Source organism: Patulibacter americanus DSM 16676 (genome assembly GCF_000420025.1).
Classification (GTDB): Bacteria; Actinomycetota; Thermoleophilia; order Solirubrobacterales; family Solirubrobacteraceae; genus Patulibacter; species Patulibacter americanus.
In genome coordinates, this window is the sequence record NZ_ATUD01000020.1 from 1 (window position 1) to 41,805 (window position 41,805).

41 protein-coding genes and 1 riboswitch are annotated in these 41,805 nt (G+C 72.4%); of the genes, 4 read left to right on the forward strand and 37 right to left on the reverse strand.

The features are described 5' to 3' along the window. Window positions 1-53: 53 nt before the first annotated feature. The 4 genes from F593_RS0120160 to ftsE all read right to left on the reverse strand — a co-directional run bounded on the left by F593_RS0120160 (window position 54) and on the right by ftsE (window position 5,426). The gene (locus F593_RS0120160; RefSeq protein ID WP_022930549.1) at window positions 54-2,129 is read right to left on the reverse strand and encodes a ribonuclease R family protein; all 2,076 of its coding nucleotides are present in this window, start codon (window positions 2,127-2,129) and stop codon (window positions 54-56) included. Continuing rightward, window positions 2,126-3,379 (reverse strand): S41 family peptidase, encoded by a 1,254-nt coding sequence (locus tag F593_RS27040; RefSeq protein WP_022930550.1) that lies wholly within the window; start codon window positions 3,377-3,379, stop codon window positions 2,126-2,128. Before F593_RS27040 ends, F593_RS0120160 begins: the two co-directional genes overlap by 4 nt. 187 nt (window positions 3,380-3,566) lie before the next feature. Then, the gene (locus F593_RS0120170; RefSeq protein ID WP_022930551.1) at window positions 3,567-4,466 is read right to left on the reverse strand and encodes a cell division protein FtsX; all 900 of its coding nucleotides are present in this window, start codon (window positions 4,464-4,466) and stop codon (window positions 3,567-3,569) included. Between the two features lie 48 nt (window positions 4,467-4,514). After that, a complete protein-coding gene (gene ftsE, locus F593_RS27045; protein ID WP_022930552.1) occupies window positions 4,515-5,426 on the reverse strand; it encodes a cell division ATP-binding protein FtsE in 912 nt (303 codons plus the stop codon). Between the two features lie 182 nt (window positions 5,427-5,608). On the opposite strand from ftsE, the gene F593_RS0120180 reads away from it, so the two are divergent. Then, the gene (locus tag F593_RS0120180; RefSeq protein WP_022930553.1) at window positions 5,609-6,871 is read left to right on the forward strand and encodes a M16 family metallopeptidase; all 1,263 of its coding nucleotides are present in this window, start codon (window positions 5,609-5,611) and stop codon (window positions 6,869-6,871) included. 123 nt (window positions 6,872-6,994) lie between these two features. Here F593_RS0120180 and nadA read toward each other — a convergent pair whose 3' ends face one another. The 9 genes from nadA to F593_RS27050 all read right to left on the reverse strand — a co-directional run bounded on the left by nadA (window position 6,995) and on the right by F593_RS27050 (window position 17,096). Next, on the reverse strand, window positions 6,995-8,059 hold the full coding sequence (nadA, locus tag F593_RS0120185) for a quinolinate synthase NadA (RefSeq protein ID WP_028721844.1): 1,065 nt from the start codon (window positions 8,057-8,059) through the stop codon (window positions 6,995-6,997). 14 nt (window positions 8,060-8,073) lie between these two features. Then, window positions 8,074-8,937: a carboxylating nicotinate-nucleotide diphosphorylase gene (gene nadC / locus F593_RS0120190; protein ID WP_022930555.1), complete on the reverse strand. Its 864-nt coding sequence runs from the start codon at window positions 8,935-8,937 to the stop codon at window positions 8,074-8,076. 142 nt (window positions 8,938-9,079) lie between these two features. After that, window positions 9,080-10,246, reverse strand: coding sequence for an acyl-CoA dehydrogenase family protein (locus tag F593_RS0120195; protein WP_022930556.1), 1,167 nt, complete (start codon window positions 10,244-10,246; stop codon window positions 9,080-9,082). Window positions 10,247-10,438: 192 nt separating this feature from the next. After that, the gene (prfB, locus tag F593_RS0120200; protein WP_022930557.1) at window positions 10,439-11,560 is read right to left on the reverse strand and encodes a peptide chain release factor 2; all 1,122 of its coding nucleotides are present in this window, start codon (window positions 11,558-11,560) and stop codon (window positions 10,439-10,441) included. A 27-nt stretch (window positions 11,561-11,587) separates the two neighbouring features. Then, a complete protein-coding gene (locus F593_RS0120205; protein WP_022930558.1) occupies window positions 11,588-12,226 on the reverse strand; it encodes a GNAT family N-acetyltransferase in 639 nt (212 codons plus the stop codon). 91 nt (window positions 12,227-12,317) lie between these two features. Continuing rightward, complete coding sequence (gene secA / locus F593_RS0120210) at window positions 12,318-15,173, reverse strand: preprotein translocase subunit SecA (protein ID WP_022930559.1); 2,856 nt, start codon at window positions 15,171-15,173, stop codon at window positions 12,318-12,320. A 168-nt stretch (window positions 15,174-15,341) separates the two neighbouring features. Next, complete coding sequence (gene hpf / locus F593_RS0120215; RefSeq protein WP_022930560.1) at window positions 15,342-15,710, reverse strand: ribosome hibernation-promoting factor, HPF/YfiA family; 369 nt, start codon at window positions 15,708-15,710, stop codon at window positions 15,342-15,344. A gap of 320 nt (window positions 15,711-16,030) precedes the next feature. Beyond that, window positions 16,031-16,378, reverse strand: a complete 348-nt coding sequence (locus F593_RS0120220) for a co-chaperone GroES (protein WP_022930561.1) — start codon at window positions 16,376-16,378, stop codon at window positions 16,031-16,033. Between the two features lie 37 nt (window positions 16,379-16,415). Further along, window positions 16,416-17,096: a ComF family protein gene (locus tag F593_RS27050; RefSeq protein WP_022930562.1), complete on the reverse strand. Its 681-nt coding sequence runs from the start codon at window positions 17,094-17,096 to the stop codon at window positions 16,416-16,418. Between the two features lie 62 nt (window positions 17,097-17,158). On the opposite strand from F593_RS27050, the gene F593_RS27055 reads away from it, so the two are divergent. Continuing rightward, complete coding sequence (locus tag F593_RS27055) at window positions 17,159-18,034, forward strand: cytochrome c oxidase assembly protein (RefSeq protein ID WP_022930563.1); 876 nt, start codon at window positions 17,159-17,161, stop codon at window positions 18,032-18,034. 31 nt (window positions 18,035-18,065) lie between these two features. On the opposite strand, the gene F593_RS0120235 is transcribed toward F593_RS27055, so the two are convergent. The 5 genes from F593_RS0120235 to F593_RS27060 form a co-directional block, all read right to left on the reverse strand. Next, window positions 18,066-19,076, reverse strand: a complete 1,011-nt coding sequence (locus F593_RS0120235; protein ID WP_022930564.1) for a nucleotidyltransferase family protein — start codon at window positions 19,074-19,076, stop codon at window positions 18,066-18,068. A 123-nt stretch (window positions 19,077-19,199) separates the two neighbouring features. Beyond that, window positions 19,200-20,261 (reverse strand): bifunctional phosphoglucose/phosphomannose isomerase, encoded by a 1,062-nt coding sequence (locus F593_RS0120240; RefSeq protein WP_022930565.1) that lies wholly within the window; start codon window positions 20,259-20,261, stop codon window positions 19,200-19,202. A gap of 35 nt (window positions 20,262-20,296) precedes the next feature. Continuing rightward, window positions 20,297-21,400, reverse strand: a complete 1,104-nt coding sequence (locus F593_RS0120245) for a nucleotidyltransferase family protein (protein ID WP_022930566.1) — start codon at window positions 21,398-21,400, stop codon at window positions 20,297-20,299. A gap of 10 nt (window positions 21,401-21,410) precedes the next feature. Further along, complete coding sequence (locus tag F593_RS0120250; protein ID WP_022930567.1) at window positions 21,411-22,772, reverse strand: UDP-glucose dehydrogenase family protein; 1,362 nt, start codon at window positions 22,770-22,772, stop codon at window positions 21,411-21,413. Between the two features lie 92 nt (window positions 22,773-22,864). Further along, window positions 22,865-24,010 carry a M20 family metallopeptidase gene (locus F593_RS27060; RefSeq protein ID WP_022930568.1) on the reverse strand — a complete coding sequence of 382 codons (1,146 nt, stop codon included), beginning with the start codon at window positions 24,008-24,010 and terminating at the stop codon, window positions 22,865-22,867. A gap of 95 nt (window positions 24,011-24,105) precedes the next feature. Here F593_RS27060 and F593_RS30125 point away from each other — a divergent pair, with 95 nt between their 5' ends. Then, entirely contained in the window at window positions 24,106-24,246 is a 141-nt protein-coding gene (locus F593_RS30125; protein ID WP_022930569.1) for a hypothetical protein, read from the forward strand. Window positions 24,247-24,393: 147 nt separating this feature from the next. On the opposite strand, the gene atpC is transcribed toward F593_RS30125, so the two are convergent. The 12 genes from atpC to rd form a co-directional block, all read right to left on the reverse strand. Next, window positions 24,394-24,825, reverse strand: coding sequence for an ATP synthase F1 subunit epsilon (atpC, locus tag F593_RS27065; RefSeq protein ID WP_022930570.1), 432 nt, complete (start codon window positions 24,823-24,825; stop codon window positions 24,394-24,396). Window positions 24,826-24,830: 5 nt separating this feature from the next. Then, a complete protein-coding gene (gene atpD / locus F593_RS0120270) occupies window positions 24,831-26,237 on the reverse strand; it encodes a F0F1 ATP synthase subunit beta (protein ID WP_022930571.1) in 1,407 nt (468 codons plus the stop codon). A gap of 58 nt (window positions 26,238-26,295) precedes the next feature. Then, window positions 26,296-27,207 (reverse strand): ATP synthase F1 subunit gamma, encoded by a 912-nt coding sequence (atpG, locus tag F593_RS0120275; RefSeq protein WP_022930572.1) that lies wholly within the window; start codon window positions 27,205-27,207, stop codon window positions 26,296-26,298. A 35-nt stretch (window positions 27,208-27,242) separates the two neighbouring features. Further along, a complete protein-coding gene (atpA, locus tag F593_RS27070) occupies window positions 27,243-28,799 on the reverse strand; it encodes a F0F1 ATP synthase subunit alpha (protein ID WP_022930573.1) in 1,557 nt (518 codons plus the stop codon). Window positions 28,800-28,821: 22 nt separating this feature from the next. Continuing rightward, window positions 28,822-29,352, reverse strand: coding sequence for an ATP synthase F1 subunit delta (gene atpH / locus F593_RS0120285; protein WP_022930574.1), 531 nt, complete (start codon window positions 29,350-29,352; stop codon window positions 28,822-28,824). A 3-nt stretch (window positions 29,353-29,355) separates the two neighbouring features. Beyond that, entirely contained in the window at window positions 29,356-29,955 is a 600-nt protein-coding gene (gene atpF / locus F593_RS0120290) for a F0F1 ATP synthase subunit B (RefSeq protein ID WP_022930575.1), read from the reverse strand. 4 nt (window positions 29,956-29,959) lie between these two features. Next, window positions 29,960-30,241: an ATP synthase F0 subunit C gene (gene atpE / locus F593_RS0120295; protein ID WP_022930576.1), complete on the reverse strand. Its 282-nt coding sequence runs from the start codon at window positions 30,239-30,241 to the stop codon at window positions 29,960-29,962. Between the two features lie 10 nt (window positions 30,242-30,251). After that, window positions 30,252-31,169, reverse strand: coding sequence for a F0F1 ATP synthase subunit A (gene atpB, locus F593_RS0120300; protein ID WP_022930577.1), 918 nt, complete (start codon window positions 31,167-31,169; stop codon window positions 30,252-30,254). Beyond that, window positions 31,166-31,561, reverse strand: coding sequence for a hypothetical protein (locus F593_RS0120305; protein WP_022930578.1), 396 nt, complete (start codon window positions 31,559-31,561; stop codon window positions 31,166-31,168). Before F593_RS0120305 ends, atpB begins: the two co-directional genes overlap by 4 nt. A 4-nt stretch (window positions 31,562-31,565) precedes the next feature. Beyond that, window positions 31,566-31,760, reverse strand: a complete 195-nt coding sequence (locus F593_RS0120310) for a hypothetical protein (protein WP_022930579.1) — start codon at window positions 31,758-31,760, stop codon at window positions 31,566-31,568. A gap of 281 nt (window positions 31,761-32,041) precedes the next feature. Beyond that, a complete protein-coding gene (locus tag F593_RS0120315) occupies window positions 32,042-33,817 on the reverse strand; it encodes a potassium/proton antiporter (protein ID WP_022930580.1) in 1,776 nt (591 codons plus the stop codon). A gap of 138 nt (window positions 33,818-33,955) precedes the next feature. Then, a complete protein-coding gene (gene rd / locus F593_RS0120320) occupies window positions 33,956-34,120 on the reverse strand; it encodes a rubredoxin (RefSeq protein ID WP_022930581.1) in 165 nt (54 codons plus the stop codon). Between the two features lie 111 nt (window positions 34,121-34,231). Here rd and F593_RS0120325 point away from each other — a divergent pair, with 111 nt between their 5' ends. Then, on the forward strand, window positions 34,232-34,867 hold the full coding sequence (locus tag F593_RS0120325) for a TetR/AcrR family transcriptional regulator (RefSeq protein ID WP_022930582.1): 636 nt from the start codon (window positions 34,232-34,234) through the stop codon (window positions 34,865-34,867). A gap of 34 nt (window positions 34,868-34,901) precedes the next feature. Here the strand turns inward: F593_RS0120325 and F593_RS27075 are convergent, their stop codons facing one another. The 7 genes from F593_RS27075 to prfA all read right to left on the reverse strand — a co-directional run bounded on the left by F593_RS27075 (window position 34,902) and on the right by prfA (window position 41,654). Next, complete coding sequence (locus tag F593_RS27075; RefSeq protein ID WP_084630243.1) at window positions 34,902-36,164, reverse strand: glycosyltransferase family 4 protein; 1,263 nt, start codon at window positions 36,162-36,164, stop codon at window positions 34,902-34,904. 82 nt (window positions 36,165-36,246) lie between these two features. After that, the gene (glyA, locus tag F593_RS0120335; RefSeq protein WP_022930584.1) at window positions 36,247-37,545 is read right to left on the reverse strand and encodes a serine hydroxymethyltransferase; all 1,299 of its coding nucleotides are present in this window, start codon (window positions 37,543-37,545) and stop codon (window positions 36,247-36,249) included. Window positions 37,546-37,579: 34 nt separating this feature from the next. Continuing rightward, window positions 37,580-37,662: riboswitch (ZMP/ZTP riboswitch) on the reverse strand. 82 nt (window positions 37,663-37,744) lie between these two features. Further along, window positions 37,745-38,239, reverse strand: a complete 495-nt coding sequence (rpiB, locus tag F593_RS0120340; protein WP_022930585.1) for a ribose 5-phosphate isomerase B — start codon at window positions 38,237-38,239, stop codon at window positions 37,745-37,747. A gap of 83 nt (window positions 38,240-38,322) precedes the next feature. Further along, window positions 38,323-38,985 (reverse strand): L-threonylcarbamoyladenylate synthase, encoded by a 663-nt coding sequence (locus F593_RS27080; protein ID WP_157252026.1) that lies wholly within the window; start codon window positions 38,983-38,985, stop codon window positions 38,323-38,325. A 56-nt stretch (window positions 38,986-39,041) separates the two neighbouring features. Continuing rightward, on the reverse strand, window positions 39,042-39,719 hold the full coding sequence (locus F593_RS0120350) for a class I SAM-dependent methyltransferase (RefSeq protein ID WP_022930587.1): 678 nt from the start codon (window positions 39,717-39,719) through the stop codon (window positions 39,042-39,044). 22 nt (window positions 39,720-39,741) lie between these two features. After that, on the reverse strand, window positions 39,742-40,605 hold the full coding sequence (prmC, locus tag F593_RS0120355; protein WP_022930588.1) for a peptide chain release factor N(5)-glutamine methyltransferase: 864 nt from the start codon (window positions 40,603-40,605) through the stop codon (window positions 39,742-39,744). Further along, on the reverse strand, window positions 40,602-41,654 hold the full coding sequence (prfA, locus tag F593_RS0120360; protein WP_022930589.1) for a peptide chain release factor 1: 1,053 nt from the start codon (window positions 41,652-41,654) through the stop codon (window positions 40,602-40,604). Before prfA ends, prmC begins: the two co-directional genes overlap by 4 nt. Window positions 41,655-41,805: the final 151 nt, after the last annotated feature.

The window sequence follows — 41,805 nt, forward strand, 5'->3', positions numbered from 1 at the left end:
GACGTCCCGGCCTGCCCCCCTCGTGCCCGTTCCGCGCCGGGCCAACCGCGACGTCAGCGAACGACGCTCACGAGCGACACGCGGCCTCTCTGGGGCTCCACCTTCTCGACGGCCACCGTGAGCGGGTCGCCGATCTTGAGCGTCGCGCCGGAGCGGGTGCCGACGAGCATCGTGCCGAGGTCGCTGAGCTCCCAGAAGTCCTCGCCGATGCGGCGCACCGGCAGGAACCCCTCGAACGCCTCGTCGTCGAGGCGCCCGCCGCCGAAGCGCACGAACGCGCCACCGCCGGCCAACCCCGAGACCTCGCCCTCGAAGCGCTGGTCCCCGCCGTGCTCGAACACCACGCGCTCGAGCAGGAACGCCCGCGTGATCGCGTCGGCGGTGCGCTCCACGTTCATCGCCTCGCGCTCCGTCGCGGAGCACCAGATGCCCAGCTCCTCCAGGCGGCTCGCGGAGCCGGCCGGGGCGTCCTCGCCGCCCCCGACCAGGGAGAGGATCGCCCGGTGGGCGATCAGGTCGGGGTAGCGCCGGATGGGCGAGGTGAAGTGCGCGTAGTGCTGCAGCCCCAGGCCGGCGTGCCCGAGCGGCTTGGGCTCGTACCGGGCCTGCTGGAGCGCCCGCAGCACGAGGTACGACAGGCCCGCGCGGCCGTGGCCGGTCTTCCGCGCGTGGACGTCCACCCGGCGGGAGAGCTCGGCGATCGCCGCGGACGCCTGCTCGCGTGTCGCCCCCTCGGGCAGCGTGGCGGCCCCCTCGGTGGGGATGCCCAGGCTGGCGAGCTGGTCGGCCAGGCGCTCGACGGAGGACGGCTCCGGCAGGCCGTGCACGCGGTGCAACGCGGGCACCCCGCCCTCCTGCAGGAGCCGCGCGACCTGCTCGTTCGCGCTGATCATGAGGTGCTCGATCAGGCGGTGCGACTCCGTCGCCCGCTCGATCACGATGCCGCTCGGGTGCCCCCGCTCGTCGAACCGGAACTGCGGCTCGCCCGTGTCGAGCTCGAGCGCGTTCGTCGTCGTCTCGCGGCGTTCCTGGAGCGCGAGCGCCAGGCGGCGGGCGACGTCGAGGGGGGTCGCCCACGGGTCTTCCGCGCGCTCCTGCCCGGCGAAGATCCGGTCGACGCGCTCGTAGTCCAGGCGCTCGTCGGAGTGGATGAGCGAGCGGAACACCTCGGCGCGCACCACGCGGCCGCCGCGGAACTCCATGCGGACCGTCACCGCGAGCCGGTCGACCCCCGGGACCAGGGAGCAGGCGTCGTTCGAGAGCGCGGAGGGCAGCATCGGCTCGACGGTTCCGGGCACGTACACGCTGGTGCCGCGCCAGCGGGCGTCCTCATCGATGGCGCCACCGGGGCGCACGTACGCGGCCACGTCGGCGATGTGGACCCAGATCCGCGCGTCGCCCGGGCCCGACGCGTCGTCGAGCAGCTCGGCGCTGATCGCGTCGTCGAAGTCCTTCGCCTGGGCCGGGTCGATGGTGAACGTCGGCAGGTCGCGCAGGTCGCGGCGCGGGCGATCCTCCTCGCCCTGCGGGCGGCTGGCGACGCCCTCCGCCTCGACGCCGACGGCGCGGGCGATCCGGCGCGGCAGGCCGCGGTCGAGCAGCAGCGCCTCGAGCACGTCGCGGGCGACGTCGGGCGAGCCCAGCGCGCGCACCACGCGGTGCCCACGCGCCCGCCGCCCCGTGCGCGACGGCGGCGCGAAGAGGCCGATGCGCCCCTCGCCCAGCTCGCGCGCGCCCTGGTCGACGGTGACGGACCGGCCGCGGTCGAACAGCGGCTCGGCGACGTAGAACCGGCCGCGCCGGCGCAGCACGCCGACCACCGGTGCCGACGGCGACTCGTCCCGCCACACGTCGCGCGGCAGCACGGGCTGCCCGTTGCGGGTGAGCTCGATCCCCCCGCGCTCGTCGGCGGTGGCGACGCGGGCGCGCCCCTCCGGCCGGCGGTCGCGCTGCAGGCCGGCGCGACGGGCCGCGCGGTTGGGGCCCTTCGGTGCGGGCCCCGTCGGCCGGCGCGGGCCCTTCGGCTTGACCGGCTCGGCGCCCTCGGCCGCCCGCTTGGCGCTCGGCTTCGCGCCGCGGCCCTTCGCGCGCCCGCTCGGTCCCTTGCGTCCCTTGCCCTTGCCGCTCATCGGGGTCCCCGTTCCTTCGCCGCCTGCCGCAGGGCGCCCTGCAGCGCCTCGTCGGTGCGCGGCGTCTTCGGGTCGTCCTGCGCCCGCACGTCGGGCGCCAGCCCCTTACCCGGTGCGGTGCCGTCGCCGCTCTGCGTCTTCTTGTCGCCCAGGTTGCGGCCCTTCGGCGTGAAGAACTGGCCCGCGGTGATGTCGAGCGCCCCGCCGCTGGCGAGCGGCTCGACGCGCTGGAACACGCCCTTTCCGTACGTGCGCGTGCCGACGACGGTGGCCCGCCCACGGTCCTGCAGGGCCCCGGAGACGATCTCGGACGCCGAGGCGGAGCCGCGGTCGACGAGCACGACGAGGGGGACGCGCGGGAACGCGGGGTCGTCGCCCGCGCGGTACACGGAGGTGCCGATCGTGCGGCCCTTCAGCATCACGACCGTGCCGCCCTTGAGGAACAGCCCCGCGAGGTCCTGGGCCTCGTTGACCAGGCCCCCGGGGTTCGACCGCAGGTCGAGCACGAAGCGCTCGGCGCCGCGACGCTGCAGCTTCTGGAACGCGCCCTTGACCTGGCCCGCCGCGCCGTTGGTGAACTGCGCCAGGCGGACCACCCCGACCTTCTTCCCGTCCTCGGTCCGGAGCGTCGACTCGACGATCGGGATCTCGACGGGGCGCCGCTCGGCGGTGATTGTCAGCCGGCGCTCCTTCTTGCCCTCCTTCCGGAGGACGACGAGCTCGACCTTCGTGCCCGCCGGCCCCCGGACGCGGCTCGATGCCTGGTCGGCGGAGAGCCCCTTCAGGTCCTTGCCGCCGGCCCGCACGATGACGTCGTCCGGCCGCAGGCCGGCCTCCTTGGCGGGCGCCCCGGCGTAGACCTTCGAGATCAGCAGGCCGCGCGGATCCTGGGAGACGACGACGCCGATGCCGTCCAGCCGGTTGTCCTGCGCCTCCTGGAAGCGCCGGTACTCCTTCGGGTCGAAGTAGGCCGAGAAGCGGTCGTCGAGCCCGTCGACCATGCCGGCGATCGCGTCGTCGACGAGCTTCGTCGTGCCCGGATCCTTGTAGTAGTCGTCGCGGATGATGCCCAGCGCCTCGTTGACGGCGCCGGCGCCCTTCCGGTCGACGACCCGGTCGCGGATCACCCCGGGCAGCGACTGCGGCTCGCGGACGCCGACCCAGGCGCCGGCGGTGAAGATCGCGCCGACGACGGCGAGGACGACCACGGCACCGAGGGCACCGCGGACGATGCGGGAGAGGGATGACACCCCCACAGCATGAACCCCAGCGCTGAAAGACGACTCAAGCGGCCGTCGGACACCCGAGAACGACGGCGGGGCGAGGCCATCCCGGCCCCCGCCCCGTCACTCACGGCCCCCTGCGGGTGCCCCGAGCCCGGCCACAGTCCTGCGAGGCCCCGGCCCGAGAAGCTCGGGGCGGGGCCCGCATCAGGTCCTACACCCGCAGGAAGCGGCGGAGCGAGAGGCCCGAGCCGGCGGCGGCGACGCCGATCGACGCGAGGACGAGCACCGCGATGAGCGGGCCGAACTGGATCATGTCCGGGCGCGAGATGAGCGTGGCGACGCCCTCGAGCTGGTTCAGGATCGTGAGCTTCGCCAGGCCCAGGAGGACGATGGCCATGACGCCGCCGATGGTGCCGAGGATCAGGCCCTCGAGGACGAACGGCCAGCGGATGAACGAGTCCGTCGCGCCCACGAGCTTCATGACCTCGACCTCACGACGACGCGAGAAGAGGGACAGCCGGATCGTGTTCGAGATCAGGAGGATCGACGCCACCACGAGCAGGCCGCCGAGCAGGCCGAGCGAGAGCTTGACGGCGCCGGTGATCTGCACGACCTTCGCGGCCTGGTTCTTCGACTCCTTCGTGGAGCCGATCTTCGGGTCGACCGGCGTCGTCTTGCCGTTCACGCCCTTCGTCTGCAGCGCGGCGATGATCGCCGAGCCGTTGTTCGCGTCGTCCGGCGTGATGCGGAACGTGTCCGGCAGCGGGTTGACGTTCCCGAGCAGGTCGTAGGCCTCGGGGTTCTGCTTCTTCTGCTCGGCGTACGCCTGCGCCTTCGAGACGTAGACGACGTCCTTGACGTGCTCCGTGCGCTCCAGGCGTGCGCGGACCCGGGCGACGTCGGCCTGCGTGGCGTTCGTCTTCATGAAGACGTTGACCTGGATGCGGTCGCGGACGTCGGCGGCCGCACCGTTGGCCAGCTGCACGGCGGGGATGAAGATGCCGAGGACGAGCGTGGTGATCAGCACCGCCATCAGGGCGGCGAAGCTCGGGATCGGGTTGCGCCCGATGGAGCGGAGGGCTTCCTTGAGGAAGAACGAGACGCGGTTCATGAAGGGTCCTTCTGGGGCGGGGCGGGCGTGCGGAGGAGCGGCGGGCCGCTACTCCGAGAACGCCTCGTCGAAGAGGTCGGCCGCGTCGGGGTCGCGGCGCACGCGGCGCTGCGGAGCCGGCGCCGGCTCGCCGCGCAGGAGGGCGCCGAACTCGGCGGTCGACTCGCTCGTGGGCTGCGCGCCGTAGCCGCCGGCGACCTCGTCGCGGATGATCTGGCCGCCCTGCAGCTCGATCACGCGGCGGCGCATGCGGTTGACCATGCCCTCGTCGTGCGTGGCGACGACGACGGTCGAGCCCGTCTTGTTGATGCGGTACAGCAGCTGCATGATCCCGATCGTCGTGTCGGGGTCGAGGTTGCCCGTCGGCTCGTCGGCCAGCAGCAGCGGCGGGTGGTTGACGAACGCGCGCGCCACGGAGACGCGCTGCTGCTCGCCACCGGAGAGCTGGTGCGGGTAGTGGTGCAGCTTCGTCGACAGGCCCGTCAGGCGCAGGATGTCCGGCACCTGCTGGCGGATCTGCTTGCGCGACGCGCCCGTCACCTGCAGGGCGTAGGCGACGTTGTCGTAGACGGTCCGGTTCGGCAGGAGCTTGAAGTCCTGGAACACCACGCCGAGGTTGCGGCGGTAGTACGGGACCTTCTTGCGCGTGATCTCGGAGAGGTCGCGGCCGGCCACGCGGATGAGGCCGGAGTCCGGCTCCATCTCCTTCAGCAGGAGCTTCATGAGCGTGGACTTGCCCGCGCCCGTCTGCCCCACGAGGAAGAGGAAGTCGCCACGGTGCACCGAGAAGGTCGCGTCCCGGACACCCGCGTTCGAGTGGTCGTAGGACTTCGTGACACCGCGGAACTCGATGACGGCGTCGGGGTGCGACGGGCGCTCGGCCGCCGGGCGGCGGCTTGGAGCGTCGGCACGACCCTCGGCCTGGCGGAGACGAGCGGCGTTGGAGCGCTGGGTGGCCATACGGATTCCAGAGTTGCACCGGGACGGCTCGAATCCTGCACGTGGGCATGCACTGCAAGGTGGCTTGCGTGCGGCCGGCCGCGGATCCCCCGGGGTCCGTCGCGGTCCCGCGGGCGCCCGCTCGCGCTGCGCGGAGCGGGGTCCGCACTGACTCGCGAGCCTTACGCGGTACGGTCGTGGAGATGCCGCAGATCACGTCCACCGTCGCCCCCAACGGCCTGCCCGTCCACCGGATCCAAATGCCGGGGACCCGCACCCTCACGGCGCTCGTCGCCTTCGACGCCGGCGCCCGCGCCGAGCACGAGGAGGAGAACGGCATCGCCCACTTCCTCGAGCACCTCGTGTTCAAGGGCGGTGAGACCTACGACCACTACCGCAAGGTCAACGAGACCGCCGAGCGCATGGGCGGCGTGCTGAACGCCTTCACGTCCCACTCCATGGTCGCGTTCCACATCACGGTCCGCGCCGAGGCGGCCGCCGAGGCGCTCGACCTGCTCACCGACTTCGCGGGCCGCCCGCTGCTCGACGCGCAGGAGCTCGACAAGGAGCGCGGCGTCGTGATCCAGGAGATCGCGCGCTACAACGACCAGCCCTCCGCGCTGGCCGAGATGCTGCTGGACAAGGCCGCGTTCGGCGACCACCCGCTCGGTCGCCCCGTCCTCGGCCCGGCGGAGCACCTCAAGACGTTCACCCGCGACCAGGTCGTGGCGTTCCGCGAGCGCCGCTGGTCCGGCCGCACGGGTGGGGCGTACCTCGCCGGCGCCGTCGACCACCTGCCCGACGACGCGCGCCTCCACGAGCTGTTCTCGCGCTTCCCCGACATCCACGCCCCGGGCGAGGTCGAGGCGGCCCCGCCCCCGTCGACCGACATCGTGGTCGAGGAGCGCGACACGAACCAGTCGCACCTGCGGATGGCCTACCGCCCGGACCTCGACGCGTCGGACCCGAAGGTCCGAGCCGCGCTGACCATCTACGGCACGCTGCTCGGCGGCTCGATGGGCTCCCGCCTGTTCGACGAGATCCGCGAGCAGCGCGGCCTGGCCTACTCCGTCTCCGCGTCCACGTGGTCGCTCGGCGACATCACGCAGCTGCAGCTCTCCGCCGGTCTCGACGCCACGAAGACGGTGGAGGCGTACTCCCGGATGCGCGAGATCGTCCGCGAGCTGCACGACGACGGCCCGACGGCGGAGGAAGTCGACCGCGCCCGCGCCTACACCGCCGGCCGCCTCGTCCTCGCGTTCGAGAACAGCGGCGCCGTCGCCCGCCACGCCGCGAGCCAGTCCATCCTCTACGGCGAGGGCTTCGATCCGGACACGGCGATCGCCCAGCTCGACCAGGTCACCCTGGACGACGTCCGCGAGGTCGCCAAGCGGATCGATCCGGACGTCGCCTCCGTCGCCTGCGTCGGCCCGCAGACGGAGTCCGACTTCTCGAACTGGCAGTAGAGGGGGTGCGGGCCCCGCCCCGAGCGTCTCGGGGCGGGCCGCGGAGGACCTCGTCCGGGCTCGGGGCACCCGCAGGGGGTGCGGGCCCCGCCCCGAGCGTCTCGGGGCGGGCCGCCTTCCGGGTTACTCGCCGCCGAGCGGGGCGTTGGCGTCCCGGCCGACCTGGATCATGCGCTCGATCGGCAGCTGGGCGCGCTTGGCGATCTCGTCCGGGACCTTGACCACGCCGGTGCCGTCCCGCAGGCAGTCCCGGAGCTTGTGCAGCGTGATCATCTTCATGTAGCCGCAGGCGGCGTCCACGTTGGCCGGCACGAAGTCGACGTCGGGGGCGGCCATCCGCAGCGGGTGCAGCATCCCGGTCTCCGTCGCCACGATCGCCGTGCGGCGGCCGGACGCGGGGACCGGCTTCGCGGCCTCCGCGACGGCGAAGTCGAGCATGCCGCCCGTCGAGAGCATGTGGACGCCGGAGGAGTCGATGTCGCCCGAGGCGACGTACTCCATGGCCTGCGTCGAGCAGCCGCACTCGGGGTGGATCAGGAAGTCCGCGTCGGGGTGCTCGCCGCGGACGCGGTCGATGTCGGCCGGGCGGATGCCGGCGTGCACGTGGCACTCGCCGTCCCAGACGTGGAACTTGCCGGGCTGGTGGTCGACCTGCTTGGCCACGAAGGACCCGAGGAACATGTCAGGCCCGAAGAGGATCTCGGTGTCGGGGCCGTGGTCGCGGTAGATCCGCTCCACGACGGGCACGGCGTTGCTCGACGTGACGCAGTAGTCCGTGAGCGCCTTGACCTCGGCCGTCGTGTTCACGTACATGACGGTGATGGCGCCGGGGTGCTGCTCCTGCCACGCCTTGAGCTGCTGGGGCGTGATGGAGTCGGCCAGGGAGCAGCCGGCGTCGACGTCCGGGATCAGGACGGTCTTCTCCGGCGACAGCACGGAGGCGGACTCGGCCATGAAGTGCACGCCGCAGAACACGATGGTCTGCGCGTCGGTCTTCGCGGCCTCGATGGACAGGCCGAGGCTGTCGCCCACGACGTCGGCGACGTCCTGGACCTCGGGCAGCTGGTAGTTGTGCGCCAGGATGACCGCGTTCTTCTCCGCGGCGAGCGCGCGGATCTCCTCGCGGAGGGCCTGCAGCTCGTCGGCGGGGATCGCCGGGACGCCGGCACGAACGGGGTCGTCGGCCATGGGCAGCTGGATGGTCACGAGCGGGGCTCCAGGATCAACGACAGGTCCAGCACGGGCGCCGAATGGGTCAGCGCACCGGCCGATATGAAGTCTACGCCGGTCGCGGCGATGCCCCCGACGGTCCCCAGCGAGACGTTGCCCGAGGCCTCGAGGGCGACGCGTCCGGCGGAGAGCGCGACGGCCTCGCGCATGTCCTCGGGGGGCATGTTGTCGAGCAGGATCCGGTAGTCCGGGATCCCGAGCTCGAGGCCCGTATCGAGCGCGGTCCGCAGCTCGGCGAGGTCCTGGACCTCGATCACGAGCGGCAGGTCCGGGCGGTGCGCGTGGGCGGCCCGGACCGCGGGGCCGACGCCGCCGGCCATCGCGGCGTGGTTCTCCTTGATCAGGATCTCGTCGAAGAGCCCGATCCGGTGGTTCGCCCCGCCCCCGGCCAGCACCGCGGCCTTCTCGAGCAGCCGCATGCCCGGCGTGGTCTTGCGGGTGTCGAGGATCGTGGCGTTCGTCCCGGCGACCGCGTCGACGTAGCGGCGGGTCATCGTCGCGACGCCCGAGAGCCGGCCCGCGATGTTCAGCGCCGTGCGTTCCGCGGCGAGGATGGAGCGCGCCGACCCGTCGAGCGCGGCGACCGGGCCGCCCTCGCGCCACACGCCCTCCTCGGCCGCCAGCTCGACCCGCAGCGCCGGGTCGACCGCGGCGGCGACGACCGCGAACGCCTCGAGGCCGGCGAGCACGCCGGGCGCCTTCTGCGTGACGGTCGCGCGTCCCTGCAGGTCCTCCGGGACGGTGGCCTGCGCGGTCACGTCGCCGTCACCGAGATCCTCGGCGAGGGCCCGGGCGACGAGGTCGTGCAGCGCGGCGGAGCGGTCGGTCGGCGACATCCCGAGGGAGGATAGGCCCCGCCCCCGTGCGGCCCCGCCCTCACCCGTGATGCGGACCGCGCGTGCGGCGGACGGGGTCGGAGATGCAGCCGCCGGTGGGGGCTGCCGACGGCCGGGGCGTTCCCGCGCGCGGCGGCGGCCCCTACAGCCCCATGACCTTGGCGATGATGTTGCGCTGGATATCGTTCGTGCCGCCGAACGTCGTGGCGACCAGCGAGTGCGCGAGCTGGCCCGAGATCGCGTACTCCTTGGCGTAGCCGTAGCCGCCGTGGATCTTGAACGCGCGGTTGACGACCCGCTCGGCCGTCTCCGTGGCGTAGACCTTGGCCATCGAGGCCTCGCGCGGGAAGAGCGCGGTCGGGTCGCGGTCGACGTCCGCGGCGACCTTGTAGACGAGCAGGCGGGCCAGCTCCACCTCGGTCGCCATGTCGACGAGCCGGTGCTGCTGCACCTGGAAGGACCCGATCGACCGGCCGAACTGCTTGCGGTCCTTCGCGTACTGGAGGGCCTCCCCCAGCGCCTGCTCCGCCTGACCGAGCGCGAGCGCCGCGATGATCAGCCGCTCGGTGTTCAGGCCCGCCATGAGCTGCATCCAGCCGGCGCCCGCCTGGCCGAGGAGCGCGTCGTCGGGGGCGAACACGTCGTCGAGGTAGACGTAGTTGACCTCGCGGTAGCCGCCGATGGTCTCGATGCCGTCGACGCGGACGCCCTGGGCCTTCGGGTCCACCCAGATCATGCAGAGGCCCTCGTGCTTCTTCGTGGCGGGATCCGCGTCGACCTCCGCGTCGCGGCAGACGATGAGGATGCGGTCGGCGATGTGCGCGTTCGAGATCCAGACCTTCACGCCGTTGAGGACCCAGCCGCCGTCGACGCGCTTGGCCGTCGTCGACAGCGCGGCCACGTCGGAGCCGGCCTCGGGCTCGGACATCGCGATCGCCTCGACGCCGCCCGCCGCGATGTTCCCCAGCACGAGCTCCTTCTGCTCCGGGGTGCCGAACTTCTGCACCGCCCCGGCGACGATGAGCGAGACGGGGTAGGCGCCGATCGGCGCAAGCGCCCGCATCTGCTCCTCGAGCAGGATCATCTCCTCCACGACCCCGGCGCCCCCGCCCCCGTGCTCCTCGGCGATGCTCGGCCCGAGCAGCCCGGACGCGCCCAGCTTCGCCGCGAGCTCGGGGCTGTGGTGCACCGTGTGCCCCTCCGTCAGACGCTCGCGCTGCTCCGCCGAGCCGACCTCGCGGGCGAACGTGTCGCGCAGCGCGTCGCGATAGGCCTGCTGCTCGTCGGTGAGGGTGAAGTCGATGGGCATCGGGAGGCTCCGGGGTCGGGATCGGCCACGCCACGCGTCCGCGCGGCGTAGGAGGCGCCACATCCTACTCGGCTCCTGGCTGGCTGGCCAGCCGATAACCGGCGGGCGTTCGCGACCCGCTCGGCCGGCCGGCGCTCGGCGCCGCCGCGCACGGGCGCGCCGACGCCGCCCACCGGGCCCGGGCGGCCCGCGCTACTCCGCCGGTGCGGCTTCGCTCTGGCCCGCCTGCTGCAGCAGCCAGGCGCGGACGAAGTCGTCCAGGGCGCCATCGAGAACGAGCTGGACGTTGCCCGTTTCCACGCCCGTCCGGAGGTCCTTGACCATCGTGTACGGGTTGAGGACGTAGGAGCGGATCTGGGAGCCCCAGCCGACGTCCTGCGACTCGCCCTTCTCCTTGGCGATCTCCTCGGCCCGCTCGCGCTCGGCCTGCTCCACGATCTTGCCGTAGAGCATCTTCATCGCCATGACCTTGTTCGCGGTCTGCGAGCGCTCCTGCTGGCAGGCCACGACGATCCCGGTCGGCAGGTGGGTCAGACGCACCGCCGAGTCCGTCTTGTTGACGTGCTGGCCGCCGGCACCGGACGCGCGGTAGGTGTCGACGCGCAGCTCGTCGTCGCGGATCTCGATGTCGCCGACCTCGTCGACGACCGGGGCGACCTCCAGGCCCGCGAAGGCGGTCTGGCGGCGGCCCTGCGAGTCGAAGGGCGAGATGCGCACGAGGCGGTGCACGCCGCGCTCCGCGCCGAAGAGCCCGTAGGCGTGGTCGCCGACCGCCCGGAACGTCGCCGACTTGATGCCGGCCTGCTCGCCCGCGGACGCCTCGAGCAGATCGACCTTGAAGCCGCGGCTCTCGGCCCACTTCATCTCCATGCGGAGCACCATCTCGGCCCAGTCCTGGGCGTCCGTGCCGCCCGCGCCGGCGTTGATGGTCACGAGCGCGTCGCCCGCGTCGTAGTCGCCGGTGAAGAGCCGCTCCTCCTCCAGGCCGTCGAGGCGCTTCTCGACGGACGCGAGCTGCTCGACGAGCTCGGCGCCGAGGTCGTCGTCGTCCTCGGCCATCTCGAGCATCTCGCCGAGGTCGTCGAGGTCCTGCGCGAGGCCGTCGTGGACCGCGAGCTTGGCGGTCGCCCGGGAGTACTCCGAGTTGACCTTCGTGGCGTGATCCTGGTCGTCCCAGAACCCGGATTCCGCCATCTCCTCCTCGAGCTCGGCCACACGGGCGCGCAGGTCCGTGGGGCGCAGGTGCGGCTCGAGGTCGACGAAGCGCCGGCGGGCGGTCGCGGTGCGTTCGGGGGCGGATTCGGGGACGGCCATTCGTCCTCCGACGCTAGCAGGGGACGGTCAGCGGCGATCCCGAACCAGGCCGGTGGGCACGCGCCCGCCGCCCAGCTCGGCACGACGCTCAGGCGCGCGCTCCGCCGCCACGTCGACCCGCAGGAGCCCGTAGACATCGACGTCGCGCCGGTGCTCCCCGCCCATGCGGTCGATGACCGCCCCACGCAGCGTGCCTTCGTGCACGAAGCCCGTCTTCTCCGCCGCCATCCGGGCCGCGGCGTTGCCCTCCCAGATCCGCAGCTCGGCACGCTCGAGACCCAAGGGCCCCAGGACCCAACGGGAGAGCATCCGCAGGGCGGTGGTCGCGACGCCGGCACCGCGGACCTCGGGCGTGACCCAGAACCCGATCTCGCCCCAGCGGTGGCGCCAGTTGAGCTGCACGACGCCGATCGCGCCGATCAGGAGGCCCGAGTCTGCGTCGGCGATCGCCATCTCGAGCGCCTCCCCCGCGTTCTCGCGGGAGCGCATCGCGGCGATCCACCCGCGGGCGTCCGACTCCCGGTACGGCATGGGCACCCGGGTCCAGCGCTGGATGTCCGGGTCCTGGCAGGCCTCGGTGATGGCGGGGACGTCGGGTCCCCGCAGGGCGCGGAGCATGACCCCGCCGGAGCTCAGCGGGGGACTCGGGGTCCGGAGCGACGGCATCTGAGAGTGAGGATACGACCGTCGCGGACGTTTGCCCCGTCCCGCCCCGCCACCCCCAGCCGGGAGCGGCGCGGCCGTGGGGCGGGTCAGCTCAGACGTTCGCGCCGTGGCACTTCTTGTACTTGCGGCCCGAGCCGCACCAGCAGAGGTCGTTGCGACCGAGCTGGTCGTGGCCCGCCAGAACGCGCTGCTGGACGGCCGGCGGCAGCGGCGACTCGTCGCCGTCCGGGTTGTCGTAGGCCGCCAGCGCCGCGGCGTCGACGTCGCCCGCGGCGACCTGCTCGAGCGAGGTCGGCAGACCGCCGGTGCCGCCGGAGTAGTTCAGGTTCTGCGGGTTCGCCGACGCGGCCGCGGGATCCGGCATCGGGTCCTCGACCTCGACCTCGACGTTGAAGACCATCTGGGCGAAGTCCGTCCAGATCGACGCCATCAGGTCCTGGAAGAGGTCGTAGGCCTCGTTCTTGTACGCGACGATCGGCTCGATCTGGGCGTAGCCGCGCAGGTGGATGCCCTCGCGCAGGTAGTCCATGTCGTAGAGGTGCTCGCGCCAGCGCTGGTCGATGATCGACAGCAGCAGGTAGCGCTCGACCTGGCGCATGAGCTCCTCGCCGAGCTCCTCCTCGCGGCGGCCGTAGGACGCCACCGCGTCCTCGTGCAGCTGGCGGAGCAGCTCGTCGCGGTCCGTGCGGTCCGGGTCGAACTCGTCGCGGTCGAGCGAGACCGGCCAGATCGCCTGGAGCGCGTTGAACAGCGCGTCGGTGTCCCAGAGCTCGAAGTCCGCGGCGGGCAGGTACTCGTCCATCGCCCGCTGGATGACGTTGCCGAGCTCCTCCTGGGCGTCCGTGCTCATGTCACGGCCCTCGAGGATCTGGTCCCGGTAGGCGTAGACGACGCGGCGCTGCTCGTTGATGACGTCGTCGTACTCCAGGACGCGCTTGCGGACGAGGAAGTTGCGCTCCTCGACCGTGCGCTGCGCCTTCTCGATCTGCTTCGTGAGCATGCCCGCCGAGATCGGCAGCTCGTTGCCATCGTCGTCGACCGCCTGGAAGCGGTCGAGGATCTTGTAGATCCGGTCGCCGGCGAAGATGCGGACGAGGTCGTCCTGGGCGGAGAGGAAGAACCGCGACTCGCCCGGGTCGCCCTGACGGCCGGCGCGGCCGCGGAGCTGGTTGTCGATGCGGCGCGACTCGTGGCGCTCCGTGCCGCAGATGAAGAGGCCGCCGGCCTCGACCACGATCTCGCGGTCGCGGGCGCACTGCTCCTTGATGGCGTCGAGGCCCTCGGCGAAGCGCTCGTCGTACCCCTCGTCGCCGGGGGTGAGCCCCTCCTGACGCAGGCGCTTGCGCAGCAGGTGCTCCGGGTCGCCGCCGAGCTTGATGTCGACGCCACGGCCGGCCATGTTCGTCGCGATCGTGACCGCGCCCGGGCGCCCGGCCTCGGCCACCGTCTCGCCCTCGATCGCCGCGAACTCCGGCTTGGCGTTCAGCACCGTGTGCTTGATGCCGGCCTTCGTGAACAGGCTCGAGAGCAGCTCGGAGACCTCGACGGACACGGTGCCGACGAGCACGGGCTGCTGCTTCGCGTTGCGCTCGACGACCTCGCGGGTCACGGCGGCCCACTTGCCGTCCTTCGTCTTGTAGACGTCGTCGTTGCGGTCGAGGCGCAGGACGGGCTGGTTCGTCGGGACGGGGACGACGCCGAGCTTGTAGATCTTCTGGAACTCGGTGGCCTCGGTCATGGCCGTGCCGGTCATGCCGCCGAGCTTCTTGTACATCCGGAAGTAGTTCTGGAGGGTGACGGTGGCGAGCGTCTGGTTCTCCTCCTGGACCGCCACGCCCTCCTTCGCCTCGACGGCCTGGTGCAGGCCCTCGGACCAGCGACGACCCTCGAGGATGCGCCCCGTGTGCTCGTCGATGATCGCGACCTCGCCGTCGATGACGGCGTAGTCCTTGTCGCGCTTGTAGAGGGCCTCGGCCTTCAGCGACTGGTGCAGGTGGTTGACGAGGTGCCCGTTCTCGGCGCGGTAGAGGTGGTCGATGCCGAGGAACCGCTCGGCCTTCTCGACACCCTGCTCCGTCACCGCGACGGTCTTGTGCTTCTCGTCGAACTCGAAGTCGTAGTCCGCGACGAACTCCTTCTTCGTCTTCGGATCCATGCCCTCGGGCTTCTTGCCCGTGGTCATCGTCTTCGCCATCTTCGCGAACGTGATGTAGAGGTCGGCCGCCTTCTCCGGGGCGCCCGAGATGATCAGCGGCGTGCGCGCCTCGTCGATGAGGATGTTGTCGACCTCGTCGACGATCGCGAAGTTGTGCATCGCGACCGGACGGCCGTCCTCGCCGATGCGTCCCCCGTGCTGCACCTTCTCCTCGAGGGACTGCGCCATGTTGTCGCGCAGGTAGTCGAAGCCGAACTCGGAGTTCGTGCCGTAGGTGATGTCGGAGGCGTAGGCGGCGCGCTTGTCCTCGTACGCCTGCTGGTTCTGCAGGACGCCGATGGACAGACCGAGGGCGCGGTAGAGCCGGCCCATCCACTCGGCGTCGCGCGCCGCGAGGTAGTCGTTGACGGTGACGAGGTGGACGCCGTGGCCGGGCAGGGCGTTCAGCGCGACCGCGAGCGTGGCGGTCAGCGTCTTGCCCTCGCCCGTACGCATCTCGGCGATCGAGCCTCCGTGGAGGACCTGTCCGCCGATGAGCTGGACGTCGAAGTGGCGCATGCCGAGCGTGCGCTTGGACTGCTCGCGCACGACCGCGAACGTCTCCGGCAGCAGGTCGTCGAGGCTGCGGCCGTTGCGCGACTCCTCGCGGAGTCCGGTGAAGCGGTCGAGCAGCTCGGCGTCCGAGGCGAGCTCGAGCTCCGGCTCGAAGGCGCTGATGCGCTCCACGCGACGCTCGTACTCGCGCAGCAGCTTGCCCTCGCCGATGCTCAGCGCGCGAGAAAGAAGTCCCATACACCCGAGCGTACCAGCGGGGTTCCGTCAGCTGGTCACGTCCCGCGACGGTTCACCGATCGGTGACGGGGCCGGAGGCTCGTGACGCCGCACGCAGGCGCGGCTCGCAGGGCGCTGCCCGGCGCGCGTCGAGGGGACGCGCGCCGGTGCGGCCTGCGGGAAGAGGGGTCAGGCGGAGGCGCTCGGACCTTCGGCGGCGCGCATGCGCTGCGCCTGGACCGTGTGACGCGCGTCGCGCCGGTGGCGCCGCTGCACGCGGTGGCGCTTGACCTGCCGCGAGAGTTCCTGCTCCATGAGGTGGATCGCGTGCATCATGTCGCGACTGGCGTCATCCGACCTGAGGGTCACGCCCTTCAGGCGCAACGTGGCGGTGGCCCGGAACGGCTCGGCGATCGCCGGGTTCCGTGCCTCCGACAGCTCGATCTCCAGCTCGGCGAGTTCCGAGACCTGGGCATCGACCTTTCGGAAGCGGCGCTCGATGCACTCGCGCACCTCCTCAGTGACCGGGTAGTTGCGACCCTTCACTTCGATCCGCATGGCGCTCCTTTTTGGGGTTGGAATCCAGCGGTAACGCGACGGTAACAGCACGCACAGGCAGAACGCAAGGGGCAGTCGACATTGCGTTTCCAATCCTGGTATGGACCATCGGACCTGGACTCCGGAGGCCCCGCGTGGTAGGCGCCCCGACGCTCTCCGGGATCCGCGTGAGACACCCGGGAACGGGACTCAGAGCCCGGAGCGACGAATCCGAAGAGCACGCTCCGGAACGCCGAACGGCCCCTTTTCGGGCCACCACGATCATGTGGACCTTCGGATGAGGCGGCGGACGCCGGCGCCCCGCCGGCACCGCTTCGCCGTCAATCCTGCTCGGCGCCGGGCAGCTCGCGGATGCCCGGGGTCTCGTCGAGCGGCTCGAGCGCGCCGAGCAGCTCGCCGACGCGGCAGACGAGCAGTCGCTCCTCCTCCACGTCGATCCACGTGCCCGCCGACGCGGGGAAGACGACGTGGTCGCCCGGCTGCACCGGCATCCGCACGCCCGCCTGCTGCCACCAGTCCAGCCCCGGCCCCACCTGGAGCACGATGCCGTGCTGCGGCGGGGGCTCGTGGGTGCCCGGCGGGACGAGCAGCCCGGACTGACGGACGCGGTCGGGCTCGAGCTCCTTGATGACGACGCGGTCGAAGAGGGGGCGCAGCTGTTGCTTCATCGCTGCGCCCGAGGGTAGCCCCTCCGCGCGGGAACGCTCATCGGAGGGTCCGCAGGGCGGTCAGCGCCACGACCCGACGCGCCCCCGCGGCCCGCAACGCACCGGCGGCGGCGCCGAGCGTCGCCCCGGTCGTGTGCACGTCGTCGACCAGGAGCACGGTGGCCGGTGGCGGGGCCAGCACGTCGGGGGCCGCGAGCCGTCGGCGTCCGGCACGATCCTGGGCGTGTTGGGCGGGCGCGCTGCGCGCCCGGGCCAGGAGCGGCAGGCACGGCAGCCCGACGGCCCGGGCCACGTGGGCGCCGAGCAGACCGGCGTGGTCCTCGCCGCGCCGCCGCAGCCGTGCGGGATCCGGGGGCACCGGCACCACCGCCTCCGTGCCGGCGAGCAGCGCCGCGGGCGCCCGGGCCGTCATCGCCGCGGCCAGCCACGGGGCGACGCGCCGGGCCGCATGCTCCTTCGCGGCGAGTGCGAGCGCCCGGGCCGGCCCCTCGTAGGCCAGGGGCGCCCACGCGCCCGAGAACGCGGCCCCACGGGCCGGGCACCGCCTCCGGAGGCAGGCGCGGGGCAGCCCGCAACGGAGGCAGCCGTCCGTGCCCAGCCACGGCAGCGCCCGCCGGCACGCGTCGCACAGCGGCGCGCCGAGGCGCGCCGCGGCACGGCAGTGCAGGCAGCGGTCGGGGGCGACCGCCGCGGCGAGCAGGTCGAGCATCCGCGGCACCGCTCGATGGTCCCGCCGAGGGGTGGGGCGCAACCAGGGGCGGAGTGGAACAATCCGGTGTCGTGACGCCGCCGATCTCGTGGGGCCCCGAGCTCCCGCCGCTGATCCTCGCGGTGATCCTCTGGACGGTCTACATCCGTCGTTGGATCACCGTCCGCCGCTCGCCCGACAAGGCGCACGCGCCAGTCTGGCGGCTGCTCTCCTACGTGTCGGGCGGCCTCGTCCTGGTGATCGCGCAGGGCAACCCGATCGACGGGCTCGGCGACCACCTCTTCGTCTTCCACATGGTCCAGCACCTGCTGCTGCTGGACGTGTTCCCGCTGCTGCTCCTGTTCGGGCTCAACCGCGTGCTGATGCGCCCGATCACGCGACGGGTGCAGTGGATCGAGCAGCGGATCGGCTTTCTCGCCAAGCCGTGGTTCGGCCTGGTCGCCTACACGGTGGGCATGTACGTCTGGCACGTCCCGGCGCTCTACAACGCCGCCAGCCGCTACGACACCGTCCACCTGTTCGAGCACATGACCTTCACCGGCATCGGGTTCCTCTACTGGTGGCACCTGCTGCGTCCGATCCCGTCGCGCGACCGCATGACGGCGATGGGGCCCATGGCCTACATGGGCGTCACGAAGGTCACCGTCGGCCTGCTGGGCATGGCGCTGACGTTCGCGCCGAAGGCGCTCTACAGCTTCTACGAGGACCAGCCGGCCTGGTTCGGGCTCGCCCCGACCACGGACCAGATGATGGCCGGCGCGCTCATGGCGACGGAGCAGGTCCTGATCATGGGCGTGGCGTTCTTCGTCCTCTTCATCCGCGGCCTGCGCGAGGCGGAGCTGCAGGCGCAGCGCGAGGAGCGACTCATGGACCGCCGTGAGGCCGAGGAACGTCGCGCGGAGGAGGAGGCCCGCATCGCGGCCGACACCGCCGCGATGCGGATCTGAGCGGGGCCGGGACGGGCCCCGCTCCGGCGCCTCAGGCGCCCGTGCGGCTCTCGGCGCGCGGGCGCAGGGCGGCGACGATGCCGGTCTGGCCGGTGATGGCCTCGATGAGGATCGTCTTGTCCTGGATCACGGTGCCGGGCAGGACGATGGAGCGCTTGATCGCGGCGCCCTCCCCCACGACGACGTTGTCGCCCAGGACGAGCGGGCCCTGCAGGCGGACGCCCGAGCCCACCTGCACGTTGCGGCCGACCCACACGGGGCCCTCCACGAGCTCGGCCGCGTCGAGCGAGGAGCCCTCGCCGACGACGATCGCCTCGGGGCCGGCCCCGGGCAGCGCCTCGAGGTGCAGCTTGCCGCTCAGGGCGTCGAAGGTGCCGTTGCGCAGCTCGTCCAGCGCGCCGACGTCGTTCCAGTACTCGTCCATCTCGTGGATGTGGAACGGCACGTCGTTCTCGAGAAGCTTCGGGAAGACGTCGTTCGCCCAGTCGACGAAGTCCGTGTCCGGGAAGTAGTCGAAGATCTCGGGCGAGAAGACGTAGATGCCGCAGTTGGCCAGGTCGGACAGCGCCTCGTCCGGGTCCGGCTTCTCCTGGAAGCCCGTGATGCGGCCCTCGGCGTCGTGCAGGACGACCCCGTACTCGCTGGTCTCGGTGACCTTCTTGACGCAGAGCGTCGCGACCCCGCCGGCGGTCTTGTGGCGCTCGACGAGCTTCGTGACGTCGAGGTCGGTGAGTGCGTCGCCGGAGATCACGAGGAACGGCTCGTCGCCGAAGAAGTCCTTCGCGTTGCGGACGCCGCCGGCCGTGCCGAGCAGCTCCTCCTCCTGCAGGTACGTCAGCTCGTCGCCGAAGTAGTCGCGGATCGTGTCCGGGAAGTAGTGGAGGTTGGCGACGATGCGGTCGATCCCGTGCCGGTGCAGCAGGTCGAGCGTATGGGCCATGGCGGGCCGATCCAGCAGCGGGACCATCGGCTTGGGGAGCTCGAAGGTGAGGGGCCGGAGTCGGGTTCCGAGGCCGGCGGCGAGGACCATGGCGGGCAGCACGCGGGCAACGCTACCGCACGCCCCGAAGCCGCCGTGGTCCGCACCACGGCCCGGGGCGGCGGGGCTGGACGCCCGGGGGGCCCGGCGGTTGCCGGGCCCCCCGAACGGGTACCCCGCGCCGGCTCAGTCGTCGGCGCTGAGGCGCACCTTGAGCTGGTCGATGACCTCGACCGGCTCGGGGTCGGTGCCGGACAGCACCGCGAGGTACAGGGAGACGAGGTCGCCGAGCAGCACCAGCGACAGCACGCGCTCCACGGCGGTCGAGCCGCGCGACTGGATGCGATGCACGCCGGCGGCCTGGTCGCGGACCAGGTCGGCGGTCAGCTCGGCGCGACGGACGAGACGCGGATGGGCGTCGCAGTCCTCGAGCAGCACGAGGGAGAGCGGGCCGATCGACGCCGCGGAGCCCCAGCCCACGATCTCGTTGTGGTCCATCTCCGGGAGCTCGCTCCAGAAGGCGGGGGACTGCGCGTTCTCGTTGACCTGGCACTTCCAGCGGTACGCCACGGGCGTCGTGAGGCCCATGCCGGTGAAGACCGGGATCGTGCCGTGCAGGGCGCGGGCGAGCGTCTTCGCGTCGCCGTCGTCGGGACCGCCCGGGCCCCACTCGCCGGCCAGGGTGTCCAGCGCGTCCGCGGCCACGTCGAGCTCGGCGCGCAGCGACGGGCCGGCCCCACAGGCGGCGGCGGTCTCGAGGACGGCGACGAGCATGTAGCCGACGGCGGCGCGGGGCTGCAGCCCCCCGGCGACGGGGATCACCGGCACACCCTCCTCCCGGGCCAGCCGGCCCAGGGCGCCGCCCGAGGTGACGACGACGCGCCGGGCGCCGATCACGCCGGCGGCCTCGAAGCACGCGAGCGTCTCCTCGGTGTCGCCGCTGTAGCTCGCGCAGAGGACGGTGGTGTCGTCCGTCGTCCACGACGGGAGCTCGTAGCCCTTCGTCGAGATGATCGGGCGGCCGGCCTGGTCGCCCAGGGCGGCGCGCGCGAGGATCCCGCCGATCGCGGAGCCGCCCATGCCCGCGACGACGAGGCCGCCGCGGCTGTCCCACTCGCCGAGCCCGGCTGACTCGGCCTTCCACATCGCGTCGCGGAGGTGATCGCCGAGGGCGAGCGTGTCGGCGACCTGGCCCGTCGGGTCGACGGCGGAGACGGCAGCGACGTCGAGGTCGGTGGTCTGGGTCATGGGGATCTCCCTTGTGGGGGCTTTGGAAGGCGTGCTCAGAACCGCAGGGCGCCCGGCGGGAGCACCGCGCCGGGGGTGACCCGGGCGCCGCGGGCGAGCGCGTTGTGTTCCCCGACCGTAGCGCCGTCGCCCACCATCGCGTACTCGCTGAGGTGCACGTGGCCCTCGATGACCGCCCCCGCGCCCACGACGCAGTCGCGCAGACGGGCGCCGGCAGCGACCGTCGCGCCCTCCAGGACGACCGCGTGCTCGAGGATCACGTCCTCGCCGATCGTGACGTCGCGGCCCACGACGGAGCCCGTGCCGATGGTGGAGCGCGCGCCGATCGTGGCGCCTGCCTCCACGAGCACGGCGTCCGCGATCGCGACCCCGTCGGCGACGGTGGCGGACGGGTCGACGGCGCCGTGCGCCAGGCGCTCCGTCACGCGGGTGCGCACGCGGCCCGCGAGGATGTCCTCCGTGCCCTCGAGATAGCGCTGCGGCGTGCCGATGTCCATCCAGTAGCGCCCCCGGTGGACGCAGCCGTAGAGGCCGTCCTCGACGAGCCGGGGCCAGACCTCGCGCTCGATGGAGACCATGCGATCGGCCGGGATCATGTCGAGCACGGAGCGCTCGAGCACGTAGGCGCCGGCGGAGATGAGGTCCGTGTCGATCTCGTCCGGGTCGGGCTTCTCGAGGAACTCGTCGACGCGGTTGTCGGGGTGCAGGCGGACCAGGCCGTAGGCGGTCGGGTCCTCGACGGGGACGAGCGCGAGCGTGCCCGTCGCCCCGGTGGCCTCGTGCTGCGCGATCTGCGCGGTCAGGTCGAGGTCGGTGAGGACGTCGCCGTTCAGCATGAGGAACCGGCCGTCGAGGTGCTCCTCGGCGACCTTGAGCGCGCCGGCGGTGCCGCGGGGCTCGGGCTCCTGCACCCAGGTGATGTTCACGCCCCAGCGGGAGCCGTCGCCGAGCTCCTGCACCATGGAGTCGGCGAGGAACCCGCAGCACATGACGACGTCGGTGATGCCGTGCGAGGCCACCCACTCGAGCATGTAGGCCATGAACGGCCGGTCGACCAGCGGAACGATCGGCTTGGGGCGGTTGGTCGTCAGGGGGCGCAGGCGCGTGCCCTGCCCCCCGACCAGGATGACGGCCTGCACGGTCGCGGACCTACGCGTGGGACTTGGCGGGTGCAGGCTGCGGCGCGGGGCGGCCCATGCCCTCGTACCGCAGGCCGGCGGCGACGGCGGCCTCGCCGTCGAGCGCGTTGCGCCCGTCGACGAGCACGTCGCCGGCCATCGCCTCACGCACCTGCACGAGGTCGAGGTCGCGGAACTCCTGCCACTCCGTCACGAGGACGACGGCGTCGGCGCCGCGCACGGCCGAGATCGGATCGTCGGCGAAGTCGACGCCGCGCAGCATCGGGCGGGCGACGTCGGCGGAGATCGGATCGTGCGCGACGACGGTCGCACCGGCGGCCTGCAGGCGCGCGGCGAGCACGAGCGAGGACGCCTCGCGCATGTCGTCCGTGTTCGGCTTGAACGCGAGGCCGAGGAGCGCGATGCGCTTGCCGACGAGCGTGCCGAGGTGCTTCTCGAGCTTGCCGATGACGCGGCGCTTCTGCAGCTCGTTGACCTCGACGACCGCGTTGAGCAGCTGGAAGTGGTAGCCCGTGTTGCCGGCGAGCTGCTTGAGGGCCGTGACGTCCTTGGGGAAGCAGGAGCCGCCGAAGCCGATGCCGGCCTTGAGGAACTTCGGGCCGATGCGCTCGTCGAGGCCCATGCCCTTGGCGACCTCGAGGACGTCGGCGCCCGTCTCCTCGCAGACGTTGGCGATCTCGTTGATGAACGAGATCTTCGTGGCGAGGAACGCGTTGGAGGCGAGCTTCACCATCTCGGCCGACGCGATGTCCGTGCGGACGAGCGCGCCGAGCGGGGCCGCGGGGCCTTGGCCGCCGTGCTCGCTGTTGAGCAGCGGGCGGTAGAGGTCGACGACGGCGTCGCCGGCCCAGTCGCCGTCATCGCCGACGACCACGCGGTCGGGACGCAGGAAGTCGGCGACCGCCGTGCCCTCCTTGAGGAACTCGGGGCAGGAGACGTAGCGGAACCCGCCCTTGCCCTGCTCCTCGAACACGCGCTTGATGACCTTGCCCGTGCCGACCGGGACGGTCGACTTCATGATCAGGGCGTGCGAGTCCGACGCCGGCATCGCGCCGACCACGGCATGGACGGCGGAGAGGTCGGCGTCGCCCGAGTAGGTCGGCGGGGTGCCGACGGCCACGAACAGCAGCCGGGCACGCTCGAGCGCGACGGAGATGTCCGTCGTGAAGGTCAGGCGTGACCGGTTCTTCTCGACGAGCTCCTTCAGGCCCGGCTCGTAGATCGGGATCTCGCCGCGCTCGAGCCGCGCGATCTTCTCGGCGTCGATGTCGACGCACACGACGTCGCTGCCGAGTTCGGCAAATCCGGCGGCCGTCACCAGGCCGACGTACCCGGTGCCGATGACGCCGATGGGCTCACGCTCTGCGGACATAGACCCGTGAGGCTACACCGCGCGCCCGCCGGGCCGCCCGCAGCCGGAACGCTCGCCGCCCGGCAGCGCCGGGACGGCCAGGCGGCCCCGGCTCAGGCGACCCCGGAGTCGGCCCGCGCGGCCGCGGCGGCGGCCGGGACGGCGCGCACGAACTCCACGAGCGCGCGCCGGTAGCGGGCCAGCGAGGCCACCGAGACCCACTCCTCCGGGCCGTGGTGCCCGTTGCCCGAGGGACCGAACTCGACCGCCGGGATGCCGGCCTCGAGGAACGCGAAGGCGTCGGAGGCGCCGTCGCGGCCGATCGCCATGCCGGCGCCCTCCCCCGTGCGCCCGACCGCGTCACGCAGGGCGACCACGAACGGGTTGCGGCGCGAGACGATCGCCGGGGCCCGCTCCAGCACACGGAGCACCTCGACGTCGGGGATCGCGCGGATCTGCCGGAGGATCTCCTGCGGGTCCTGGCCGGGCACGAAGCGGATGTCGATCGTGATCTCGCAGCGGTCGGGGACCATGTTGAACGCCTCTCCCCCGTCGATGCGGGAGAGGTTGATCGACGGACGGTCGTAGAGGTCGCTGCTCTGCCGCGAGAACGGGAGCGTCTCGATCCGCCGGAAGACGTCGAGCGCCTTCAGGATCGAGTTGTCGCCGAGCCAGGGCGTGGAGCCGTGGGCCGAGACGCCGTGAACGGCCAGCCGTGCCGCCAGCACCCCCTTGGCCTGGACGCCGACCTGCAGCTCCGTCGGCTCCCCGGTGATCGCGAAGTCGCCCGTGAGCACGCCCTCCTTGACGAGCGCGTCCGTGGAGCGACGGTCGACCTGCTCGCTCTCCTCGTCCGGCACGACGACGAGCTGCACGCGGGCCGCAGACATCGGCGTGGCCGCGCCCTGCTCCCGGATCTCGGTGGCGCAGTCGCGCAGCGCGCAGAGCATCGCCGCCAGCCCGCCCTTCATGTCGTACGTGCCGCGGCCGTAGAGCCGATCGCCGTCGAGCTCGGGGCTGAACTGCTCCTCGTGGGCGGGGACGACGTCGATGTGCCCGTGGAAGATCACGGTCGGCGCCGCGGGGTCGGTCGACCCGACGCTGGCCAGCAGCACGGGCAGCCCGTCGTGGTCGCGCTCCTGCGCGTCGATCCCGTGCGATTCGAGCCAGCCCTTGACGAACCCCCCTGCGGCCCGCAGGCCGTCCGAGCGGGAGGTGTCGTACCCGACCAGCCGCTCCGTGAGCAGCCGTTCGTCCATGAGGCCAGGATACGGACGCCGCCGCCGCGACGCGGGTCGCGGGTCGGCGCCGCGTGCAAAGATGCCGGGATCGACCCCGACGGAGCGGCAGCACCATGAGCAACATCGATCACCCCGCCCACAAGGACGAGCAGGTCAAGCTCGGCCCGATCACCCTGCTGTTCGCGATCTCCAACGTGATCGCGTTCGCCGGGATGTTCCTGGTGATGATCTGGAACCACCTCGGCGGCTTCTAGGCCCCGCCGTCGCCGGGCGGGACGCGGAAGACCGCTCCCCCGACCACGGCACCGCAGGAACGACGAAGGGCCCGGATCGGCAGATCCGGGCCCTTCGTCGTTCGGGACCGCGTGGTCCGACGCAGCGAGACGCTGCGCCGGGACCGACTAGCGGTTCTGGAGCGTGTCGCCGAGGCGCACGAGCGCGTCGGCGCGGCGCTTGCCGGCACGGGCGAGGCGGTGCGCCTCCGTGCCGGGCTCCGTCTTCTCGAGGCGCTCATCGGCCTCGCGCTGCTGGGCCTCGGCGTCGGCCCGGTCGTACTCCTCGACCGGGTACGCGTGGTCCACGAGCAGCAGGACGTTGCCGTCCTGCGCGACCTGGAGGTAGCCGCCCGTCTGGATGAAGCGCTTGACCTCGCCGTCGTCCGGCAGGGTCAACCGGAGCTCCGCCGGCTCGAGACGGCCGAGGAGGGGCTGGTGCTTGGCGAGGATGCCGATCTCCCCCGCGACCGTGCGGGTGGAGACCTGCTGGACCTCACCGGCGAAGAGCTCGCCGGTGGGGGTCAGGACCTCGGCGCGGAACGGGGTGTGGACGGCCACGCCGATCAGCCCTTCTTGGCGGCCTCGACGACGTCGTCGATCGAGCCCTTGAGGAGGAACGCGGACTCGGGCAGGTCGTCGTGCTGACCCTCGATGAGCTCCTTGAAGGAGCGGACCGTCTCGGCGATCGGCACGTACTGGCCCGGGGCACCCGTGAACTGCTCGGCGACGTGGAACGGCTGCGACAGGAAGCGCTCGACCTTGCGGGCGCGCTGCACGAGGATCTTGTCCTCCTCGCCGAGCTCGTCGATGCCGAGGATGGCGATGATGTCCTGCAGCTCCTTGTAGCGCTGCAGGATCTCCTTGACCCGGTTGGCGACGTCGTAGTGCTCCTGGCCCACGACCTCGGGCTTCAGGATCGTCGACGTCGAGTCGAGCGGGTCGACGGCCGGGTAGATGCCCTTCTCGGAGATCGAGCGGGACAGCGACGTCGTGGCGTTCAGGTGCGCGAACACCGAGGCCGGCGCCGGGTCGGTCAGGTCGTCGGCAGGCACGTAGACGGCCTGCACGGACGTGACGGAGCCCTGACGGGTCGACGTGATCCGCTCCTGGAGCTGACCCATCTCCGACTCGAGCGTCGGCTGGTAGCCGACCTGGGACGGCATGCGGCCCAGCAGCGCCGAGACCTCGGAGCCGGCCTGCACGAAGCGGAAGATGTTGTCGATGAAGAGCAGCACGTCCTGGCCGCCCTGCTCACGGAAGTACTCCGCCATCGTCAGGCCCGTGAGCGCCACGCGCATGCGGGCTCCCGGGGGCTCGTTCATCTGGCCGAAGACGAGCATCGTCTTGTCGATGACGCCCGACTCCTGCATCTCCAGGTAGAGGTCGGTGCCCTCGCGGGAGCGCTCGCCGACGCCGCAGAACGCGGACAGACCGCCGTGCTCCTGCGCCAGGTTGTTGATGAGCTCCTGGATGAGGACGGTCTTGCCGACGCCGGCGCCGCCGAACAGGCCGATCTTGCCGCCCTTGGCGTACGGGGCGAGCAGGTCGATGACCTTGATGCCCGTCTCGAACATCTCCGTGGTCGGCGTCAGGTCCTCGACCTTCGGCGCCGGGCGGTGGATGCCCCACGTCTCGTGCTGCGCGAGCTCGGCACCCTCATCGATGGTCTCGCCGAGGACGTTGAAGATGCGGCCGAGCGTGACGTCGCCGACGGGCACGCTGATCGGGCCGCCCGTGTCGCGGACCTCGACGCCACGCGCCAGGCCGTCCGTGGACTCCATGGCCACGGCGCGGACGCGGTCGTCGCCGAGGTGCTGCTGCACCTCGAAGACGAGGCGCGTGCCGTCGCGGAGCGTGGACTCGACGGCGTTGTTCAGGGCGGGGAGGTGACCGGCCGGGAACGACGCCTCGACGACGACGCCCTGGACCGACTCGATCCGCCCGGTGGTGGTGACAGTTGCGGCTTCCATCAGATCCTCTTCTCGTGCGGGTACGGGCGGTACTGCGACTGGTTGTGGGTGCCGGGCATCAGTTCAGTGCCTCCGCGCCCGCGACGACTTCCATGATTTCCTGCGTGATGTCCGCCTGACGCGCGCGGTTCATCGCGAGCGTGAGCGTCTCGATGACGTCGGCCGCGTTGTCCGAGGCGCTGCTCATGGCGGTCATGCGCGCGCCGTGCTCGGACGCGGCGGACTCGAGCATCGCGCGCAGGAGCGAGATCTCGACGAACTCGGGGACGAGCTCCGCGAGGATCTCGGCCGGGTCGGGCTCGTACTCGACGAGCGCCTTCGGGCCGTCGGACTCCTCGGCCGGCGCGATGTCGTGCTCGCCGCTGTCGTCGACGATGTTCGCGGCGGCCAGGGGCAGCAGCGTCTCGCGGCGGACCTCCTGGACCAGCGGCGAGACGTAGCCGTTGTAGATGACCTCGACGCGGTCGAGCTTCTGGTCGACGTAGGCCGCGACCAGATCCTCGGCCACGCGATGGGCGTGGGACGCGTTCGGTGCGTCCGTGAACCCCGTGTACGCGCCGTCGATCGGCTTGTTGCGGAAGTTCAGGGCGGACTCGCCGCGGCGGCCCGTCACGTAGTAGCGGACCTCCTCGCCGGACGCCTCGAGCTCCTGCGCGCGGGTCAGCCCGGCGCGCAGGATCTGCGAGTTGAACGCGCCGGCCAGGCCACGGTCGGCGGTGATCAGCACGAGGCCGACGACCTTCTCCTGCTCGTGCGTCTGCAGGACGGGCTGCGACTGCAGCTCGCCGGAGCCGGCCGCCGCGGCGGCCTGGCTCGTCATGCGACGGACCGCGTCCGCGTAGGGACGCAGCGACGACGCACGCTGCTCGGCCTTGCGCAGGCGCGACGCCGAGACCATCTCCATGGCCCGCGTGATCTTGCGGATGTTCTGGACCGACCCGATGCGGGCCTTGACGTCGCTCTGCGCCATGGCTCAGCTCCCGGGGTTTCGGAGGACGGAGGCCATCAGACCGCGGCGCCCTGCTCGATGGGCTCGCCGTCCTCGTCGAGGTCGTAGCCGAAGTCGTTCTTCGTGAAGTTGTCCACGAAGGTCTTGACCTCGCCCACCGTCTCGTCGGACCAATCGCCCGAGGCGATCTTCTCGCGGGTCCCGGTGATCTCGGAGCGCGCGTTCTCGATCAGCCGCGAGAGGTACTCCTCGGCGCGGTCGACGGAGACGCGGTCGAGGTAGCCGTTCGTCGCGGCGTAGATCTGGATGACCTGGTCCTCGACGGGGATCGGGGAGCGCTCGCCCTGGTTCAGCGTCTTCACGAGACGCGCACCGCGGTCGAGGGTCTTGCGGGTGTCGGCGTCGAGGTCCGAGCCGAACTGCGCGAAGGCCTCGAGGTCGCGGTACTGCGAGAGGGCCAGCTTCAGACCGCCCTGGACCTTCTTCATCGGCTTCGTCTGCGCCGAGGAGCCGACGCGGGAGACCGAGATGCCGACGTTGATCGCCGGGCGGACGCCCGAGTAGAACAGCTTCGGCTCGAGGAAGATCTGGCCGTCCGTGATCGAGATGACGTTCGTCGGGATGTAGGCCGACACGTCGCCGGCCTGCGTCTCGATGATCGGCAGCGCGGTCATGGAGCCGCCGCCCAGGGCGTCGGACAGCTTGACGGCGCGCTCGAGCAGGCGCGAGTGCAGGTAGAACACGTCGCCCGGGTACGCCTCACGGCCCGGCGGGCGGCGGAGCAGCAGCGACATCTGGCGGTACGCGAACGCGTGCTTCGTCAGGTCGTCGTACACGACCAGGGTGTGACCACCCTGGTAGAGGAAGTGCTCGGCCATCGCGGCACCGGCGTACGGGGCGATGTACTTGATCGGGGCGGCCTCGTCGGCGGACGCGGCGACGATGATCGTCGACTCCAGGGCGCCGGCCTCGGCGAGCGTCTGGGCGAGCGCCACGACGGTGGCCATGCGCTGGCCGATCGCGACGTAGACCGAGATGACTCCCGAGTCCTTGTTGTTGATGATCGTGTCGATCGCGATCGACGTCTTGCCGGTCTGGCGGTCGCCGATGATGAGCTCGCGCTGGCCGCGGCCGATCGGGATCATGGCGTCGATCGCCTTGATGCCGGTCTGGAGCGGCTCGCCGACGGGCTTGCGGGCGATGATGCCCGGGGCCTTGAACTCGAGCGGGCGGACCTCGGTCGTCCCGATCGGGCCCTTGCCGTCGAGCGGCACGCCGAGCGGCGAGACGATGCGGCCCAGGAGCCCCTCGCCGACCGGGATCTCGAGGAGCTCACCCGTGCGCTTGACGGTGTCGCCCTCGGCGACCTTCTGCCAGTCGCCGAACAGCACGGCGCCGACGTTGTCGGAGTCGAGGTTCAGGGCCAGGCCGGTGACGCCGTGCGGCAGCTCGAGGCGCTCGAGCGAGACCGCGTTGTCGAGGCCGTGAATACGGGCGATGCCGTCCGCCACGGAGAGGACGGTGCCGACCTCGGTGAGCTCGGAGGCGCCGGCATCGAGACCCTCGATGCGGCTCTTGAGGATGCTGGTGATCTCGTCGGGCTTGATCTGCATGGAGTTGATCCTTGAAGGAGGGTCAGCCGGCCGCGACTTGGCGACGGAGCGACTCGAGGCGGTTACGGATGGATGCGTCGAGGATCTGGTTCCCCACGCGGAGCGTGAGGCCGCCGATCAGCTCGGGGTCGACCGAGCTCGTGAGCTCGACCTGTCGACCCGTGCGGCGACCGATCTCGTCACCGATGCGTTGTGCGGCCTGCTCGTCCAGCGGGACCGCGCTGGTGATCGTGACGGCGAGGAGCTTGCGCTCCTCACGCCAGAGGTCGTCGAAGGCGCGCCGCAGTCGCGGCAGCACCGGCAGGCGATGGTTCTCGACCAGGAGGTCGAGGAGGTTCGTCAGAGCGGGCTCGCCGTCCACCACGAGGCGCGACAGGGCGTCCCGCTTCTCGCCGGACGAGAAGTACGGCGAGTAGAAGAACAGGCGCAGGTCGTTCGACTCCGCGAAGGCGTCGTCGACCTGCCCCAGCTGCTCGGCGACCGCGTCGAGGGTGCCCTGGTCCCGGGCCACCTCGAACAGCGAACGAGCGTAGACGTGAGCGATGTCGTCCATGGGCTACCGGCTGCCCTGACCGGACAGCTTGGAGAAGTCGATCTCGCCCAGCGCCTCGTCCAGCAGGCGCTGCTGGTCGTCGGCGGTCAGCGACTTGCGGGTGACCTTCGCCGTCGCCTCGACGGTGAGGGCGGCCACCTCGTTGCGCAGCTCGTCCACGGCACGACGCGTCTCCGCCTCGATGTCGCGACGGGCCTGCTCGAGGAGGTCCTCGCGGGTCTTGCGACCCTGCTCGACCGCCTCACGCTCGACCTGCTCGCCGGAACGGCGAGCACGGTTGACGATCTCTTCGCTCTCGGCGCGGGCGGCGGTCAGCTGCTCGCGGTACTCGTCGGCCAGGGCCTGGGCCTCGGCCTGGGCCTTCTCGGAGGCCTCGATGCGCTCCTCGATGGCCCGCTGGCGCTTGTCGATCACCGCGGTGATCTGCGGCCAGGCGTACTTCTTCAGGACGAGCAGGGAGACGACGAAGACCAGCAACACCCAGATCATCAGGCCCGGGGAGGGCTTGACGAGCGGGTTCAGCTCTTCGCTGCCGGACTCGGCACCGGCCTCGGTCGCCCCCAGGACGATCGTCCCGACGGTTGTGGTCAGCGTCGCCAGCATGGGATCAGACGAAGAACGCGATGAGGCCGGCGACGAAGCCGTAGAACACGGTCGCCTCGGTCAGGGCGAAGCCGAGGAACATCCGGCCCTGCAGGTCGCCGGCGAGGTCGGGCTGACGCGAGATGGCCTCGATCGTCTTGCCGAAGATGAAGCCGACGCCGATACCGGTGCCGAGCGCGGCGAGGCCGGTGCCGAGGCCAAGACCGATGGCGCGGCCGGCGGTCTCGGCGTAGGCGGCGGGGTCGCCGCCGGCCTGGGCGAGCGTGCTGATGATGGAGAGGTCCACGGTGGCTCCTTTAGTGCTCCTCGGCGACGGCGCCGCCGATGTAGATGGCAGTGAGGGTGCTGAAGATGAACGCCTGGAGGACTGCCACCAGGGTCAGTTCGAAGAGGAAGAAGACGATGCCCACCGCCGCGGTGGCGATGCCCAGGATCCCGGCGCCGACGAGGCCCGGCTGCAGGAGGACGACGAGACCGCCGCCCATGAACAGGATCAGGAGGTGACCCGCCAGGATGTTCGCGTAGAGACGCAGCGAGAGCGAGATCAACCGGACGAAGTGGGACAGGATCTCGATCGGGTACATCAGCGGGAGGATCCACCAGGGCAGGCCGCTGGGGACGAGGCCCTTGACGTAGCCGACGAGGCCCTTGCGCCGGATGCCGACGACGTTGTAGGAGACCCACACCACGAGGGCGAGGATCAACGGCATCGAGATGTTCGCGGTGGCCGCGTACAGGGCGAAGCTCGGGATGTCCGCGCCGAGCACGTTGAACGTGTGGTGCGTGTTCGTCGGCAGCGGGACGTACCCGATGATGTTCGAGATCCAGATGAAGAAGAAGAGCGTCGCGATGAAGGGGAACCAGAAGCGCGCGGTCTTCCGGTCGTCGATGTTGTCCTTCACGATCGTCGAATCGACGAACTCGAAGGCCCACTCCACGACGGTCTGCGCGCGGCCGTTCGGCCGGGCCTGCATCCGACGGGCGATCAGCACGAGCGTGAGCACCGTGAGGATGCCGGCGAGGATGACGTAGAGGACGGCCTTGTTCAGCGAGAAGTCGATGCCGAACAGCTCGAGGTGCGGCCCGATGAGGGGCTCGCTGATGTCGAACTCCTCGTCCGGCTTGAACTCCTCTGCCGCCGAGGCGAGGCCCGGGGCGGCTAGGAGTCCGACGAACGGGGTTGCGGCCATCAGGGCGCGGTGGCGCAGCTTCACGATTGCCCCTCCGAGGGGTGCTGGACCGGGACCGGGCGCCCGCCGTGATCGGCGTGGAGCACCAGGTTGGTGACGAAGTGGACGGTGAACACGACGACCGCGAGGACGACGGCGGCGAAGCCCGTCTCCCGGTCGGTCAGGAGACCTACGACGAGCGCCGCGATGCCCGGGATCCAGGCACGGCTGACGACGCCGACGGCGACGAAGTTGAGGGCGCGAGCGGCGTCCTTGCCCTCCGCCTCGGCGCGGGCGACCAGGATCTGGTTCACGACGCGCTGGGCGATCCAGGCCACCGCGATGGCGACCCAGGCGAGGATGGGCAGGCCGGCCGCGACGAAGACGACGAGCGCGAGGGCCAGGACGATCAGGTCCAGGGAGCGGGCGAGCTTCACGCGCTCACCGGTCCCGGAAGCTCAAGTACACGAGCACCATGCCGAGTACGAACCCGACGGCCGCACCGGCCATGGCCAGCGGCAGCGCCAGGTCCAGCAAGGTGCCCACGCCGAAGCCCACCGCGGCGAGCAGCAGGATGGTGGCGATGAGCAGTGCTCCCGCTCCGAGACCGGTTCCGGCTGGAGGAGGCGAGGGCATGGTCAGTCGTGGGGCGGCGGTCGTGCGGAAGCATCGATCGGAGCGCCGGGGATTCGTGCGAATCGCGTCGGACGGGGCGTAGCGCCCCGGCCGAACCCGGCGAGGTGCGCAGACTAGCCGATGCAGCGGCAGCGTGCCACGTCCCTCAGGACGCGGGATCCCCGATGGCTACGGGCGATGCGCACGCTCGCACCAGCCTGCACCAGGGCTCGTGCCGATGCGGCGGAGGCTTCGTGCGCGTTGTCACGAACGTGGCGCGTTGGCATTCGGCCGGAGCGGCGTCACGCAGCGCACGCCCCGATGACCTCCTGCCACCAGCTCGCCTCGGCGTCGCCCCCGGCCGACTGCAGGCGCCGTCGGGCCTGACGCTGCACCGCGCGGCGGGAGCCCACGATCATCAGCGTGCCGGAGACGGCGTAGCGGCCGTCGGCGAGCACGACGAGCGCACCCGGCGCGTCGCGGCGGAGCCGGAGCTGCTCCACCGTCTCCACGCCACCGATCGTGGGCGGCGCGGCCGGATCGCCGTCGCGCGCGTCCCACGGGCCCGTCCGGAAGATCGGGGCGATCGCCACGTGCCGCCGCGCCGGGCGCACCGGTGGCCCCACCGGGCCCTCGCGCCACCGCTGCAGGAGCGCCGGCATCTCGCCGGCCACCTCACGCCGCAGGAGCACGTGGAGCCGGTCCTCCACCTCGAGCATCGTCGAGCCGCGGGGCAGGAGCGCCTCGTCGCCGCGCACGAGCACGTTGACGAGCGCCGCCCGCGGCAGCCCGAGGTCCTTGACGCGCGCGCCGACCATGGCGTCGCCGGGCCGGACGCGGACCTCGACGACCTCCGCCCCCAGCTGCCGCACGGCCATGACCTCGACGAGCGGGCGGTCGATCGCCGGCTGGGTCGTCGTGACGCCGAGGCGCTGCGCGAGGCCCTCGAAGGAGACGCCCTGGACCACCGTCGTGAGCAGGACCACGAAGAAGACGATCGACAGGAGCTCCCCCGACCCCGGCACCCCGGCGATGACGGGGAACGTGGCGAACACGATCGGGACCGCACCGCGCAGACCGGCCCAGGAGACGGCGATCTGCTCCCGGGCGGTGAAGCCCTGCGGCGCCAGGAGCGTGAAGACGGCGATGGGCCGGCCGAGGAAGAGCAGGGCGGCGGTGATCACCAGCGCCGGCGCCCAGACGTCCACCAGGCCGTCCGGCGACACCAGGAGCCCGAGCGAGAGGAACATCCCCAGCTGGGCGACCCACGCGATGCCGTCGTGGAACGCCAGGATCGACCGCTTGCCGCGGATGGGGTACGTGCCGAGCACGAGGCCCGCGAGGTAGGCGGCCAGCAGCCCGGAGCCGTGCAGCGTCGCCGCGGCGGAGAAGGCGAGGATCGCGGTGGCCAGCGACGCGACGGGGTACAGCCCCTCGCTCGCCAGCCGCGCCCGGCGGAACGCCTGCACCGCGAGCAGGCCGATGACGACGCCGACCACGGCGTCGACCGCGAGCTCCTGCGCCATGTGGGTGAAGATCGACAGGACGGAGCCCTCGTCCTGGATCAGCTCGACGAGTCCGATCACCAGGAGCGCGGTCACCGGGTCGTTCATCCCCGCCTCGCCCTCGAGCGTGCGCGCCAGCCGCTTGCGCAGCGTGGAGCCGCGGAGCAGCGCGAAGATCGCGGCACCGTCCGTGGAGGCGACGATCGCCCCGAGCAGGAGCCCCTGCTCGAAGCTCAGGTCGAGCGTGAGGTACGCGACCGTGCCGACCACCGTCGTGGTGATGAGCACGCCCAGGGTGGCCAGGGCGGCCGCCGGGGCGATGACGGGACGGATCTCGCGGACGCCGGAGGCCAGCCCGCCCTCGAAGAGGATGAGGACGAGGGCGACGTAGCCGACGTCGCGGATCAGCTCGGCGTCGAGGTCCTCGACGATCCCGACGCCGTCCGGACCCGCCAGCATCCCGAGCAGCAGGAAGACGACGAGCGCCGGGACCCGTAGTCGGCCCGCGAAGAGCGAGGCGCCCAGGCCGGCCACCAGCAGCAGACCGGCGAGCAGCAGGACCTCTTCGAGCACCCCTTCGATCCTAGTGCAGGCCGCGGGTGCCGCCGGGTGCCCGCCGGGCTAGGGCCGGACCCCCGGCCCCCGCCCCTGGGGCGAACGGCGGCCGTGCTCCGCGGGCTGCGCGCGGCGCGGGAGCGCCGGGCGTGGAGCTCAGTCCTCGAGGAGGACGAACTCGCTCTTCTCGGCGCCGCAGACGGGGCAGGACCAGTCGTCGGGGATGTCCTCGAAGCGCGTTCCGGGCGGGATGCCGCCGTCCGGGTCGCCCTCCGCGGGGTCGTAGATGAAGCCGCACGGCTCACAGATCCATTGCTGCACCCGCGGAGGTATAGCGGGTGAGCGGCGATACCCACCGTGCCACCCCGCGCCGCCCGCGGCGCTCCGGCCGCGGACGGTCTCCCCCGTGCCCGCCGCCGCTACGCTCGACGGGTGGCCCCGACCCCGCGCAGGACCGACACGACGAGCAAGCGGGAGCAGATCCAGGCCGACGTGCTCCGGGCGATGGAGGAGCTGCTGACGGAGGGGCAGACCTACGCGGACCTCAACGTCGAGCGGATCGCGAAGCGCGCCGGCATCTCGCGCACCGCGTTCTACTTCTACTTCCGGGACAAGCGCGAGGTGCTCGAGCGCCTGACGGTCACGGTCGCCGACCAGCTCTACGCCGCCGCCGACGTGTGGTGGTCGGGCCAGGGCATCCGCGAGGACGCGCTGCGCACCTCGATCGAGAACGTCTCGGCGCTGTTCGCGAGGCACGGTCCGCTGCTGCGCGCGATCGTCGAGGTCGGCACGTACGAGCGCGACGTCGCCGACCACTGGCGGGGGCTCATCGGCCGCTTCGTCGACGCAACGGAGCAGCGGATCGTCGCCGAACAGGCGGCCGGCAACGCCCCCGACTTCCCCGCGGGCCCCACGGCGTTCGCGCTCGTGTGGGGCGTCGAGCGCGCGCTGTACCAGCAGTTCGTGCAGGGCGAGGTCTTCTCGCCCACGGAGCTGGTCGAGGCGGTGTCCGCCATGTGGCTGCGGGCGATCTACGGGCGCCCGGACCCGGGCGTGCTGCTCGGCTGACGCCTCGGGCGACGGGTCTGCCCCGTCGCCGCGCCTAGCGGTCCGGCCCCCCCAGGGCGTCGTGGTCGCCCGTCGCGCTGGTGGCGAACGCCTCGTGCTCCCCGGTGATCGCGTCGAACTCCCGCGTCTCCAGCGTGTGCTCGACGTGCTCGTCGATCTCGGCCTCGGTGATGCCCGGACGCACCCGGCGCATCCGCAGCGCGTCGAGGCGGCGCAGCTTGAGGATCTCGAGCACGAGGACGAGATAGACGCTGACGCTCAGCACGGCGAGGGTGATGACGGCCATGACCGCCGTCCAGACCGTGTCGAAGTGGTTGCGGTCGTCCGTGTAGGGCACGAACCGCAGGGCGATCGCCAGCAGGGCCAGGGAGCCGGCCCAGGCGTAGAGGTAGAGCACGGTCCGGCGGGGACTGAACCCGATGCGCGTCAGGCGATGGTGGAAGTGGTTCTGGTCCGCGCTGTAGACGGGCACGCCGGCCTTCAGCCGCTTGAGGACCACGAACGTCGTGTCGAGCATGGGCAGCGCGAGCACGAAGAACGGGATCACGAGCGCGAGGACGGCGTTGGTCTTCACGGACCCCTCCACGGCGATCACCGCCAGGAGGTAGCCGAGCAGGAGCGCACCCGCGTCACCCATGAAGATCCGGGCGGGGTGGAAGTTGTGGACGAGGAAGCCCAGCGCGGCGCCGGCGGTCGCCGCGGCCAGGAGGGACGCGTGGCCGTAGTTCGCGGCGCTGAGGTCCCAGGCGACGACGCCCATGGCGACCGCCGCGATGGCGCTGACGCCCGCCGCGAGCCCGTCGATGCCGTCCGAGAAGTTCACGACGTTCATGAGCGCGACGAAGCCGAGGAGCGTGAGGCCCTGCGAGACCGTCGAGCCGAAGCGCACCGCCTCGATGTACGGGAGGGTGATGTTCTCGACCGTCACCCCCTGCGAGACCGGGATCCACGCCGCAGCGACCTGGCCGGCCAGCTTGACGAACCACGGGAGGTCGAAGCGGTCGTCCACCGCCCCCACCGTCGCGATCAGGATCGCGCCGAGCATGATCGCCTGAAAGCGGTCCGTCCGCTCGATCCACGTCTCGGGCAGGGGCACGAGCAGCAGGGCGACGCCGACGCCGACCAGGATGGCCAGGCCGCCGGAGAGGGGCGTGCCGCCGGCCGCGAGTCCACGGCCCCGTGGGCGGTCGACGGCCCCGAGCAGGGTGGCGAGCCGGCCGACCAGCGGGGTGAGGAGCGCGCTGACCGCGAAGGCGATCAGCAGGCCCACCACCGGGTCGCGCCAAGTCCAGCTCATGCCCGTCGCATCCTAGAGCGCCCTGCACGCACGGCCCGTGCGGGGGCGCGGGGCGCCGCCGCGGGCCGTGCGGGCGGGGTGCTCACCCCAGGTGGGTGTAGAGCGGGTGGCGCGCCGCGACCGCGGACACGCGGGCGGCGAGGTCGCCCTTCGCCGCGGCGAAGCCGGCGTCGTCCGTGCTCACGGCCGCGCGGATGACGCGGCCGACCTCGCGGAAGTCGTCGACCGTCAGGCCGCGGGTCGCCAGCGCGGAGGTGCCGACGCGCAGGCCGCTCGTGACCATCGGCGGGCGCGGGTCGAACGGCACGGCGTTGCGGTTGACCGTGATGCCGACCTCGTGCAGGCGGTCCTCGGCGTCCTGGCCGGTCAGCTCCGTGTCGCGCAGGTCGACGAGCACGAGGTGCACGTCGGTGCCGCCCGTGAGGACCTTCAGGCCGCTCGGCGCGGACGCCTCGTCCTCGCGCAGCAGCTCCTCGGCGAGCACGCGGGCGCCGTCGATCGTGCGGCGCTGGCGCTCGACGAACTCCTCGGAGGCCGCGATCTTCAGCGCGACGGCCTTCGCGGCGATGACGTGCTCGAGGGGCCCGCCCTGCTGGCCCGGGAAGACGGCCTGGTCGATCTTCTTCTGGTGCTCCGCGCGGCAGAGGATGATGCCCGAGCGCGGGCCGCCCAGCGTCTTGTGGACCGTCGTCGTGACGACGTCGGCGTGCGGCACCGGGTTGGGGTGCAGCCCGGCGGCGACGAGCCCGGCGAAGTGCGCCATGTCGACCCACAGGTACGCGCCGACCTCGTCGGCGATCTCGCGGAAGCGGGCGAAGTCCATCTGCCGCGGGTAGGCGGACCAGCCGGCGATGATCATCTTCGGCTTCGTCTCGCGGGCGATCCGCGCGACCTCGTCCATGTCCAGCTGCGAGGTCTCGCGGTCGACCTCGTAGGCGACGATGTCGTACAGGCGGCCCGAGACGTTGAGCTTCATCCCGTGGCTCAGGTGGCCGCCGTGGGCGAGGGAGAGGCCCATGACGCGGTCGCCGGGCTGCAGGAGCGCGTGGTAGACGGCGTTGTTGGCCTGCGCGCCGGAGTGCGGCTGCACGTTGGCGTGCTCCGCGCCGAAGAGCTCCTTCGCGCGGTCGATCGCGAGCTGCTCGACGATGTCGACGAACTCGCAGCCGCCGTAGTACCGACGACCGGGGTAGCCCTCGGCGTACTTGTTCGTCAGCACGGAGCCCTGCGCCTCGAGCACGGACTGCGGGACGAAGTTCTCCGAGGCGATCATCTCCAGCGTGTCCTGCTGGCGCTTGAGCTCGGAGGCCATCGCGGCGGCGACCTCGGGATCGACCTCCGCGAGCGGGGCGTTGAAGAAGTCGGGGGGCAGGGCGGACACAGGGGCTCCTCGGGAACGGTGCGGGGACAGCGGCGGTGGATGCCCAGGCGCGCGGCGGTGCGGTGCGTCGCTTCCCGGTGGTCCGTTCCACCCAAGGCGCCAGTCGCGACGAGCCCAAGCGTAGCGGCCCGACCGGGCGTCCGGCCCCCGCGGCGGGCCGGGCGCCCGGGCGGCCCCGCGCGCGCGCCGGGCGCCGGCCTCAGTGCGTCGGCTGCCCCGGGGGGATGTCCGCCGAGACCGGCGCTGTGCCGTCTCCCCCGCCCTCGACGTCCGCGATCTCGAGGATGCGGCGCTCGTGGCGGCCGCCCTCGAACGCCGTCGTGAGGAACGCCGCGACGATGGGCGCGGCGGCGTCGGCGCTCAGGCGCGCCTGGGAGAGCCCGAGGACGTTGATGCCGTTGTGCTTCCGGGCCATCGCGGCCTCGTCGGCGTCGTGCGCGTTGACCGCGCGGATGCCCGCGATCTTGTTCGCCGTGATCGTCACGCCGTTGCCCGACCCGCACACGAGGACGCCGCGCTCGGCGTCGCCCTCGGAGACCATCCGGGCCGCGCGGGCCGCGTACTCGGGGTAGTCCGTGGACGCGTCGGAGGTCGTGCCCGCGTCGACGACGTCGTGCCCGTCGGCCAGCAGCGCGGCCTTGACCCCCTCCTTGAGGGCGTATCCGGCGTGGTCGGAGGCGACGGCGATCCGCATGCGGCCCATCGTAGTCCCGGCCGGGGCCGCCCGCGCGGCCCGGCCGCGGGCGGCGGCGCCCGTGAGCGGCGCCCGGCGGGGCGTCAGTCGGCGCGCGGGCCGAGGTCGCCCAGCGCGGCGTCGACGGCGTCCGTCGGCAGCGCGCCCGCGCGGACGAGCCGCCACGAGCCCGCCGGCTCCGCGAGGCCGCGCAGGTCGACGATCGTCGACGGCGTGCCGGGCCGCGCGCCCCGGTCGAGCACGAGGTCGCAGGCGCGGCGGATGGGGCGCGGGACCGCGTCGACGGTCGCCGGGTCCGGGCCGCCCGCGCGGTTGGCGCTCGTCTGGACCACGGGCGGCGCGTCGACCGGCGCGGGGAGCCGGGGCACCCGCACCCCCAGGGTCGTCGTGTCGGGGCCGGTGGCGACGGCGAACCGTCCCGCCGGGTTGGGCACGAGCACGCCGACCGGTCCGGGCAGCAGGGCGGCCATCGCCGCCAGCACGCGGTCGCCAGCGCCGTCGACCGCCGCCAGGGCGTCGGCGAGGCGCCAGAAGAGGACGGACGAGGGCTTGGCGGGGTCGCGGCCCTTCAGCCGCGCGACCCGCTCGACCGCCCCGGGGTGCCCGGGGTCGGCCGCGAGGCCGTAGACCCCCTCCGCCGGGAACAGCGCGACGCCGCCCCGCGCCGTCACGCCGGTCAGCTCGGCGACCGCCGCCGGCTCGAGCGGCAGCACGGCGTCGCCGTCCACCGGCGGGCCGTCAGGCACGGCGTCGCCGTCGGGGGGCGTCTCCCGCCCGGGACCGTCGGGCGCCACGGCGTCCGTCACGCGCCGGCGACCCGGCCGACCACCGTCGTGCGGTCGACCTCCTCCAGGATCCGCCAGCCCGGCAGGGGGCTCGGACCCCGGAAGAGCTCGGCGACGACGGACGTGGGACCCGGGAGCCCACGGCCGTGCGGCAGGTCCATGCGCGAGTCGTGGAAGAGGACGACGCCGTCGGGGGCCACGTGCCGGTGGAAGCCGTCCCAGTCGCGGCGGCAGCCCTCGGCGGAGTGGTCCCCGTCGATGAACAGCCAGTCGATCGGCGTGCTCCAGCCCCGGGCGAGGTCCTGGCTCAGCGCCACGTGCCAGTGGACCCGCGGTGCGCCGCCCCGGGCCGTGCCGCCGCGGGCGGAGCGTGCGACGACGCGCTTCGTCGCCTGCTCGAGCGCGCCCCAGCCGGGCGGCAGCGCGGCGTCGTGCTCGCCGAACGGGTCGACGAGGTGCAGGTCGGTGCCCGCCCCGAGGTGCTCCGCCAGCAGCGCGGCCGAGCCGCCCTCGTAGACGCCGAGCTCGACGACGGTCCCACGGCCGGCGGCGGTCCGGAGAAGCAGCTCGGCCTCGGCGTCGGAGTGCATCGACCGCGGCGGGATCAGGCCGCCGCCGACGAAGGCCGCGCGCAGGCGCACGTCGTGCTTCAGGCGCGACGGGGTGGCGCGGCGGACGAGATGGGGCAGCTGCACGTCGGCGAGGCTAGCAGCGGGTTCACGACCGGCCGACGACGACGCGCCCGATGCCCGCGAGGTCGTCGCGGATCTCCGTGGCGGCGAACCCGGCCCGGCGGGCGAGCGCGGCGACGGCGTCGGCCTGGCCCTCCCCCACCTCGAGTCCGACGAGCGTCGCCCCGAACGCCCGCGCGTCCGGCAGCAGCCGGCGGATGACGTCGAGCCCGTCGTCCCCGCCGAAGAGCGCGAGGTGCGGGTCGTGCCGGAGCACCTCGGGCGGCAGCGACGCCCGGTCGGATTCGGGGATGTAGGGCGGGTTCGACAGCACGGCGACGTCCCGACCCAGGGGCGGCACGCCGGCGAGCAGGTCGCCCGCGTGGAACACCACGGACGAGCGCAGCCGGGCCGCGTTCCCCCGCGCGACGGCGAGTGCGTCCTCGGACACGTCCGTCGCGTGCACCCGCAGGTCGGCCCGCTCGTCCGCCAGTGCCAGGGCGATCGCGCCGCTGCCGGTACCGACGTCGACGACCGTGGCGCCCTGTGGGAGCTCGAGGCCGAGCTCGACGAGCAGCTCCGTCTCCGGACGCGGGATCAGGACGCGCGAGTCGACGGACAGGTCGAGGTGGCGGAACCCGCGGGTCCCCGTGAGGTGCGCGACGGACTCCCGGTCCTCGGCGCGACGGCGCCCGAGCGCCTCGACCTGCGCGGCGACGGCCGGGGCGAGCGGGCGCTCCGGCGAGAGGAAGATCCGCGCGCGGTCGATCCCCGCGGCGTGGGCGACGAGCAGCTCCGCGTCGAGCCGCGGCGTCTCGAGGCCGGCGGAGGCGAAGCGGGCGGTCAGGTCCCGGACGGCCTGCCCGACGGTCCGCACTCCGCCGGCGGGCCCGCCGGTGCCGTCCGTCACGAGCCGGACGCGGCCTGCAGCTCGAGCAGGCGACGCTTCTCGTCGGCCTGCAGCGCGTTCGTGAACTCGTCGAGGTCGCCCTCGAGGATCGCCTCGAGCGCGTAGCGGGTGACCTTGACCCGGTGGTCCGTCACGCGCCCCTCGCCGAAGTTGTAGGTGCGGATCTTCTCGGCGCGGTCGCCCGTGCCGACCTGGGCGGAGCGGGCGGCGGACTGCTCCGCGCGCTGCTCGGCGATCGCGTGCTCGTAGAGGCGGGCACGCAGGACGCGCAACGCCTTCTCGCGGTTCTGCAGCTGCGACTTCTCGTCCTGCATCGAGACCACGACGCCGGAGGGCTTGTGCGTGATGCGCACGGCGGAGTCCGTCGTGTTGACGGACTGGCCGCCGGGACCCGAGGAGCGGTACACGTCGATCTGCAGGTCGCTCTGCTCGATGTGGACGTCGACGTCCTCCGCCTCGGGCAGCACGGCGACGGTGCAGGTCGAGGTGTGGATCCGGCCCTGGGTCTCCGTCGCGGGGACGCGTTGGACGCGGTGGGTGCCGGCCTCCCACTTGAAGACGGAGAACGCGCCGTCGCCCTTCACGGCGAAGGTGTACTTGCCGTCCGAGACCTGCAGCGGCTCCGTCTTGAAGCCGCGACGCTCGGCGTACTTCACGAGCATCCGGTAGACGTCGCCCGCGAACAGGCCGCCCTCCTCGCCGCCCGCGCCGCCCTGGATCTCGACGATGACGTCCTTGTCGTCGTTCGGGTCGGGGTCGACCATGGAGACGCGAATCTCTTCCTCGAGCTCCGCGATGCGCGCCTTCGCGGTCTCGAGCATCTCGCGGACCTCAGAATCCTCGTCGTCGTCGAGCATCTCGCGGGCGCCCGCGGCATCGTCGACCGCGCGACGCCACTCGACGGCGAGCGCGTTGGCCTTGCCCATCCGCCGGTACTCCCGCCCGACCTCCGCGTAGCGGAGCCGGTCGCCGATCACCGCCGGGTCGACGATCTGGCTCTCCAACTCGGCGAACCGGGCCTCGATCTGCTCCACCAGCGCTTCGATCACGACCTGCGAGCTTACCCCTCGCCGTGCGCCCGGCCCCCTGCGGGTGCCCCGAGCCCTGCCGCGGTCCGACGCGACCCGGCCCGAGAAGCTCGGGGCGGGGCCCGCACGTCCTGCGGGTGCCCCGAGCCGTGCCGCGGTCCGACGCGACCCG

Coding starts and splice junctions, on each gene's coding strand:
- F593_RS0120160 (WP_022930549.1), bottom strand. CDS start 2,129: ATGAGCGGCAAGGGCAAGGGACGCAAGGGACCGAGCGGGCGCGCGAAG.
- F593_RS0120170 (WP_022930551.1), bottom strand. CDS start 4,466: ATGAACCGCGTCTCGTTCTTCCTCAAGGAAGCCCTCCGCTCCATCGGG.
- ftsE (WP_022930552.1), bottom strand. CDS start 5,426: ATGGCCACCCAGCGCTCCAACGCCGCTCGTCTCCGCCAGGCCGAGGGT.
- F593_RS0120180 (WP_022930553.1), top strand. CDS start 5,609: ATGCCGCAGATCACGTCCACCGTCGCCCCCAACGGCCTGCCCGTCCAC.
- nadA (WP_028721844.1), bottom strand. CDS start 8,059: ATGGCCGACGACCCCGTTCGTGCCGGCGTCCCGGCGATCCCCGCCGAC.
- nadC (WP_022930555.1), bottom strand. CDS start 8,937: ATGTCGCCGACCGACCGCTCCGCCGCGCTGCACGACCTCGTCGCCCGG.
- F593_RS0120195 (WP_022930556.1), bottom strand. CDS start 10,246: ATGCCCATCGACTTCACCCTCACCGACGAGCAGCAGGCCTATCGCGAC.
- prfB (WP_022930557.1), bottom strand. CDS start 11,560: ATGGCCGTCCCCGAATCCGCCCCCGAACGCACCGCGACCGCCCGCCGG.
- F593_RS0120205 (WP_022930558.1), bottom strand. CDS start 12,226: ATGCCGTCGCTCCGGACCCCGAGTCCCCCGCTGAGCTCCGGCGGGGTC.
- secA (WP_022930559.1), bottom strand. CDS start 15,173: ATGGGACTTCTTTCTCGCGCGCTGAGCATCGGCGAGGGCAAGCTGCTG.
- hpf (WP_022930560.1), bottom strand. CDS start 15,710: ATGCGGATCGAAGTGAAGGGTCGCAACTACCCGGTCACTGAGGAGGTG.
- F593_RS0120220 (WP_022930561.1), bottom strand. CDS start 16,378: ATGAAGCAACAGCTGCGCCCCCTCTTCGACCGCGTCGTCATCAAGGAG.
- F593_RS0120240 (WP_022930565.1), bottom strand. CDS start 20,261: ATGACCCAGACCACCGACCTCGACGTCGCTGCCGTCTCCGCCGTCGAC.
- F593_RS0120250 (WP_022930567.1), bottom strand. CDS start 22,772: ATGTCCGCAGAGCGTGAGCCCATCGGCGTCATCGGCACCGGGTACGTC.
- F593_RS27060 (WP_022930568.1), bottom strand. CDS start 24,010: ATGGACGAACGGCTGCTCACGGAGCGGCTGGTCGGGTACGACACCTCC.
- F593_RS30125 (WP_022930569.1), top strand. CDS start 24,106: ATGAGCAACATCGATCACCCCGCCCACAAGGACGAGCAGGTCAAGCTC.
- atpD (WP_022930571.1), bottom strand. CDS start 26,237: ATGGAAGCCGCAACTGTCACCACCACCGGGCGGATCGAGTCGGTCCAG.
- atpG (WP_022930572.1), bottom strand. CDS start 27,207: ATGGCGCAGAGCGACGTCAAGGCCCGCATCGGGTCGGTCCAGAACATC.
- atpA (WP_022930573.1), bottom strand. CDS start 28,799: ATGCAGATCAAGCCCGACGAGATCACCAGCATCCTCAAGAGCCGCATC.
- atpH (WP_022930574.1), bottom strand. CDS start 29,352: ATGGACGACATCGCTCACGTCTACGCTCGTTCGCTGTTCGAGGTGGCC.
- atpF (WP_022930575.1), bottom strand. CDS start 29,955: ATGCTGGCGACGCTGACCACAACCGTCGGGACGATCGTCCTGGGGGCG.
- F593_RS0120310 (WP_022930579.1), bottom strand. CDS start 31,760: ATGCCCTCGCCTCCTCCAGCCGGAACCGGTCTCGGAGCGGGAGCACTG.
- F593_RS27075 (WP_084630243.1), bottom strand. CDS start 36,164: ATGAGCTGGACTTGGCGCGACCCGGTGGTGGGCCTGCTGATCGCCTTC.
- rpiB (WP_022930585.1), bottom strand. CDS start 38,239: ATGCGGATCGCCGTCGCCTCCGACCACGCCGGATACGCCCTCAAGGAG.